General features: G+C 60.7%; 59 protein-coding genes, 4 tRNA genes and 1 rRNA gene (1 of these 64 only partly in view). 58 read left to right on the plus strand and 6 right to left on the minus strand.

All coding sequences use genetic code 11. The features are described from left to right. Positions 1–159: 159 nt before the first annotated feature. Positions 160–275: ribosomal RNA gene (gene rrf, locus Q376_RS0104350) — 5S ribosomal RNA — on the plus strand. A 453-nt stretch (positions 276–728) separates the two neighbouring features. On the opposite strand, the gene Q376_RS0104355 is transcribed toward rrf, so the two are convergent. Further along, on the minus strand, positions 729–2,096 hold the full coding sequence (locus Q376_RS0104355) for an MFS transporter (protein WP_027349274.1): 1,368 nt from the start codon (positions 2,094–2,096) through the stop codon (positions 729–731). A gap of 606 nt (positions 2,097–2,702) precedes the next feature. Between Q376_RS0104355 and cyoA the strand changes: the two genes are divergently transcribed. The 52 genes from cyoA (at position 2,703) to rplQ (ending at position 42,646) form a co-directional block, all read left to right on the plus strand. Continuing rightward, entirely contained in the window at positions 2,703–3,578 is an 876-nt protein-coding gene (gene cyoA / locus Q376_RS0104360; protein ID WP_027349275.1) for a ubiquinol oxidase subunit II, read from the plus strand. Positions 3,579–3,580: 2 nt separating this feature from the next. Beyond that, positions 3,581–5,557, plus strand: a complete 1,977-nt coding sequence (gene cyoB / locus Q376_RS0104365; RefSeq protein WP_027349276.1) for a cytochrome o ubiquinol oxidase subunit I — start codon at positions 3,581–3,583, stop codon at positions 5,555–5,557. Between the two features lie 3 nt (positions 5,558–5,560). Next, complete coding sequence (cyoC, locus tag Q376_RS0104370; RefSeq protein ID WP_027349277.1) at positions 5,561–6,175, plus strand: cytochrome o ubiquinol oxidase subunit III; 615 nt, start codon at positions 5,561–5,563, stop codon at positions 6,173–6,175. Beyond that, positions 6,175–6,516 (plus strand): cytochrome o ubiquinol oxidase subunit IV, encoded by a 342-nt coding sequence (gene cyoD, locus Q376_RS0104375; RefSeq protein ID WP_027349278.1) that lies wholly within the window; start codon positions 6,175–6,177, stop codon positions 6,514–6,516. Before cyoC ends, cyoD begins: the two co-directional genes overlap by 1 nt. 10 nt (positions 6,517–6,526) lie before the next feature. Further along, complete coding sequence (cyoE, locus tag Q376_RS0104380; protein WP_027349279.1) at positions 6,527–7,414, plus strand: heme o synthase; 888 nt, start codon at positions 6,527–6,529, stop codon at positions 7,412–7,414. A 359-nt stretch (positions 7,415–7,773) separates the two neighbouring features. After that, complete coding sequence (locus Q376_RS0104385; protein ID WP_027349280.1) at positions 7,774–9,171, plus strand: cytochrome ubiquinol oxidase subunit I; 1,398 nt, start codon at positions 7,774–7,776, stop codon at positions 9,169–9,171. A 36-nt stretch (positions 9,172–9,207) separates the two neighbouring features. After that, positions 9,208–10,206: a cytochrome d ubiquinol oxidase subunit II gene (gene cydB, locus Q376_RS0104390; RefSeq protein ID WP_245598906.1), complete on the plus strand. Its 999-nt coding sequence runs from the start codon at positions 9,208–9,210 to the stop codon at positions 10,204–10,206. 130 nt (positions 10,207–10,336) lie between these two features. Further along, a complete protein-coding gene (locus Q376_RS0104395; RefSeq protein ID WP_027349282.1) occupies positions 10,337–11,323 on the plus strand; it encodes a biotin--[acetyl-CoA-carboxylase] ligase in 987 nt (328 codons plus the stop codon). Positions 11,324–11,497: 174 nt separating this feature from the next. After that, positions 11,498–11,581, plus strand: a tRNA-Tyr gene (locus Q376_RS0104400). Between the two features lie 44 nt (positions 11,582–11,625). Next, positions 11,626–11,699: transfer RNA gene (locus Q376_RS0104405), tRNA-Gly, on the plus strand. 8 nt (positions 11,700–11,707) lie between these two features. Then, positions 11,708–11,782: transfer RNA gene (locus tag Q376_RS0104410), tRNA-Thr, on the plus strand. A 138-nt stretch (positions 11,783–11,920) separates the two neighbouring features. Continuing rightward, positions 11,921–11,996, plus strand: a tRNA-Trp gene (locus Q376_RS0104415). An 85-nt stretch (positions 11,997–12,081) separates the two neighbouring features. Next, positions 12,082–12,453 carry a preprotein translocase subunit SecE gene (secE, locus tag Q376_RS0104420; RefSeq protein ID WP_027349283.1) on the plus strand — a complete coding sequence of 124 codons (372 nt, stop codon included), beginning with the start codon at positions 12,082–12,084 and terminating at the stop codon, positions 12,451–12,453. An 8-nt stretch (positions 12,454–12,461) separates the two neighbouring features. Continuing rightward, entirely contained in the window at positions 12,462–12,995 is a 534-nt protein-coding gene (gene nusG / locus Q376_RS0104425) for a transcription termination/antitermination protein NusG (RefSeq protein ID WP_027349284.1), read from the plus strand. Positions 12,996–13,102: 107 nt separating this feature from the next. Then, the gene (gene rplK / locus Q376_RS0104430; RefSeq protein WP_027349285.1) at positions 13,103–13,534 is read left to right on the plus strand and encodes a 50S ribosomal protein L11; all 432 of its coding nucleotides are present in this window, start codon (positions 13,103–13,105) and stop codon (positions 13,532–13,534) included. A gap of 1 nt (position 13,535) precedes the next feature. Continuing rightward, positions 13,536–14,228: a 50S ribosomal protein L1 gene (gene rplA, locus Q376_RS0104435; RefSeq protein WP_027349286.1), complete on the plus strand. Its 693-nt coding sequence runs from the start codon at positions 13,536–13,538 to the stop codon at positions 14,226–14,228. 314 nt (positions 14,229–14,542) lie between these two features. Continuing rightward, positions 14,543–15,049, plus strand: coding sequence for a 50S ribosomal protein L10 (gene rplJ, locus Q376_RS0104440; protein ID WP_027349287.1), 507 nt, complete (start codon positions 14,543–14,545; stop codon positions 15,047–15,049). A gap of 96 nt (positions 15,050–15,145) precedes the next feature. Further along, positions 15,146–15,514 (plus strand): 50S ribosomal protein L7/L12, encoded by a 369-nt coding sequence (gene rplL / locus Q376_RS0104445; protein ID WP_027349288.1) that lies wholly within the window; start codon positions 15,146–15,148, stop codon positions 15,512–15,514. Positions 15,515–15,825: 311 nt separating this feature from the next. Beyond that, complete coding sequence (gene rpoB, locus Q376_RS0104450; protein ID WP_027349289.1) at positions 15,826–19,902, plus strand: DNA-directed RNA polymerase subunit beta; 4,077 nt, start codon at positions 15,826–15,828, stop codon at positions 19,900–19,902. A 108-nt stretch (positions 19,903–20,010) separates the two neighbouring features. Then, positions 20,011–24,219 carry a DNA-directed RNA polymerase subunit beta' gene (gene rpoC, locus Q376_RS0104455; protein ID WP_027349290.1) on the plus strand — a complete coding sequence of 1,403 codons (4,209 nt, stop codon included), beginning with the start codon at positions 20,011–20,013 and terminating at the stop codon, positions 24,217–24,219. 187 nt (positions 24,220–24,406) lie between these two features. Then, on the plus strand, positions 24,407–24,781 hold the full coding sequence (gene rpsL, locus Q376_RS0104460) for a 30S ribosomal protein S12 (protein WP_027349291.1): 375 nt from the start codon (positions 24,407–24,409) through the stop codon (positions 24,779–24,781). A 78-nt stretch (positions 24,782–24,859) separates the two neighbouring features. Then, entirely contained in the window at positions 24,860–25,333 is a 474-nt protein-coding gene (gene rpsG / locus Q376_RS0104465; RefSeq protein WP_027349292.1) for a 30S ribosomal protein S7, read from the plus strand. Between the two features lie 87 nt (positions 25,334–25,420). Further along, positions 25,421–27,538 carry an elongation factor G gene (fusA, locus tag Q376_RS0104470; RefSeq protein WP_027349293.1) on the plus strand — a complete coding sequence of 706 codons (2,118 nt, stop codon included), beginning with the start codon at positions 25,421–25,423 and terminating at the stop codon, positions 27,536–27,538. A 26-nt stretch (positions 27,539–27,564) separates the two neighbouring features. Further along, complete coding sequence (tuf, locus tag Q376_RS0104475) at positions 27,565–28,758, plus strand: elongation factor Tu (protein WP_027349294.1); 1,194 nt, start codon at positions 27,565–27,567, stop codon at positions 28,756–28,758. A 210-nt stretch (positions 28,759–28,968) separates the two neighbouring features. Next, complete coding sequence (rpsJ, locus tag Q376_RS0104480) at positions 28,969–29,280, plus strand: 30S ribosomal protein S10 (RefSeq protein ID WP_025733376.1); 312 nt, start codon at positions 28,969–28,971, stop codon at positions 29,278–29,280. 129 nt (positions 29,281–29,409) lie between these two features. Then, positions 29,410–30,048, plus strand: coding sequence for a 50S ribosomal protein L3 (gene rplC / locus Q376_RS0104485; protein WP_027349295.1), 639 nt, complete (start codon positions 29,410–29,412; stop codon positions 30,046–30,048). Positions 30,049–30,061: 13 nt separating this feature from the next. After that, positions 30,062–30,670 (plus strand): 50S ribosomal protein L4, encoded by a 609-nt coding sequence (gene rplD, locus Q376_RS0104490; RefSeq protein WP_027349296.1) that lies wholly within the window; start codon positions 30,062–30,064, stop codon positions 30,668–30,670. Next, on the plus strand, positions 30,667–30,963 hold the full coding sequence (rplW, locus tag Q376_RS0104495) for a 50S ribosomal protein L23 (RefSeq protein ID WP_027349297.1): 297 nt from the start codon (positions 30,667–30,669) through the stop codon (positions 30,961–30,963). Before rplD ends, rplW begins: the two co-directional genes overlap by 4 nt. Positions 30,964–30,979: 16 nt before the next feature. Further along, positions 30,980–31,807 (plus strand): 50S ribosomal protein L2, encoded by an 828-nt coding sequence (rplB, locus tag Q376_RS0104500; RefSeq protein WP_027349298.1) that lies wholly within the window; start codon positions 30,980–30,982, stop codon positions 31,805–31,807. 22 nt (positions 31,808–31,829) lie between these two features. Next, positions 31,830–32,105, plus strand: coding sequence for a 30S ribosomal protein S19 (gene rpsS, locus Q376_RS0104505; RefSeq protein WP_027349299.1), 276 nt, complete (start codon positions 31,830–31,832; stop codon positions 32,103–32,105). A 14-nt stretch (positions 32,106–32,119) separates the two neighbouring features. Then, on the plus strand, positions 32,120–32,455 hold the full coding sequence (gene rplV, locus Q376_RS0104510; RefSeq protein WP_027349300.1) for a 50S ribosomal protein L22: 336 nt from the start codon (positions 32,120–32,122) through the stop codon (positions 32,453–32,455). Positions 32,456–32,466: 11 nt separating this feature from the next. Then, a complete protein-coding gene (rpsC, locus tag Q376_RS0104515; protein ID WP_027349301.1) occupies positions 32,467–33,168 on the plus strand; it encodes a 30S ribosomal protein S3 in 702 nt (233 codons plus the stop codon). A 12-nt stretch (positions 33,169–33,180) separates the two neighbouring features. Next, positions 33,181–33,594 (plus strand): 50S ribosomal protein L16, encoded by a 414-nt coding sequence (rplP, locus tag Q376_RS0104520; RefSeq protein ID WP_027349302.1) that lies wholly within the window; start codon positions 33,181–33,183, stop codon positions 33,592–33,594. Next, positions 33,594–33,785, plus strand: coding sequence for a 50S ribosomal protein L29 (rpmC, locus tag Q376_RS0104525; protein WP_027349303.1), 192 nt, complete (start codon positions 33,594–33,596; stop codon positions 33,783–33,785). The genes rplP and rpmC overlap by 1 nt, the downstream gene beginning before the upstream one ends. 1 nt (position 33,786) lies before the next feature. Next, a complete protein-coding gene (gene rpsQ / locus Q376_RS0104530) occupies positions 33,787–34,047 on the plus strand; it encodes a 30S ribosomal protein S17 (RefSeq protein ID WP_027349304.1) in 261 nt (86 codons plus the stop codon). 45 nt (positions 34,048–34,092) lie between these two features. Further along, positions 34,093–34,464: a 50S ribosomal protein L14 gene (gene rplN / locus Q376_RS0104535; protein WP_027349305.1), complete on the plus strand. Its 372-nt coding sequence runs from the start codon at positions 34,093–34,095 to the stop codon at positions 34,462–34,464. Positions 34,465–34,479: 15 nt separating this feature from the next. Then, positions 34,480–34,797, plus strand: a complete 318-nt coding sequence (rplX, locus tag Q376_RS0104540; RefSeq protein WP_027349306.1) for a 50S ribosomal protein L24 — start codon at positions 34,480–34,482, stop codon at positions 34,795–34,797. 18 nt (positions 34,798–34,815) lie between these two features. Continuing rightward, positions 34,816–35,355, plus strand: coding sequence for a 50S ribosomal protein L5 (gene rplE, locus Q376_RS0104545; protein WP_027349307.1), 540 nt, complete (start codon positions 34,816–34,818; stop codon positions 35,353–35,355). An 11-nt stretch (positions 35,356–35,366) separates the two neighbouring features. After that, positions 35,367–35,672 carry a 30S ribosomal protein S14 gene (gene rpsN / locus Q376_RS0104550; RefSeq protein WP_027349308.1) on the plus strand — a complete coding sequence of 102 codons (306 nt, stop codon included), beginning with the start codon at positions 35,367–35,369 and terminating at the stop codon, positions 35,670–35,672. A gap of 21 nt (positions 35,673–35,693) precedes the next feature. Then, entirely contained in the window at positions 35,694–36,086 is a 393-nt protein-coding gene (rpsH, locus tag Q376_RS0104555) for a 30S ribosomal protein S8 (protein ID WP_027349309.1), read from the plus strand. A 9-nt stretch (positions 36,087–36,095) separates the two neighbouring features. After that, on the plus strand, positions 36,096–36,626 hold the full coding sequence (rplF, locus tag Q376_RS0104560; RefSeq protein ID WP_027349310.1) for a 50S ribosomal protein L6: 531 nt from the start codon (positions 36,096–36,098) through the stop codon (positions 36,624–36,626). A gap of 9 nt (positions 36,627–36,635) precedes the next feature. Continuing rightward, a complete protein-coding gene (rplR, locus tag Q376_RS0104565; RefSeq protein WP_027349311.1) occupies positions 36,636–36,986 on the plus strand; it encodes a 50S ribosomal protein L18 in 351 nt (116 codons plus the stop codon). An 11-nt stretch (positions 36,987–36,997) separates the two neighbouring features. After that, positions 36,998–37,501 carry a 30S ribosomal protein S5 gene (gene rpsE, locus Q376_RS0104570; RefSeq protein WP_027349312.1) on the plus strand — a complete coding sequence of 168 codons (504 nt, stop codon included), beginning with the start codon at positions 36,998–37,000 and terminating at the stop codon, positions 37,499–37,501. 5 nt (positions 37,502–37,506) lie between these two features. After that, positions 37,507–37,689 carry a 50S ribosomal protein L30 gene (gene rpmD / locus Q376_RS24195; RefSeq protein ID WP_081803395.1) on the plus strand — a complete coding sequence of 61 codons (183 nt, stop codon included), beginning with the start codon at positions 37,507–37,509 and terminating at the stop codon, positions 37,687–37,689. A 3-nt stretch (positions 37,690–37,692) separates the two neighbouring features. After that, a complete protein-coding gene (rplO, locus tag Q376_RS0104575; protein ID WP_027349313.1) occupies positions 37,693–38,127 on the plus strand; it encodes a 50S ribosomal protein L15 in 435 nt (144 codons plus the stop codon). After that, entirely contained in the window at positions 38,127–39,461 is a 1,335-nt protein-coding gene (gene secY, locus Q376_RS0104580; RefSeq protein ID WP_027349314.1) for a preprotein translocase subunit SecY, read from the plus strand. Before rplO ends, secY begins: the two co-directional genes overlap by 1 nt. Before the next feature lie 29 nt (positions 39,462–39,490). After that, positions 39,491–39,604 carry a 50S ribosomal protein L36 gene (gene rpmJ, locus Q376_RS24200; protein WP_077373351.1) on the plus strand — a complete coding sequence of 38 codons (114 nt, stop codon included), beginning with the start codon at positions 39,491–39,493 and terminating at the stop codon, positions 39,602–39,604. Positions 39,605–39,744: 140 nt separating this feature from the next. Continuing rightward, positions 39,745–40,101 carry a 30S ribosomal protein S13 gene (rpsM, locus tag Q376_RS0104585; RefSeq protein ID WP_027349315.1) on the plus strand — a complete coding sequence of 119 codons (357 nt, stop codon included), beginning with the start codon at positions 39,745–39,747 and terminating at the stop codon, positions 40,099–40,101. Positions 40,102–40,135: 34 nt separating this feature from the next. Next, the gene (gene rpsK, locus Q376_RS0104590; RefSeq protein WP_027349316.1) at positions 40,136–40,522 is read left to right on the plus strand and encodes a 30S ribosomal protein S11; all 387 of its coding nucleotides are present in this window, start codon (positions 40,136–40,138) and stop codon (positions 40,520–40,522) included. Positions 40,523–40,534: 12 nt separating this feature from the next. After that, positions 40,535–41,155 (plus strand): 30S ribosomal protein S4, encoded by a 621-nt coding sequence (rpsD, locus tag Q376_RS0104595; RefSeq protein ID WP_027349317.1) that lies wholly within the window; start codon positions 40,535–40,537, stop codon positions 41,153–41,155. Between the two features lie 64 nt (positions 41,156–41,219). Then, positions 41,220–42,218: a DNA-directed RNA polymerase subunit alpha gene (locus Q376_RS0104600; RefSeq protein WP_027349318.1), complete on the plus strand. Its 999-nt coding sequence runs from the start codon at positions 41,220–41,222 to the stop codon at positions 42,216–42,218. Positions 42,219–42,259: 41 nt separating this feature from the next. Further along, positions 42,260–42,646, plus strand: a complete 387-nt coding sequence (rplQ, locus tag Q376_RS0104605) for a 50S ribosomal protein L17 (RefSeq protein WP_027349319.1) — start codon at positions 42,260–42,262, stop codon at positions 42,644–42,646. A gap of 142 nt (positions 42,647–42,788) precedes the next feature. Here the strand turns inward: rplQ and uvrA are convergent, their stop codons facing one another. Continuing rightward, the gene (uvrA, locus tag Q376_RS0104610) at positions 42,789–45,641 is read right to left on the minus strand and encodes an excinuclease ABC subunit UvrA (RefSeq protein WP_043446268.1); all 2,853 of its coding nucleotides are present in this window, start codon (positions 45,639–45,641) and stop codon (positions 42,789–42,791) included. Positions 45,642–45,975: 334 nt separating this feature from the next. Between uvrA and ssb the strand changes: the two genes are divergently transcribed. Continuing rightward, positions 45,976–46,590 carry a single-stranded DNA-binding protein gene (ssb, locus tag Q376_RS0104615; RefSeq protein WP_027349321.1) on the plus strand — a complete coding sequence of 205 codons (615 nt, stop codon included), beginning with the start codon at positions 45,976–45,978 and terminating at the stop codon, positions 46,588–46,590. 54 nt (positions 46,591–46,644) lie between these two features. Further along, complete coding sequence (locus Q376_RS0104620; protein WP_211266600.1) at positions 46,645–47,484, plus strand: GntR family transcriptional regulator; 840 nt, start codon at positions 46,645–46,647, stop codon at positions 47,482–47,484. A 139-nt stretch (positions 47,485–47,623) separates the two neighbouring features. On the opposite strand, the gene Q376_RS0104625 is transcribed toward Q376_RS0104620, so the two are convergent. From Q376_RS0104625 to Q376_RS0104640, 4 genes are read right to left on the minus strand one after another with little or no spacing between them, the layout of a single operon-like run. Beyond that, positions 47,624–48,850 (minus strand): amidohydrolase family protein, encoded by a 1,227-nt coding sequence (locus tag Q376_RS0104625; protein WP_027349323.1) that lies wholly within the window; start codon positions 48,848–48,850, stop codon positions 47,624–47,626. Further along, positions 48,847–51,339, minus strand: coding sequence for a branched-chain amino acid ABC transporter ATP-binding protein/permease (locus tag Q376_RS0104630; protein ID WP_027349324.1), 2,493 nt, complete (start codon positions 51,337–51,339; stop codon positions 48,847–48,849). The genes Q376_RS0104625 and Q376_RS0104630 overlap by 4 nt, the downstream gene beginning before the upstream one ends. Continuing rightward, positions 51,336–52,205 carry a branched-chain amino acid ABC transporter permease gene (locus Q376_RS0104635; protein WP_027349325.1) on the minus strand — a complete coding sequence of 290 codons (870 nt, stop codon included), beginning with the start codon at positions 52,203–52,205 and terminating at the stop codon, positions 51,336–51,338. Before Q376_RS0104635 ends, Q376_RS0104630 begins: the two co-directional genes overlap by 4 nt. Positions 52,206–52,251: 46 nt before the next feature. Beyond that, positions 52,252–53,439: an ABC transporter substrate-binding protein gene (locus tag Q376_RS0104640; RefSeq protein WP_027349326.1), complete on the minus strand. Its 1,188-nt coding sequence runs from the start codon at positions 53,437–53,439 to the stop codon at positions 52,252–52,254. Between the two features lie 187 nt (positions 53,440–53,626). On the opposite strand from Q376_RS0104640, the gene Q376_RS0104645 reads away from it, so the two are divergent. From Q376_RS0104645 to Q376_RS0104655, 3 genes are all read left to right on the plus strand, one after another. Beyond that, positions 53,627–54,025 carry a nuclear transport factor 2 family protein gene (locus Q376_RS0104645; RefSeq protein WP_027349327.1) on the plus strand — a complete coding sequence of 133 codons (399 nt, stop codon included), beginning with the start codon at positions 53,627–53,629 and terminating at the stop codon, positions 54,023–54,025. A gap of 258 nt (positions 54,026–54,283) precedes the next feature. Continuing rightward, on the plus strand, positions 54,284–55,186 hold the full coding sequence (locus Q376_RS21425) for a sugar nucleotide-binding protein (RefSeq protein ID WP_043446272.1): 903 nt from the start codon (positions 54,284–54,286) through the stop codon (positions 55,184–55,186). A 7-nt stretch (positions 55,187–55,193) separates the two neighbouring features. Next, on the plus strand, positions 55,194–55,197 hold the 5' end (the start) of the coding sequence (locus Q376_RS0104655) for a lysophospholipid acyltransferase family protein (protein ID WP_027349328.1). Its footprint extends 749 nt past the window's final position; only the first 4 of its 753 coding nucleotides appear in the window; it begins with the start codon at positions 55,194–55,196; the stop codon falls past the right edge of the window.

Consider the following 55,197-nt stretch of genomic DNA (forward strand, 5'->3'; position numbering starts at 1 on the left):
AGCTAACGTGTACTAATGGTCCGTGAGGCTTGACCATATAACCCCAAGTGGTCAGGTCATCGAAAGACGAAGCAACGGATACGACGAGACGATCTCGGCCAGCATGATCCACGAATCAGCGAAGTTTGCCTGAATAGGCGGGCTTTGCGCCAGAATATGCTTGACGACCATAGCGAGCGGGTCCCACCTGACCCCATGCCGAACTCAGCAGTGAAACCGCTCAGCGCCGATGGTAGTGTGGGGTCTCCCCATGTGAGAGTAGGTCATCGTCAAGCATTCATCCCGAGGACCCCCGCACCGATGGTGCGGGGGTTTTCACTTATGGGGCGCCCGGCGAGGGGCGCCCGGCGAGGGGCGGCGGAAAAGGGCCGGAGCGCCCGTCGAGGATGGTTTACCCACAGCCGGTTCGCGGCAGGCGCTGTGGATAAACGCCCGGCCGGCCATGCCGATGGAGCGCCATCACCACGCCTTGAGGAAGACCGAGGCAGGTCTTTCGATCTCGGGCCGGTAGCTGTGTAGCTGTAAGTACGGCGCGGATGCGCTCCTCTCACCTGGCGAAGTACCCGGATAAGTATGGCCAGACGGCTTCGACGATGAGCTCGTGGCGGCGGTAACGCGGGGCGCGCCGATCCGATCCCTGATCAGGCGCGAGGGGTAGAGCAAAGGGTTGCGGTCATGGCATTTGTACGGTGCCGAGTCATACGAGTAGGCCGTATAGCGGCGCTGTTTCAGCCGGCGCTCGGGCGGAGCGCTGCCTCGAGTGACTCCGCGTCGAAGTGGTCCCGGTCAACCTTGAGATAGGCAACACCCTCTTCCTTGACGATCATCGCGTCCGCCACCCCCCTGATGGCGAGCAGTCGCTCGAGCAGCTGCTGGGTATCGCCGCGCTGCTGGCCGAGAGGCACTATCTCGCTGGAAAGATGGCGAGGAGCAGGCATCCCCCAGATGCAGCCAAGCCATACTAAAGCAACGAGAGCCGCGAATAAGAAGATGGCATCGGCCCCGAAGGCGCCCGCAACCAGGCCGCCGACGCTTCCGCCCACCGTAGTGCCGAGAAACTGACTGGTCGAGTAGAGGCTGAGCGCCGTGCCTTTTCCTCCGGCGGGTGCCAGCTTGCTGACCAACGAGGGCAGGGTCGCCTCGAGCAGATTGAACGCGACGAAGAACAGCCAAAGCAGAGCGATCAGTCCCCGGCTATGGTCGGGCAAGGCGAACATCCCCGAGAGAACCGGGACCAGCAGCATGACGGTCCCGATGAATATCGGCCTCATCTTGCGCCGCTTCTCGGCGATGATGATGAGTGGCGCCATCGCCACGAAAGCGGTCGCCATGATCGGCAGGTAGACCCAGCCATGGGATTCGCTGGCGATGCCGAGGGAGATCAGCTTGAGGGGCAATACGACGAACAGCGCGGTGAGGATGGCGTGAAGGGCGAAGATGGACAGATCGAGGCGCAGAAGGTCGGTGCGAGCCAGAACGTCACGCAGCTGGTGCATATCCATGCCGACATCCTTGTGCGATCGCTCTGGGGCCTTGGGGATCAAGCGCCATAGCACCAGCATGCCCAGGGCCGCCATCAGGGCGGTACTCCAGAACACTCCCGCCAGTCCAAAGCGGTGAGCGAGTACCGGGCCAATGACCATGGAGGCGCCGATCGAGACGCCTATGCTCATCCCGATCACTGCCATCGCGCTGGTGCGTACCTCCTCTCGGGTTCGGTCGGCGAGCAATGCCATGATCACCCCCGACACGGCACCGCTGCCTTGAAGGCAGCGACCGAGGATCACGCCATAGATCGAGGTAGCGTTCGCTGCAACGATGCTGCCGATCAACAGCAGCAACAGTCCGACGGCGATGACCGACTTGCGCCCGATGCGGTCTGAGAGCATGCCGAACGGCACCTGCAGCAGAGCCTGAGTCAGGCCATAGGCGCCAAGTGCCAAGCCGATCAGCACTGGGGTCGCGTGGGCCAGATGTTCGCTGTAGAGCGTCAATACTGGCAGGATCATGAACAAGCCAAGCATCCTGATCGCATACAGTGTCGAGAGTCCTGAGATTGCGCGGAGCTCTGACCTGAGCAGGGGGGAGCGTTTCATAGCGTGCCGACAGTGGATGAGGGGGAGTCGAGGTGGCGAACGATTCTACCGGCTAGGTGAAGGGGAAGGAACGAAGCGGGCGCGGCATCGCGACGATAGATTGTTACTAATTTTATATGCATTGTGATAGCTATTTATTTCCACGCCTTGCGTTAGCACGCTAACGCTTTGGTTTTGTTGAAATAACCTTTAGAATCATGCTGTTGTTTTCGTCAATTGGACCAAGGTTGATGTTTTGGTCCGACGGCATGGGTTGAGATATCCACAAAAAAAACTAAGAATACCGCGTCACGGTCGACCCCCGGCTACGAGGTCACGACCGTTGCTTGGAAAACCCCTACGAACGCGGTTCTCTGGCGACACGCGACGCCGTTGTCGCACACAGCCACACCCGGAGTTCGCTTTTCCACACTCGGAGAAGGGGAAAGCCAGGTATCGGGCGATGACCGTGCGTGGGATACGCACCTCGATCCGCAGAGGTCGGTGCAAGAGTATGGCGGTTCCGCTGCAGATGGGGGCCGACGCCACACAAGCGTCGGTCGTTACCCAGGATGCAGCCGAGCGCATGTGTCTTTCTGGCAAGCAGGGGCATCAAGAGAGCGGAAGATGACGAGAAACTACTGGCAAAGCATCTGCAAGGTACTGGCCGTGTGTGCAGTTTTCCTGCTCGGCGGCTGCGACATGGTGCTGATGGATCCCAAAGGGCAGGTCGGGCTCGAACAGCGTCAACTAATCATTACTGCGTTCTTGCTGATGCTGATCGTAGTGATTCCTGTCATCGTGATGACCTTCCTCTTCGCCTGGAAGTTCAGGGCCTCCAACAAGCAAGCGAAATACTCACCCAACTGGTCGCACTCCAACAAGGTCGAATTCGTCGTATGGGCGGTGCCTTGCCTGATCATCCTGGCGCTGGCCGTGATCACCTATCGCAGTACCCATAATCTCGACCCGATGAAGCCGACCAACCCCGACGTTCCGCCCTTGGTGGTCGAGGTCGTGGCGCTTGACTGGAAATGGCTGTTCATCTATCCCGAGCAGGGCATCGCTACCGTCAATCAGATGGCGATGCCGGTGGATGTCCCGGTCGAATTCCGGGTGACCTCCGGCTCAGTGATGAACTCCTTCTTCATCCCTCAGCTCGGCAGCCAGATCTACGCGATGGCGGGCATGGTCAATCGTTTGCATCTCGAGGCCAATGAGGTAGGCACCTACAGCGGGATGTCTGCCAACTACAGCGGTCATGGCTTCTCGGGAATGCGCTTCGACGCATTGGCGCTGTCCCAGCAGGATTTCGACGGCTGGGTCGAGCAGGTGCGTCAATCCAACGAAGCCCTCGACTCGAACAGCTATCAGAACCTAGCCGAACCCAGCGAACGGCACCCGGTCGAGTACTTCTCGATGGTCCAGCCTGACTTCTTCCAAGGGGTCGTCGACCGGTTTCATGGTAGGAACGTGAGCATGCAAGCAGGTGCCGGAGAGTAAAAATGTTCGGAAAATTAAGTCTCGACGCTATTCCGTATCATGAGCCCATTATCATGGTCACGGTCGGTCTTATCGTCCTCGGCGGCCTGGCTGTCGTCGGGGGGCTGACCTACTTCCGCAAGTGGGGCTATCTGTGGAACGAGTGGCTGACCACCGTCGACCACAAGAAGATCGGGGTGATGTACATCCTGGTCGCCTTCGTCATGCTCATCCGCGGCTTTGCCGATGCGATCATGATGCGTACGCAGCAGGCGATCGCTTCTGGTGGTGCTGAGGGCTATCTCCCTCCACACCACTACGACCAGATATTCACTGCCCACGGCGTGATCATGATCTTCTTCATGGCGATGCCGTTCATGATCGGGCTGATGAACATCGTCGTGCCGCTGCAAATCGGCGCGAGGGACGTGGCGTTTCCGTTCCTCAACTCGGTGAGCTTCTGGTTCACCGCGATGTCGGTGGTACTGATCAACATCTCGCTGGCAGTGGGCGAGTTCGCGCAGACTGGTTGGCTCGCTTATCCACCATTGTCGGGGATACAGTACAGTCCGGGCGTGGGGGTCGACTATTGGATATGGGCTTTGCAGATATCCGGTATCGGTACGCTGCTCACCGGTGTGAACTTCTTCGTCACCATCCTCAAGATGCGTGCCCCAGGCATGAGCCTGATGAAGATGCCGGTGTTCACCTGGACCGCTCTTTGCACCAACGTCCTGATCATCGCCTCGTTCCCGATCCTGACCGTGACCGTGGCGCTGCTGACGCTCGATCGCTACATGGGGATGAACTTCTTCACCAACGAGCTTGGCGGCAACCAGATGATGTACGTCAACCTCATCTGGGCGTGGGGGCATCCCGAGGTCTACATTCTGGTGTTGCCGGCCTTCGGTATCTTCGCTGAAGTCACCGCCACCTTCTGTAAGAAGCGCCTATTCGGCTATACCTCGCTGGTCTACGCAACCATCGCGATCACCGTCCTTTCGTTCATCGTCTGGTTGCACCACTTCTTCACCATGGGGGCGGGTGCCAACGTCAATGCCTTCTTCGGCATCGCGACGATGATCATCGCGATTCCGACCGGGGTGAAGATATTCAACTGGCTGTTCACCATGTATCAGGGTCGCATCGAGTTTTCGGTGCCGATGCTCTGGACGCTTGGCTTCCTGGTCACCTTCACCATCGGTGGGATGACAGGTGTCATGCTGGCGATTCCGGGCGCCGACTACGTGTTGCACAACAGTTTGTTCCTGATCGCGCACTTCCATAACGTGATCATCGGTGGCGTGGTGTTCGGCTACCTGGCGGGCTTTAGCTACTGGTTCCCGAAAGTGTTCGGTTTCAAACTGAATGAGAAGCTTGGCAAGGCAGCCTTCTGGTGCTGGTGCATCGGCTTCTTCGTCGCCTTCATGCCGCTCTATGCACTGGGCTTCATGGGGATGACCCGTCGTGTCAGCACCTACGACAACCCTGATTGGCACATCCCGCTGGTCATCGCCGCCATTGGGGCTGTGATCATTCTCTGCGGTATCCTCTGCCAGTTCGCCCAGCTGTTCGTCAGCATCAAGGATCGTAAGAAGAACCTCGATCTGACGGGAGATCCATGGGGCGGTCGTACTTTGGAGTGGTCGATTTCCTCACCGGCGCCGTTCTACAACTTCGCCGAGACCCCGGTGGTTCACGAGCGTGACGCCTTCTGGGACATGAAGGAAAAAGGCACGGCCTACAAGCGTCCGGCGAAATACCAGCCGATCCACATGCCCCGTTATACCGGAGCCGGTGTCATCATTGCGCTGTTCAGTCTGGTCATGGGCTTCGCGCTTGTCTGGCACATCTGGTGGATGGTCGTAGTGGGCTTCCTGGGCATGGTGATTACCTTCATCGCTCGTACCTTCAATTACGACATCGACTACTACGTGCCCGCGGAAGAGGTCGAACAGACCGAAAACCAGCATTTCAAGAACCTTGAGAAGCAGGCCTGATCCATGACGAGCGAAACCCTCAAGCATCACGATGCTCATGCCGAAGGGCATGAGCACCACGACGCCGGCGCAACCACTGTGTTCGGCTTCTGGGTCTACATCATGAGCGACTGCGTGCTTTTCGCCACGCTGTTCGCTGTGTTCGCTGTGCTCGGCACCAGCTACGCCGGGGGTCCTACCGGACAAGAACTGTTCGATCTCTCGTTCGTACTGATCGAGACCTTCGTACTGTTGGCAAGTAGTTTCACTATCGGTCTTGCGACGCTTGCAATGCATCGTGGAGACAAGGCCAAGACGCAGCAGTGGTTGCTGTTGACGGTAATTCTCGGTGCCTTGTTCGTCGCCCTCGAGATCTACGAGTTCCATCATCTGGTGGGAATTGGCGCGACCTGGCAGACGAGTGCCTTCCTCTCGGCCTACTTCACCCTGGTCGGAACCCACGGGCTGCACGTGACCTCCGGTGTGATCTGGGGCTTGGTGCTGCTGATTCAGATCGGTAAGAAAGGCCTGGTCGCGACCAATGTCACCCGGCTTTCCTGCTTGAGCCTGTTCTGGCACTTCCTGCATATCATCTGGATTTGCGTATTCACCATCGTGTATCTGACGGGGGTTCTGTAATGAGTGGACAGCAGCATCACGACGTTCACACTGGCGCCGATCATGGCACCCTGCGTTCCTACATCGTCGGGCTGGTTCTTTCGGTCATCCTGACGGTCATCCCGTTCGCGCTGGTGATGGCTGGCGGGCTCTCCAAGGGCGTGCTCCTGGCGGTGATCATGGTGCTCGCCGTGGTACAGATCGTGATCCAGGTGATCTACTTCCTGCATATGAACAGCAAATCCGAGGGCGGGTGGAACCTGATCACCCTGTGGTTCACGATATTGATCGTGGGCATCCTGGTCGTCGGTTCGTTGTGGATCATGCACCACCTCAATCACAACGTGATGATCGCGGGCTGAAACCGACTAGATGTTCAAGAAATACTTGCTCGTCACCAAGCCGGGCATCATCTTTGGCAATCTGATCTCGGTGGCGGGAGGGTTCTTCCTCGCCTCCCGTGGCAGCATAGATTTGCTTTTGCTGCTCGCCACCATGATCGGGGTTTCCCTGGTGATTGCCTCGGGGTGCGTGTTCAACAACTTCATAGATCGTGACATCGACAAGATGATGGAGAGGACGCGGCAGCGCGTCCTCGTCCAAGGGCTGATTTCCGGACCCGTAACGATTCTCTACGCCTGCGTTCTGGGCGTGTTGGGGTTCGCCACGCTCTACATCGCCGCCAACCCGCTTGCGGCGCTGTTTGCGGGCCTTGGGTTCTTCATCTATGTCGTCGTCTACTCCCTCTATCTGAAGCGCAATTCCGTCTATGGCACCCTGGTGGGCAGCTTGTCCGGCGCGGCGCCACCGGTGATCGGCTATTGCGCGGTGAGTGGGAGTTTCGACGCCGGTGCCTTGATCCTGCTGTTGATCTTCAGCCTCTGGCAGATGCCGCATTCCTATGCCATCGCGATCTTCCGCTTCAACGACTATCGTGCCGCGTCGATTCCGGTGCTGCCGGTGGAGCGTGGGATCGGCGTGGCCAAGGCGCACATCGTCGGCTACATCCTCGCTTTCGCCGTCGCTACCTTGATGCTCACGGTGAGTGGGTATGCGGGATATGGCTATTTTGTCGTTGCCGTCGGCATGAGCGCCTACTGGCTCTACATGGCGCTGCGTGGCTATGTGACGTCGGATGACAGCGCTTGGGCCCGCAGGCTGTTCGTCTTCTCCATCCTGATCATCACTTCGCTGAGCGTCATGATGTCGGTGGACTTCCAGGTCGCGGTCTCGCCTGCGCTGTTGACCTTCGCAGACTAAACCCCTCGTCGTCGTCTATTCATGACGGCTGCGACGGGGTTCTGCCCGATCTCCTCTATCTTCCTCCTCTGTTTGGAATTCTTCGTGGAACCCGCTCGCTCCGAGTGAAGCGTGGTTCGACGAGTTGAGCCACGCTCCGAGCCTGTTCTAGGTGAGCGCTCCTCTACCGCCCTGGTCGTTCGTCGTTTCCGCGTGCGCGCTTTCAGTCAGCGCCTATGCTGAGGACTGGATCGCGGGACTTTGCGGAGTCTGCGTCATATTGACGCAACGGGACATGGCTGCGGTCCTAAGTGACTAGAATGGCCGCCTCACAAATAGGAAGCAGCAGTGCGTGCCGTGCGTGCTGAGGAGACAACCGTATGTTGGGGCTCGACGCTGTCGATCTGGCAAGATTTCAGTTCGCCTTCACCGTCTCTTTTCACATCATCTTTCCCGCGCTGTCGATAGGCTTGGCCAGCTATCTGATGGCGCTCGAAGCGCTGTGGCTTAAGACGGGGAACGAGGTTTACCACGGGCTCTACCGATTCTGGATCAGGATCTTCGCAGTCGCGTTCGGTCTTGGGGTGGTTTCCGGGGTAGTGATGGCCTATCAATTCGGTACCAACTGGAGTGTGTTCGCCGAACGAGGGGGCGACATCACCGGGGTGCTGTTGACCTATGAAGTGCTCACGGCTTTCTTCCTTGAGGCCGGCTTCCTGGGTGTGATGCTGTTCGGTGAGAAGCGGGTCAGCAAGCCAGTGCACTTTCTCGCCACATGCATGGTGGCGATCGGTACGTTGATCTCGGCGACCTGGATCCTGGTCTCCAATAGCTGGATGCAGACGCCTGCTGGCTATGAAGTCGTCAACGGGCGCTTCGTGCCGGGCAACTGGCTCGAAATCATCTTCAATCCATCTTTCCCCTATCGCTTCGTCCATATGGTGCTGGCCGCATTCATTTCGGTGAGCTTCCTGGTGGCGGGTGTCGCCGGCTATCACCTGCTGCGCAACAGCAAGGATGCCGCCGCGCGCAAGATGCTCTCGATGGCGATGTGGATGGCGATCATCGCAGTGCCGATCCAGATCGTCGCCGGTGACATGCACGGACTCAATACCATGGAGCACCAGCCGGCCAAGCTGGCTGCGATGGAAGGGCATTGGGAGAACGAGCCTGGAGCGGGTGTGCCGCTGGTGCTGTTCGGGTTGCCCAACATGGACGCCGAGCGCAATGATTTCGCGCTTGAGATTCCGAGAGTAGCCAGTCTCTATCTCACTCACTCCTGGAGTGGCGAGGTGCAGGCGCTCAAGGACTTTCCGCGCGATGAATGGCCGGATGTGCCGCTGGTGTTCTGGAGCTTCCGTGTGATGGTGGGGCTCGGCATGCTGATGCTGTTGACCGGGGTGGTGGGTAACTACCTGCGTCACCGCGGCAAGCTCTACACCACGCCTCTGTTCCTGCGCTGGGCCATGCTGCTCTCTCCCGCAGGGTTCGTTGCCATCGTGGCGGGTTGGGTGACGACCGAGGCCGGTCGGCAGCCATGGGTGATCTACGGCCTGCTGCGCACGCTCGATGCGCACTCATCCCTTTCCTTCGGCAGCATGGTGGCGAGTCTGATCGGCTTCCTCGTGGTCTATGCGGTGATCTTCGCGATCGGCATCTATTACATGCTGATGCTGATCCGCAAGGAGCCGATGGGTGAAATGCCAGAGGGTGGCCCGGGCGAGCGCAATACGCCGAAACGGCCGTTCTCGGCCACGATCGAAAGCCTCGACGACTAAGCCCGGGAGATACCACTTATGTTCATGGATATGCCTATGTTGCCGGTCGTCTGGTTCGGCTTGATCGGCTTCGCCGTCGCGATGTACATCATCCTGGACGGCTTCAGTCTCGGTATCGGTATTCTCTTTCCGTTCGTCAAGGGCGACGCGCGCCGTGATGTGATGATGGGCACCGCGATGCCGGTCTGGGATGGTAACCAGACCTGGATGATTCTCGCCGGGGCCGGGCTCTATGGTGCTTTCCCCATGGTCTATGCAACCATCCTGCCGGCAATGTACTTGCCGCTGGTATTGATGCTGCTCGCTTTGATCTTCCGGGGAATAGCCTTCGAGTTCAGGGCCAAGTCGACCCGCTACCGCCACATGTTCGACCTGGCGTTTTCCCTGGGCGCGATCGTCGCGACCTTTGCCCAGGGAGTGGTGCTGGGGGGGATCATCCACGGCCTGCAGGTGAGCGATCGGCAGTTCGCCGGAAACACCTTCGACTGGCTGACGCCGTTTTCGCTGTTCACCGGCGTTGCGCTGATATGCGGCTATGCCTTGCTCGGTGCAGCATGGCTGGTGGTGAAGACCGAAGGGGCGCTGCAGAGGAAGTTCTACGCTGCGGTTCGTCCGTTGACTATCGTGCTTATCGTGGCGATGGCGGTGATCAGCATCTGGACGCCTCTGAACAACCAGGCGATCGCTGAGCGCTGGTTCTCCACCCCGAATATCTTCTATCTCTCGATAGTCCCGCTGCTGGTGGTGGTGCTTGCGTTCAGTATCCTCAGCGGAGTGGGTAAAGGGAACGAGAAACTCATTTTCGCCAAGGTGATCGGGCTCTTCATGCTGGGGCTCGTCGGCCTGGTGATCAGCTTCTTTCCCTACATCATCCCGCCCTCGATCACCATATGGGAGGCCTCTTCGAGCGCTTCGAGCCAGCAGTTCCTGATCGTTGGCTACTTGGTGATCATGCCGGTCGTGCTGGTCTACACCGCCTATAGCTACTATGTCTTCCGCGGCAAGGTTCGGCTGGAAAACCTGCATCATTACTGAGCCCATCTGGTGCATATCGCGCGAGCCCTCTCATCGCAATGAGAGGGCTCGCTGCGTTTTGGCTCATCAAGCGATCGATGCGCGACGCAATTGAGATAGAATCGCCTTTCACTTGCGTTGGATGTGCATGATGAATTTTCGCGACCTGGTCCGTCTTCTTGGGGATGGTGAGTACCGCTCCGGTGAGGAGCTGGGCGAGCGGCTCGGCGTCTCTCGGACGGCGATCTGGAAGCAGTTGAAGAAGCTCGAGGGACTGGGTGTCACGCTCGAGGCGGTGCGTGGGCGAGGGTATCGCGTCTCGCCGCCGATCGAGCTGCTCGATGGCAGCGAAATCGTCGGCAAGCTGCCTCATGCTGCGCGCCGTCGTCTGGCGCGGCTGTTCGTCGAAATGCAGCTCGATTCGACCAACAGCTTCCTGCTCAATCGCTTTTCGCAAGGAGCGGGGCATGCGGAAGTCTGCTTCGCCGAGCAGCAGACCAGTGGTCGTGGTCGTCGAGGGCGGCGCTGGGAGACTCCGTTGGGCGGCGGTCTGACTTTTAGCCTCGGGTGGCGCTTCGATTCTCCGGCGGCCCACTTGCAGGGGCTGAGCCTTTCCGTTGGGGTGGTGATAGCGCAAGCATTGGCGAGCCAGGGTGTCGATATCGAGCTGAAGTGGCCCAACGACCTGCTGCTGCGCCGCGGCGACGGTGAGCTTGCCAAGCTGGGGGGGGTATTGATCGAGCTACAGGGCGATGCGGAAGGCCCTTGTGAAGTGGTGATCGGCATCGGTCTCAACGTTCTCTGTGCTCCGAAGCTCGAGGGAGGGAAGGGGTTGCCAAGCGGATGCTTGGGAGAGGTCAATCGGGGCCTGTCGAGAAATGCCGTCGCCGCCGTGCTGATCGAGCATTTGACCGCCATGCTGGAGCGGTTCGGCAGCGAGGGATTCGAACCATGGCGATCTCGCTGGAATCAGTTGCATGCGCTCAGCGGGTGCGCGGTCAACGTCACTCTGGGGGAGGGGGGATATCTCGCTACCGCGCTCGATGTCGATTCGAACGGCAATCTCAGGGTTCGTGAAGGGGATACGATCCGTACCCTGGCGGGTGGGGAGATCACTCTGCGGCCCCTGTCTGACTGAGCGTCCGGTTTTTTTGCGGTGGGGTTGCGCGGGCAGGGTCTTTTTGCAACAATGCGCCGCGTCTTCGCTGGGGCCTCTCGTGGTCGCGTCGAATCCCACAGTTCGGGCGGCGGATGAAAAGAGAGATAAGCGATTGACAGGGTGGGGAAATGATGTAGAATTCGCCGCCACGTAGGAGAGGTTCCCGAGTGGCCAAAGGGAGCAGACTGTAAATCTGCCGCGAAAGCTTCGAAGGTTCGAATCCTTCCCTCTCCACCAGAATTTTGGCTTCGCTATGCGGTCTTGGCGAAGCAGATGGGTAAGCGGGCGTAGTTCAATGGTAGAACCTCAGCCTTCCAAGCTGATGGTGCGGGTTCGATTCCCGCCGCCCGCTCCAGGCAAAGCGCTCATGTAGCTCAGGGGTAGAGCACTCCCTTGGTAAGGGAGAGGTCGACGGTTCAATTCCGTCCATGAGCTCCAATTTTGAAAAGGATGATCGGTATGGTCGTCCTTTTCTTCTTTTTCTGCGCTCGTGTGGGTGTTTTGGGTGGGGGTTGTCAGTCGAGTGTCTTTCGGCTACGATGGCGCCCGCTCTTTCGAGGGTTGAAAGTCGTGTCTAGGCCAGTAGCTCAATTGGCAGAGCAGCGGTCTCCAAAACCGCAGGTTGGGGGTTCGATTCCCTCCTGGCCTGCCAACCTTCCCCAGGTTGGCATCAGTCGGCAGTCAAAAGCCCGATTGATACCTATAATCCCAGCTATCGCCGCACCAGGAGTTCATCCATGAAAAATAACGCCGAGGTGCAGACGACGTCGCGCCACGACGCTATCAAGTGGGCGATCGCGGTCGTTCTCGTTGCCCTGGCGGTGGCCGGCAACATCTATTTCGCGGATCAGCCCCTGCTCTATCGCGTTCTGGGCGTTGTCGTGGTCGCAGGCCTTGGTGTCTACGTTGGCTTCACCACGGTCAAAGGGCGCGAGCTGATCGAGCTCGGGCGCAGCGCGAAGAAAGAGATTCAGCGTGTGGTCTGGCCGACGCGCCAGGAAACCATTCAGACCACTGCGATCGTGATGGTTGCAGTGCTGATCGTTGGGCTCGTGCTCTGGCTGATCGATACCCTGCTTGGCTGGCTCGTGTCGGGCATCATAGGTTAGGAGAAAGCATGGCTAAGCGCTGGTACGTGGTTCACGCCTACTCCGGCTTCGAGAAGCAGGTGATGCGGTCGCTCAAGGACCGCATCAAGCTGCATGAGGTCGAGGATCTCTTTGGTGAGATTCTCGTGCCGGTCGAAGAAGTCGTCGAGATGCGTGACGGCAAGCGTCGTAAGAGTGAGCGTAAGTTCTATCCCGGCTACGTGCTGGTCGAGATGGAAATGAACGATACGACGTGGCACTTGGTCAACGAGACGCCGCGCGTCATGGGCTTCATCGGCGGTACGCCGGAGAAGCCTGCGCCGATCACTCAGCGCGAAGCGGATGCCATTCTTCGCCGCGTGCAGGATGGTAGCGAGAAGCCTCGTCCCAAGACCGTTTTCGAAGCTGGCGAGACCGTTCGGGTCGTCGATGGTCCGTTCGCCGACTTCAACGGCGTGGTCGAAGAAGTGAACTACGAGAAGAGCCGCCTGCAGGTCAGCGTATTGATCTTCGGGCGCTCCACCCCTGTGGAGCTTGAATTCTCCCAGGTGGTCAAAGAGTGATTTGATTCAGCTCGCGAGAGAGGCCTCTCGTGAGTTTTGGAGCGTCGGTTCGACGTTCTTTTTCACCGGGGAGCCGAAAGGCGCTATCACCCAAACGGAGTCCATCCATGGCCAAGAAAGTACAGGCGTACATCAAGCTGCAGGTCGCAGCTGGTAAAGCCAACCCCAGCCCCCCCGTGGGTCCGGCGCTCGGTCAGCACGGCGTCAACATCATGGAGTTCTGCAAAGCCTTCAATGCGGCTACCCAGAACCTCGAGCCGGGTCTGCCGACTCCGGTCGTGATCACCGTCTATTCCGATCGCAGCTTCACCTTCATCACCAAGACTCCTCCGGCGGCGGTGCTGCTCAAGAAAGCAGCCGGCATCCAGTCTGGTTCGGGCGAGCCGAACAAGAAGAAGGTGGGCACCGTGACTCGCGCGCAGCTCGAAGAGATCGCGCGTACCAAAGAGCCGGATATGACCGCTTCCGATCTCGAAGCAGCCGTCCGTACCATCGCTGGCAGTGCGCGCAGCATGGGTCTGAACGTGGAGGGTCTCTGAGATGGCCAAGCTTACCAAGCGCATGAAGCAGATTCGCGCCAAGGTCGACTCTGCCAAGACTTACAGCATCGACGAAGCCACCGCTCTGCTTGCTGAGCTTTCGACCGTCAAGTTCAAGGAATCCATCGACGTTTCCGTGAATCTGGGCGTCGATCCGCGCAAATCCGATCAGGTGGTGCGTGGCGCTACCGTCATGCCTCACGGTACCGGCAACGACGTTCGTGTCGCCGTATTTGCCCAAGGCGCCAACGCCGATGCGGCCCGTGAAGCTGGTGCCGAGATCGTTGGTATGGACGACCTCGCTGCCGAGATCAAAGGCGGCCGTCTGGACTTCGACGTCGTCATCGCCTCTCCGGATGCGATGCGTGTGGTCGGCCAGCTGGGCCAGATCCTCGGCCCGCGCGGCCTGATGCCGAACCCCAAGGTCGGCACCGTGACTCCCGACGTCGCTACCGCGGTCAAGAACGCCAAGGCTGGTCAGGTGCGTTTCCGTACCGACAAGAACGGCATCATCCATGCGACGCTGGGCAAGGTCGACTTCGCTCCCGAAGCGATCAAAGGCAACCTCGAAGCGCTGATCAACGATCTCAAGCGCCTCAAGCCCAGCACCTCGAAAGGTGTGTACCTGAAGAAGGTCTCGCTCTCGAGCACCATGGGTCCTGGCATCACCGTCGATCACTCCTATCTGGCCTGATCGATGGTTCGGCAGCGGCGATCCAGTCGCCGCCGATCGATTGTCTTTAGCAGTAACTTTGCGGTTCCCGCGCCGATTGGGCGGGCGCCGTCAAAGACCGCAGGTGCGCAGGATTGGTCTTGCGCTTAATGGGCTCTGCCCGCCTGCGCAGATGGTGAGGCTTGCCATGGGGCTGCGTGAGTGGCCCTTGGCACCAGCCATCCCCCGCCCCAGGCGCTGCGCGATTTCGGTCGTGTCTACGCTCTGGGATATGGCAACCCGGGGTGGTGATCGGATTCGTTCCGGTCGCTCTCCGGTACGAAGGAGTGAAGACAGTGGCATTAGGTCTTGAAGGCAAAAAGGCGATCGTCGCTGAAGTCAGCGAAGCCGCTAGCGCCGCGCTCTCCGTCGTCGTTGCCGACTCTCGCGGTGTGACTGTAGACGCAATGACCGAATTGCGTAAACAGGCTCGCGAGAATGGCGTCCAGCTGCGCGTCGTGCGCAACACGCTGGCGCGCCGTGCGCTCGCAGGTACCTCTTATGAGTGCCTGAACGAGTCGTTCGTCGGCCCGACCCTTCTTGCGTTTTCCATGGAGCATCCTGGCGCTGGCGCCCGATTGCTCAAGGAATTCGCCAAGAAGCAGGAGAAGTTCGACGTCAAAGCATTGGCGTACGATGGCGAGCTCATCCCGGCTGAACAGATCGATCGCCTGGCCGCTCTGCCGACGCGCGACGAAGCGCTCGCCAAGCTGTTGTCGGTGATGAAAGAAGCTTCCGCCGGCAAACTGGCCCGCGTTCTCGCTGCGCTGCGCGACAAGAAACAATCGGAAGAAGCCGCATAAGCGGTTGTTTCCCTTCATCTTGTCTGCCCGTACGGGTGCGAACGTCCAAAATCACGCTCGAGCAACAGTTGCTCCGCAAAGTCTAGGAATGTAATCATGGCACTTAGCAAAGACGATATCATCAACGCAGTAGCCGAAATGTCCGTCATGGAAGTGGCCGATCTGGTCACCGCGATGGAAGAGAAATTCGGCGTTTCCGCCGCAGCGGCCGTTGTCGCTGGTCCGGCCGCAGCTGCCGAAGCAGTTGAAGAGCAGACCGAATTCGACCTGATCCTGAAAGATGCTGGCGAGAAAAAAGTCAACGTCATCAAGGCTGTTCGCGAAATCACCGGTCTCGGCCTGAAAGAAGCCAAGGCTGCTGTCGATGGCGCTCCGGCGACCATCAAAGAAGCTCTGTCCAAGGATGACGCAGAAGCTGCGAAGAAAAAGCTCGAAGAAGCTGGCGCTACCGCGGAACTCAAGTAACGTTCGTGCGTATCGCTACGTACGCGGCTTAGCTTGCGTACACGGCTGGTGGCGGTTCTCCGCCGCCGGCCTTTTTCCGTTGCAAGCCGGTGCATCAGACGGCAGCGAAATTTGCAAGGCAACGGCTAGATGTCATCGGAAAAGCGCGGGAACGGCGTTCTGCGTCGTGAATCGCCCCCGCTGTCCGACCGAATTCTCAACGGCGAGCCTCCCTCCTTCGAGGGGCTTGCCGTTGGCGCCTGACGGGGGCGTCCTCGTCACCGCGTGCCGACCACGCCGGTCACTTATGGTGAACAAGCTGGGGAATACAGATGGCTTACTCATACACTGAGAAAAAACGCATCCGCAAGGATTTCGGCAAACTGCCCCAAGTGATGGATGTGCCTTACTTGCTGGCCATCCAGCTTGATTCCTACTACGACTTCCTCCAGCAGGACAAGCCGTTCGCCGAACGTCTCGACATCGGTCTGCACGCCGCTTTCAACTCCGTGTTCCCGATCGAGAGTTTCTCTGGCAATGCCGCGCTCGAGTACGTGAGCTATCGTTTCGGCACGCCCGCGTTCGACGTCAAGGAATGCCAGCTTCGCGGAGTGACCTACTCCGCACCGCTGCGGGTCAAGGTACGCTTGATCATCTACGACCGCGAGTCTTCCAACAAGGCGGTCAAGGACATCAAGGAGCAGGAAGTCTACATGGGGGAAATCCCCCTGATGACCGAGAACGGGACCTTCATCATCAACGGTACCGAGCGCGTCATCGTCTCGCAGCTGCACCGCAGCCCGGGGGTCTTCTTCGACCACGACAAGGGCAAGAGCCACTCGTCGGGCAAGCTGCTCTATTCAGCGCGCATCATTCCCTATCGCGGCTCCTGGCTCGACTTCGAGTTCGACCCGCGGGACAACGTCTTCGTACGCATCGACCGTCGCCGCAAGCTGCCGGCCACGGTGCTGCTGCGCGCGCTGGGCATGAGCGGTGAGGATATCCTCGGCACTTTCTTCGAAACCAGCGTTTTCCGCATCGAGGACTCCGGTTTCAGCGTAGATCTGGTGCCGGCTCGTCTTCGCGGCGAAACCGCCTCGTTCGAGATCCGTGACGAGCAGCTCAACGTGATCGTCGAGGAAGGCCGGCGGATCACCCAGAAGCATATTCGCCAGCTCGAAAAGGCGGGTATCCAGCGTCTGCGCGTCCCGTTGGACTACCTCGTCGGCAAGACCCTTGCCAAAGACCAGGTCAATCCATCGACGGGCGAGCTGATCTGCGAGTGCAATACCGAGCTCACCCCCGAACTCATCGAGAGCATCGGCAAGGCTGGGATCACGCAGATCGAAACGCTCTACACCAACGATCTCGATACCGGTCCGTTCATCTCCGATACGCTGAGGGTCGATCCGACCAGCTCGCAGCTCGAAGCGCTGGTCGAGATCTACCGGATGATGCGTCCCGGCGAGCCGCCGACCAAGGAAGCCGCCGAGTCGCTGTTCAACAACCTGTTCTTCTCCGCCGACCGCTACGACCTGTCTGCGGTGGGCCGGATGAAGTTCAACCGCCGCCTGCGTCGCGACAGCGATACCGGTTCCGGTGTCCTCGACCACGCCGACATCCTCGACGTGCTCAAGGAGCTGATCAATATCCGTAACGGCTTCGGCGACGTCGACGATATCGACCACCTCGGCAACCGTCGCATCAGAAGCGTCGGCGAAATGGCCGAGAACCAGTTCCGTGTCGGCCTGGTGCGCGTCGAGCGTGCGGTCAAGGAACGCCTGTCGATGGCCGAGAGCGAAGGCCTGATGCCGCAGGACCTGATCAACGCCAAGCCGGTGGCGGCTGCGGTGAAGGAGTTCTTCGGTTCGAGCCAGCTGTCCCAGTTCATGGACCAGAACAACCCGCTCTCCGAGGTCACTCACAAGCGCCGTGTCTCCGCGCTTGGGCCGGGCGGTCTGACCCGTGAGCGTGCAGGCTTCGAGGTGCGCGACGTTCATGCCACCCACTACGGCCGCCTGTGCCCGATCGAAACGCCGGAAGGCCCGAACATCGGTCTGATCAACTCGCTGGCGACCTATTCGCGCACCAATAGCTACGGCTTCCTCGAGACTCCGTATCGCAAGGTGGTGGACCGCCAGGTGACCGACGAACTGGTTCATCTCTCGGCGATCGAGGAAGGCGACTACATCATCGCCCAGGCTTCCGCCTCCGTGGATGAGAGCGGTCGGCTGGTCGACGACCTGGTCCAGGTCCGGCACCGTGGCGAGACGACATTCATGGCACCGGACAAGGTGACCCTGATGGACGTTTCTCCGCGCCAGGTCGTATCGGTCGCAGCGGCGCTGATCCCGTTCCTCGAGCACGATGACGCCAACCGCGCGCTGATGGGCTCGAACATGCAGCGTCAGGCGGTGCCGACCCTGCGTGCCGAGAAGCCTCTCGTCGGCACCGGCATGGAGCGCTTCGTTGCCCGCGACTCCGGCGTCTGCGCCATCGCCCGCCGCGGTGGCAAGGTCGACTCCGTCGATGCCAAGCGCATCGTCATCCGGGTCGATGAGAACGAAGTGGTCGGTGGTGAGGCAGGTGTGGATATCTACAACCTGACCAAGTACGTCCGCTCGAACCAGAACACTTGCCAGAACCAGCGTCCGATCGTGCGTCCCGGCGATCAGGTGGCACGTGGCGATATCCTGGCAGACGGCACCTCGGTCGATACCGGTGACCTGGCGCTGGGCCAGAACATGCGCATCGCGTTCATGCCCTGGAACGGCTACAACTACGAAGACTCGATCCTGATCTCCGAGCGCGTGGTCCAGGAGGATCGTTTCACCACGATCCACATCCAGGAGCTGACCTGCGTTTCCCGCGACACCAAGCTCGGGGCGGAGGAGATCACGTCCGACATTCCCAACGTCGGCGAAGCCGCGTTGAGCAAGCTGGACGAGTCCGGTGTGGTCTACATCGGCGCTGAGATCAATCCCGGCGACATCCTGGTCGGCAAGGTCACGCCCAAAGGCGAAACCCAGCTGACCCCTGAAGAGAAGCTGCTTCGCGCGATCTTCGGCGAGAAGGCCTCCGACGTGAAGGACACCTCGCTGCGTGCCTCTACCGGTATGCGTGGCACCGTCATCGACGTGCAGGTGTTCACTCGCGACGGCGTGGAGAAGGACCAGCGTGCGCTCGCGATCGAGAAGATGCAGCTCGACGAAGTGCGCAAGGATCTCCAGGAAACCTACCGTATCGCCGAGAACGCGACCTTCGAGCGTCTGCGCAATTCGCTTGTCGGTCAGCCGGTCAACGGTGGGCCGAAGCTGAAGAAAGGCGACGTGCTCGACGATGCCTATCTCGGCGAGCTGCCGCGCGCCCAGTGGTTCAGCCTGCGGATGCAGGATGAGGCGCTCAACGAACTGCTGGCCCAGGCCAACGAGCAGCTCGAAGGTCGGCGCAAGGAGATGGACGAGCGCTTCGAGGACAAGCGTCGCAAGCTGACCCAGGGCGACGACCTCGCGCCGGGCGTGCTGAAGATCGTCAAGGTCTATCTGGCGGTCAGGCGTCGCATCCAGCCGGGCGACAAGATGGCGGGCCGTCACGGCAACAAGGGTGTCATCTCGGCGATCAAGCCGGTCGAGGATATGCCCTTCGACGCCAACGGTGTACCGGTCGACTTCGTGCTCAACCCGCTTGGCGTACCTTCGCGCATGAACGTCGGCCAGATCCTCGAGACCCACCTGGGCATGGCCGCCCATGGGCTCGGCGAGAAGCTCGACCGGATGCTGAAGGATGCCCGGGGCCAGCAGCTCAAGGAGATTCGCGGCTTCCTCGACCAGGTCTACAACGGCACCGGTGGTCGCCACGAGACGCTGGACGAGCTCAGCGACGAAGAGATGATCACGCTGGCCAAGAACCTCTCCAAGGGTGTGCCGATCGCGACGCCGGTATTCGACGGCGCCAAGGAGCACGAGATCAAAGGGCTGCTCAAGCTCGCCGATCTGCCGGAGTCCGGCCAGCTGGAGCTCTACGATGGCTGCACGGGTGAACGGTTCGATCGACCGGTGACGGTGGGCTACATGTACATGCTCAAGCTCAACCACCTGGTCGACGACAAGATGCACGCCCGTTCCACCGGTTCGTACTCGCTGGTCACCCAGCAGCCGCTCGGTGGCAAGGCGCAGTTCGGCGGACAGCGCTTCGGCGAGATGGAGGTCTGGGCGTTGGAAGCCTACGGCGCGGCCTACACCCTGCAGGAAATGCTCACCGTCAAGTCCGACGACGTCGAAGGCCGGACCAAGATGTACAAGAGCATCGTCGACGGCGACCACACCATGCAGGCCGGCATGCCGGAGTCGTTCAACGTGTTGGTCAAGGAGATCCGCTCGCTGGGCATCGACATCGAGCTGGAGTCCTGAATACAGGACGCTCCCGGTCGTTCGACCGTTTTATCTGATGGTCCGCGGACCAGTGTGGCGATCGCCTCACTGGTCCGCCCATGAAAACTCCGCAGCGGAGCCGACCTAATGAAAGATTTGGTGAAAGTACTCAAATCGCAGGCGCAGTCGGAAGAGTTCGACTCGATCAAGATCTCGCTCGCCTCACCGGAAATGATTCGTTCGTGGTCCTACGGCGAGGTCAAGAAGCCGGAAACCATCAACTACCGGACGTTCAAGCCCGAGCGTGATGGCCTGTTCTGCGCCAAGATATTCGGCCCAGTGAAGGACTACGAGTGCCTCTGCGGCAAGTACAAGCGCATGAAGCACCGCGGCATCATCTGCGAGAAGTGCGGCGTCGAAGTGACCAAGGCCGCGGTGCGCCGCGAGCGCATGGGGCATATCGAACTGGCCTCGCCGGTCGCTCACATCTGGTTCCTCAAGTCGCTGCCGAGCCGTATCGGCATGCTGCTCGACATGACCTTGCGTGACATCGAGCGGGTGCTCTACTTCGAGTCCTTCGTGGTCATCGATCCGGGCATGACTACGCTCGAGAAAGGCCAACTGCTCAACGACGAGCAGTATTTCGAGGCGCTCGAGGAGTTCGGCGACGACTTCGACGCGCGCATGGGGGCCGAGGCTGTCCAGGCGCTGCTCGCCGATATCGAGCTTGGTGAAGAGATCGAACGGCTGCGCGAAGAAATTCCGCAGACCAATTCCGACACCAAGGTGAAGAAGCTTTCCAAGCGGCTCAAGCTGCTCGAAGCCTTCTTCAAGTCCGGCAACAAGCCGGCCTGGATGGTGATGGAAGTGCTGCCGGTACTGCCGCCCGACCTGCGTCCGCTGGTGCCGCTCGACGGTGGCCGGTTCGCCACCTCCGATCTCAACGATCTCTATCGTCGGGTGATCAACCGTAACAACCGCCTCAAGCGGCTGCTCGATCTCAACGCGCCGGACATCATCGTGCGCAACGAGAAGCGCATGCTGCAGGAGTCGGTCGATGCGCTGCTCGACAACGGTCGCCGCGGCCGTGCGATCACCGGGTCGAACAAGCGCCCGCTGAAGTCGCTCGCTGACATGATCAAGGGCAAGCAGGGGCGTTTCCGCCAGAACCTGCTCGGCAAGCGCGTCGACTACTCCGGTCGTTCGGTCATCACCGTCGGGCCGGCTCTGCGCCTGCATCAGTGCGGCCTGCCGAAGAAGATGGCGCTCGAGCTGTTCAAGCCGTTCATCTATTCCAAGCTGCAGCTCAACGGCCAGGCGTCGACGATCAAGGCCGCCAAGAAGATGGTCGAGCGCGAAGTGCCCGAGGTGTGGGATATCCTCGCCGACGTCATTCGTGAGCACCCGGTGCTGCTCAACCGTGCGCCGACCCTGCACCGCCTCGGCATCCAGGCTTTCGAGCCGCTGCTGATCGAAGGCAAGGCGATCCAGCTCCACCCGCTGGTCTGCGCGGCTTACAACGCTGACTTCGACGGTGACCAGATGGCGGTCCACGTGCCGCTGACGCTGGAAGCCCAGCTCGAAGCCCGTGCGCTGATGATGTCGACCAACAACGTGCTTTCGCCGGCCAATGGTGATCCGATCATCGTGCCGTCGCAGGACGTGGTGCTCGGTCTCTACTACATGACCCGCGAGAAGATCGGCGCGAAGGGCGAGGGCATGGTGTTCTCGAACCTGAGCGAGGTCGAGCGCGCCTTCGGCACCCAGAGCGTCGCCTTGCACGCGCGGATCAAGGTGCGTCTGACCGAGTGGATCAAAGACGAAGAGAGTGGTGAGCTCACCGAGAACACCGCGATTCGTGATACCACCGTCGGCCGCGCGCTGCTGTTCACGATCCTGCCCAAGGGCATGAGCTTCGACATCATCGACCGGCCGATGAAGAAGAAGGCGATCTCGCAGCTGATCAATACTGCCTATCGTCGTGTCGGCCTGAAGGATGCGGTCATTCTCGCTGACCAGCTGATGTACACCGGCTTCCGCATGGCGACCTGGTCGGGTGCGTCGATCGGGGTCAATGATTTCGTCATTCCTGCCTCCAAGGCTTCGATCATCGATGCCGCCGAGCAGGAAGTGAAGGAAATCGAAGATCAGTTCTCCTCCGGCCTGGTCACCGCTGGCGAGAAGTACAACAAGGTCATCGACATCTGGTCGAAGGCCAACGACAAGGTCGCCAAGGCGATGATGGTGGGCATCTCCAAGGAGAGCGTCATCAATCGCAAGGGCGAGGAAGTCGAACAGGATTCGTTCAACAGCGTCTTCATCATGGCTGACTCGGGCGCTCGTGGTAGCGCAGCCCAGATCCGCCAGCTCGCGGGTATGCGTGGCCTGATGGCCAAGCCAGACGGCTCGATCATCGAGACGCCAATCACCGCGAACTTCCGTGAAGGCCTGAACGTACTCCAGTACTTCATCTCGACTCACGGTGCGCGTAAAGGTCTGGCGGACACCGCGCTCAAGACCGCCAACTCGGGTTACCTCACCCGCCGCCTGGTCGATGTCGCCCAGGACGTGGTGATCACCGACATCGATTGCGGCACCGAAGAAGGCTTGACCCTGCACCCGGTGATCGAAGGTGGCGACGTCATCGTCTCGCTCGCCGAGCGTGTGCTGGGCCGAGTGACCGCCCAGGACGTACTCGACGGTCAGGATAACGTGCTGATTCCGCGCGGGACCCTGCTCGACGAAGAGTGGTGCTCGCGACTCGATACCATGGGCGTCGATGAGATCGTGGTGCGCAGCACCATCACCTGCGAGACGACCCACGGGGTCTGCGCGCAGTGCTACGGTCGTGATCTGGCCCGCGGGCATCTGGTCAACGTCGGTGAGTCGGTCGGGGTCATCGCCGCGCAGTCGATCGGTGAGCCGGGTACCCAGCTGACCATGCGTACCTTCCACATCGGCGGTGCCGCTTCGCGTGCGTCCGCAGTGGACAGTGTGCAGGTCAAGCACGGCGGCAGCGTTCGCCTGCACAACATGAAGTCGGTCGAGCGTGGCGACGGCAAGCTGGTGGTGGTGTCCCGCTCCAGCGCCCTGGCGGTCGCCGATGACCACGGACGTGAGCGCGAGTATTACAAGCTGCCCTATGGCGCCGAGCTTTCGGTTCGCGATGGCGATGTGGTCGAGGCTGGACAGACCGTCGCCAAGTGGGACCCGCACACTCATCCGATCATCGCCGAGGTCGCGGGGAGCATTCAGTTCTCCGAGATGGAAGAGGGTCAGACCATGCACCGTACGGTGGATGAGATGACCGGCCTTTCCTCGATCGAGATCATCGAGGCTGGTAGCCGTCCGACCTCCGGTCGCGACAAGCGGCCGATGATCATGCTGGTCGATGAGAAGGGACAGCATGTCACCCTGCCTGGCTCGAACACGCCGGTGCAGTACATGCTGCCCGGCAACGCGATCGTCTCGGTCGACAACGGCGCCAAGATCGACGTGGGTGAAGTCGTTGCGCGCATGCCGGTGGAGGCGTCCGGTAACAAGGACATCACCGGTGGTCTGCCGCGCGTCGCCGACCTGTTCGAAGCTCGCAAGCCCAAGGAACCGGCGATCCTCGCCGAGATCTCAGGGACGGTGACCTTCGGCAAGGAAACCAAGGGCAAGCGCCGCCTGACGATCACCCCGAGCGAGGGCGACCCGTTCGAGATGCTGATCCCGAAATGGCGCCAGATCAGCGTTTTCGAGGGTGAGAACGTCGAGAAGGGCGAAGTGATCTCGGATGGCCCGAGCAACCCGCACGATATCCTGCGCCTGCTCGGCGTCTCGGAGCTGGCGAAGTACATCACCGCCGAGATCCAGGATGTCTACCGGTTGCAGGGCGTGGGCATCAACGACAAGCACATCGAAGTGATCGTGCGTCAGATGCTGCGCAAGGTCGAAGTTACCGATGCCGCCGACAGCGAGCTGATCCAGGGCGACCAGGTCGAGTTCTTCCGGGTGCTCGAGGAAAACGAGCGCCTCGCGGCAGCGAACCGTTTCCCGGCCAAGTACGAGCGCGTACTGCTGGGGATCACCAAGGCTTCGCTTGCCACCGAGTCGTTCATCTCCGCGGCATCGTTCCAGGAGACCACTCGCGTACTTACCGAGGCATCGGTCACCGGCAAGCGCGATTTCCTTCGCGGCCTGAAGGAGAACGTGGTCGTCGGTCGCCTGATTCCCGCCGGTACCGGCCTTGCGCATCATGCCGAGCGTCGGCGCCGGCGCGAGGAGTCCGACCGCGTGCTGCACCCGACCGCGCTCGACATCGAGCAGCAGCTCGGCGAGCAGCTGACCGCGCTGGATGCCGACGAAGACTGAATACGTCGGTAGTGGATGAAATCGTCAAGCCCGAGCGAAGAACATCGCCCGGGCTTGACGCTCAGGTTGCGAAGCCCGTAGAATTCGCAGCCTTTAATAGCGGGAGAAGTCCGTCTTTTTTCGCTATCAAGCTGCCCGGGTGGGTAGTGGCAGTATCATTGCATCGCTATTTGGAGTGAGTAACTTAATGGCAACCGTCAACCAGCTGGTGCGCAAGCCGCGCAAGCGCCCCGTCACCAAGAGTGACGTCCCGGCGCTTCAGGCCTGCCCCCAGAAACGTGGGGTTTGCACCCGCGTATACACCACGACCCCGAAGAAGCCGAACTCGGCGCTGCGTAAAGTTTGTCGCGTGCGTTTGACCAATGGCTTCGAAGTCACCTCCTACATCGGTGGTGAGGGTCACAACCTGCAGGAACACTCGGTCGTGCTGATTCGCGGCGGTCGTGTGAAGGACTTGCCCGGTGTGCGTTATCACACCGTGCGCGGCGCTCTGGATACCTCTGGCGTCCAGAACCGTAAGCAGGGCCGTTCGAAGTACGGCACCAAGCGTCCGAAATCCTGATTTCATTCTGGTCTGATAAGAGTAAGGCTGGTCTCAGTGGCCAGGTTTACCTGAAGGACCCTTCACCGAGGGCTTATCATGCCTAGACGTCGTATTGCCGCAAAACGCGACATCCTTCCGGATCCCAAGTTCGGAAGTGAGCGGCTGGCCAAGTTCATGAACCATCTGATGATCAGCGGCAAGAAGTCCGTTGCCGAGCGCATCGTTTATGGCGCGCTCGACCGGGTTGCCACTCGCTCCAAAGATGCCGAGCCGCTGGAACTGTTCGAAAAAGCGCTGGAAGCGATCCAGCCGATGGTCGAGGTCAAGTCGCGTCGCGTAGGTGGTGCCACCTACCAGGTGCCTGTGGAAGTACGTCCTTCCCGTCGTCAGGCGCTGGCCATGCGCTGGATGGTCGACGCTGCGCGTTCGCGTGGTGAGAAGACCATGGAGCAGCGTCTTGCTGGCGAGATCCTGGATGCAGCGGAAGGAAAAGGTGCCGCCGTCAAGAAGCGCGAAGACGTCCACCGTATGGCCGAGGCCAACAAGGCGTTCTCGCACTACCGTTTCTGATCCGCGTCGTTCGGCCGTCGCGGGGCTTCTCCTCGCGATGGCCCCGCCGGTGAAGGACGAGGCTTCCAACCAACAGGACACACTATCGTGGCACGCAAGACTCCCCTTAAGCGCTATCGCAATATCGGGATTGTCGCGCACGTCGATGCGGGCAAGACCACTACGACCGAGCGCGTGCTTTTCTATACCGGTCTCTCGCACAAGATCGGCGAAGTCCATGACGGCGCTGCAACCACCGACTGGATGGAGCAGGAGCAGGAGCGTGGTATCACCATCACCTCCGCTGCTGTGACGACCTTCTGGAAGGGGATGAACCAGCAGTTCGACGAGCACCGCATCAACATCATCGACACCCCTGGACACGTCGACTTCACCATCGAGGTCGAACGTTCCCTGCGCGTGCTCGATGGTGCTGTGGTCGTGCTCTGCGGCTCCTCCGGTGTGCAGCCCCAGACCGAAACCGTGTGGCGTCAGGCGAACAAGTACGAAGTACCGCGCATGGTCTTCGTCAACAAGATGGACCGCGCTGGCGCGGACTTCTTCAAGGTCGTCGAGCAGCTCAAGGATCGCTTGAACTGCAACGCAGTGCCGATCCAGATCAACTGGGGCGCTGAAGAAGACTTCAAAGGCGTCGTCGATCTGATCGAGATGAAGGCGATCCTTTGGAACGACGCCGACCAGGGGCTGACCTACGAACTCGTCGATATTCCCGACGAGCTCCGGGAAACCGCTGAGACCTACCGCGAGCAGATGATCGAAGCCGCGGCCGAGGCCTCGGACGAGCTGATGGAGAAGTACCTCGACGAGGGCGAGCTGACCAAGGAAGAGATCAAGGCCGGTCTGCGTCGTCGTACCCTCGACAACGAGATCGTACTGATCACCTGCGGCTCCGCGTTCAAGAACAAGGGCGTGCAGGCGGTGCTCGACGCGGTCGTCGAATACCTCCCTTCTCCGCTCGAGGTCAAGGCGATCGAGGGTGAGCTGAACGACAAGGAAGGCACCATCGAGACCCGTGAGGCCGATGACAATGCTCCTTTCGCTGCGCTCGCGTTCAAGATCGCGACCGATCCGTTCGTCGGTACGCTGACTTTCGTTCGCGTCTATTCGGGCGTGCTGAGCTCGGGCGATAGCGTCTACAACTCCGTCAAGGAGAAGAAAGAGCGCATCGGTCGTATCGTTCAGATGCATGCGAACACGCGCGAAGAGATCAAAGAGATCCTCGCTGGCGACATCGCCGCCTGTGTCGGGCTCAAGGACGTCACCACCGGTGATACTCTTTGCGCCATCGACAACAAGATCGTGCTGGAGCGGATGGAGTTCCCTGAGCCTGTGATTTCGGTCGCCGTCGAACCGAAGTCCAAGGCTGACCAGGAGAAGATGGGTATCGCCCTCGGCAAGCTTGCGCAGGAGGATCCTTCCTTCCGCGTCAAGACCGACGAGGAGACCGGTCAGACCATCATCTCCGGGATGGGCGAGCTGCACCTCGATATCATCGTCGACCGTATGCGTCGCGAGTTCAAAGTCGAGGCGAACATCGGCAAGCCGCAGGTTGCCTATCGCGAGACGATTCGTAAGAGCGTCGAGCAGGAAGGCAAGTTCGTTCGCCAGTCCGGTGGGCGCGGTCAGTTCGGTCACGTGTGGCTTCGTATCGAACCGCTGACCGAGGCCGACAAGGGTGGCGACGAGGAAATGACCTTCAAGTTCACCTCCGAGATCGTCGGTGGTGTGGTGCCGAAGGAATACGTTCCCGCAGTCGAGAAGGGTGCTTACGAGCAGCTGCAGAACGGCGTCATCGCGGGCTACCCGATGATCGACGTCAAAGTGGCGCTGTTCGATGGCTCCTACCACGATGTCGACTCGAACGAAAATGCCTTCAAGATCGCCTCGTCGATGGCGATCAAAGAAGGTGCGCGCAAGGCTGGCGCGGTTCTGCTCGAGCCGATCATGCGAGTCGAGGTGGTGACGCCTGAGGACTTCATGGGCGATGTGATGGGCGATTTGAACCGCCGCCGTGGCCTGGTGCAGGGTATGGATGACTCCTCTTCTGGTAAAGTCATCCGTGCAATGGTGCCGCTGGGTGAGATGTTCGGTTACGCGACCGACCTGCGTTCGCAGACCCAGGGCCGCGCAAGCTACTCCATGGAGTTTGCGAAGTACGATGAGGCGCCGTCCAGCGTCGTCGAAGCCGTCATCAATCAGAAATAACCCATAGCTCAAACGAGGTTATAGCAGTGGCTAAGGCAAAATTTGAACGTTCCAAACCGCACGTAAACGTCGGTACCATCGGTCACGTCGACCATGGTAAGACCACCCTGACTGCGGCACTGACCCGCGTCTCCGCGGAAGTCTTCGGCGGTGAATGGCGCGCTTTCGACACCATCGACAACGCTCCGGAAGAGCGCGAGCGCGGTATCACCATCGCCACCGCTCACGTCGAGTACCAGTCGGAAGTCCGTCACTACGCGCACGTCGACTGCCCCGGGCACGCCGACTACGTCAAGAACATGATCACCGGTGCCGCTCAGATGGACGGCGCGATCCTGGTCTGCTCCGCAGCTGACGGCCCCATGCCGCAGACTCGCGAGCACATCCTGCTGTCGCGTCAGGTGGGCGTACCCTACATCGTCGTGTTCCTGAACAAGGCCGACATGGTCGACGACGAAGAGCTGCTCGAGCTGGTCGAGATGGAAGTTCGTGAACTCCTCAGCGAGTACGACTTCCCGGGTGACGACACCCCGATCATCATCGGCTCTGCGCTGATGGCGCTCGAAGGCAAGGACGATAACGGCATGGGTACTACCGCCGTTACCAACCTGATCAAGGCACTGGATGACTACATTCCTGAGCCGGAGCGTGCCATCGACCGTCCGTTCCTGATGCCGATCGAAGACGTATTCTCGATCTCTGGCCGCGGTACCGTGGTCACTGGTCGCGTCGAGCGCGGCATCGTCAAGACTGGCGAAGAAGTCGAGATCGTTGGTCTGCGTGATACCACCAAGACCACCGTTACCGGTGTCGAGATGTTCCGTAAGCTGCTCGACGAAGGTCGTGCGGGTGAGAACATCGGTGCGCTGCTGCGTGGCACCAAGCGTGACGACGTCGAGCGTGGCCAGGTTCTGGCCAAGCCGGGCTCGATCACTCCGCACACCAAATTCGAAAGCGAAGTCTACATCCTGTCCAAGGAAGAAGGCGGCCGTCACACTCCGTTCTTCAAAGGCTATCGCCCGCAGTTCTACTTCCGTACCACCGACGTGACTGGTACCTGTGAACTGCCGGAAGGTGTCGAGATGGTCATGCCGGGCGACAACGTCAAGATGGTCGTCACCCTGATCGCCCCGATCGCCATGGAAGACGGCCTGCGCTTCGCTATCCGCGAAGGTGGTCGTACCGTCGGCGCTGGCGTCGTCGCCAAGATCGTCGAGTAACATCGCAAGGCGATTCAAAAGGGGCCCGGCTCGGGCCCCTTTCTCATGTCGGGCTGTCCCTCTCGTGCGATGCGCGTTTGACTCACCCTCTCAGGGTGAATATAATGCGCATCCTTTCAAGCGTGAGTGGGCGGCTCGCGCCGTCGCATTCACAGGCTGCCTAGCGCATCACCATGGCGCGCGGGTATTGCCCATTGGAGTCAAGGCAAAATGCAGAACCAGAAAATTCGCATTCGGCTGAAGGCGTTCGACCATCGCCTGATCGATCAGTCCGCGCAGGAAATCGTGGATACCGCGAAGCGGACCGGTGCTCAGGTGCGTGGGCCGATCCCCCTGCCGACCAATCGGGAGCGTTACACCGTTCTGATCTCCCCGCACGTCAATAAAGACGCGCGCGATCAGTACGAGATTCGCACCCACAAGCGTGTGTTGGACATCGTCGAACCGACCGAGAAAACGGTCGATGCGCTGATGAAGCTTGATCTCGCCGCCGGCGTCGATGTGCAGATCAAGGTTGATTAATCACCCTCACTAGTCACTTGCGGCCGTGTTGGCCGCCGCGTCGTGAGACGCCACACAATGTGCTAGTGGAATGCTCTGGAAAGGGCAGCCATAGCGGGTGATAGCCCCGTACACTAAAGGAGACTGAACATGACGATCGGTTTGGTCGGCAAGAAGAGCGGCATGACCCGTATCTTCACCGAAGATGGCACTTCCGTGCCCGTAACCGTCATCGAAGTTGAGCCCAACCGCGTCACCAGCGTCAAGACTCTCGAGTCTGACGGCTATCGCGCCGTCCAAGTGACTGCCGGTTCGCGCAAGGCCAAGCATCTGTCCAAGGCTGCTGCAGGTCAGTTCGCCAAGGCAGGTGTCGAAGCTGGTCGTACTCTGGCGGAGTTCCGTCTCGCTGAAAGCGAGGAAGATCCCCAGGTCGGCGGCGAATTCACCGTATCCCTCTTTGAAGCTGGTCAGAAGATCGATGTGACCGGTACGTCCAAAGGTAAGGGCTTCCAGGGCGCGGTCAAGCGCTGGAACTTCCGTACTCAGGACATGACTCACGGCAACTCCCTCTCGCACCGTGCACCTGGCTCCATTGGCCAGTGCCAGACCCCGGGTCGCGTCTTCAAGGGCAAGAAAATGGCAGGACACCTGGGCAGCGCCCGCGTGACCGTGCAAAGCCTTGAAGTGGTGCGTGTCGATGCTGAACGCAACCTGCTGCTGGTCAAAGGTGCTGTCCCCGGTGCAACCGGCAGCCAAGTGATCGTGCGCAGCGCTGTTAAAGCCCGCTGAGAGGTAAGTACCGATGAATCTAAATCTCGTAGGTGCCAACGCTGAAGCCGTCGAACTTTCCGACGTGACTTTTGGCAAGGATTTCAACGAGCCTCTCGTGCACCAGGTCGTCACCGCCTATCTGGCAGGTGCTCGTCAGGGTTCCCGCGCGCAGAAGACTCGCTCCGATGTCAGCGGTGGTGGCAAGAAACCGTGGCGCCAGAAGGGTTCTGGTCGCGCACGTGCCGGCACCATCCGTTCTCCGCTGTGGCGCAGCGGCGGTGTGACCTTCGCGGCTCGTCCGCAGGATCATTCTCAGAAGGTCAACCGCAAGATGTATCGCGCCGCGATGCGTTCGATCCTTTCCGAGCTTCTCCGTCAGGAGCGCCTGGTCGCGATCAACGAGTTCGTCGTCGATTCTCCGAAGACCAAGCAGCTCGTCGCCAAGCTTCAGGAGTTGGGGTTGGAGAAGGTGCTCATCGTTACCGAAGAGGTCGATGAAAACCTTTACCTTGCCGCTCGCAACATCCCCAACGTTGCTGTCGTCGACGTTGCCGCGGTCGATCCGGTCAGCCTGGTCGCTTTCGACAAGGTGCTGGTGACCGTGCCCGCTCTGCGTAAGTTCGAGGAGAAGCTGGGATGAACCCGGAACGCGTATTCAAAGTGCTGCTCGGGCCGCATATGACCGAGAAGGCCGCCATCGCCGCCGAGAACAATCAGTATGTGTTCAAGGTCGCTTCGGACGCCACCAAGCCGGAAATCAAGAAAGCCGTCGAGGCTCTCTTCGGCAAGAAGGTCGCGGCCGTCCAGGTGCTCAACATCAAAGGCAAAGTCAAGCGCACCGCGCGTGGCGAAGGTCGTCGCAGCGGTTACCGCAAAGCCTATGTGACCCTGGCCGCTGGTGAGACCCTCGAAGACTTCACTGGCAACGAGTGAGGCAGGAGAACGGATCATGGCAGTAGTTAAGACCAAACCGACGTCCGCCGGCCGTCGCCACATGGTGAAGATCGTCAGCCCAGACCTCTACAAGGGTCGCCCGGTTGACGCTCTGGTCGAGCCGCAGAAGCGCAGCGGCGGTCGCAACAACAATGGCCGTATCACCACTCGTCACGTCGGTGGCGGCCAGCGTCAGCATTACCGCTTGGTTGATTTCAAGCGCAACAAGGATGGTATCCCGGCGGTCGTCGAACGCCTGGAGTACGACCCGAACCGTAGCGCCCACATCGCGCTGCTCAAGTACTCGGATGGTGAGCGTCGCTACATCATCGCGCCGAAGAACGTTGCGGCCGGTGATCGCCTTGAATCAGGCGTCAATGCGGCGATCCGCGCGGGCAATACCCTGCCGCTGCGCAACATCCCGGTGGGTTCGACCATCCACTGCATCGAGCTCAAGCCCGGCAAGGGTGCCCAGCTCGTCCGTAGCGCCGGTGCCAGTGCTCAGCTGGTCGCACGTGAAGGCAACTACGCCACCGTGCGCCTGCGCTCCGGCGAGATGCGCCGCATTCTTTCCGAATGCCGCGCCACCCTCGGCGAAGTGGGCAACTCGGAGCACAGCCTGCGCCAACTCGGCAAGGCCGGCGCCAAGCGCTGGAGAGGCGTGCGTCCGACAGTTCGCGGTGTCGCAATGAACCCGGTCGACCACCCGCACGGTGGTGGTGAAGGTCGTACCAGCGGAGGCCGTCACCCGGTTTCTCCGTGGGGTGTTCCGACCAAGGGTCATAAGACTCGTAAGAACAAGCGCACCGATAAACTGATCGTTCGTCGCCGCAAGGCCAAGTAACAGAATTTAAGGGGTAACGGCTGTGCCACGTTCACTTAAGAAAGGTCCCTTCATCGACCTTCATCTTTTGAAGAAGGTTGAGGCGGCTGTGGAAAAGAACGACCGCAAACCGATCAAGACCTGGTCGCGTCGTTCGATGATCCTGCCGAACATGGTAGGACTCACCATTGCCGTCCATAACGGTCGCCAGCATGTTCCGGTCTACGTCTCCGAGGAGATGGTGGGACATAAGCTTGGCGAGTTCGCTGCCACCCGCACTTATCGCGGCCACGCGGCTGATAAGAAAGCCAAGCGGTGAGAGAGGACCGAGAAATGGAAGAAGTAGCTGCAAAATTGCGCGGCGCTCGCCTGTCCGCTCAGAAGGCCCGTTTGGTCGCTGATCAGGTGCGCGGCAAGCCGGTGGCCGAAGCACTCGACATCCTGACCTTCTCGCCGAAGAAAGCGGCGGTGATCGTCCGGAAAGTGCTTCAGTCCGCCATCGCTAACGCGGAAGAAAACAACGGCATGGACATCGACGAGCTTCGCGTCTCGACCATCTATGTCGATGAGGGCACGACGCTCAAGCGCATTCAGCCGCGCGCCAAAGGCCGTGCGGATCGCATCATGAAGCGTTCCTGCCACATCACCGTCAAGGTAGCCGAGAAGTAGGAGTCGACCAGATGGGTCAAAAAGTACATCCAATCGGTATTCGCCTCGGTATCGTCAAAGACCACACTTCGGTCTGGTACGCAGAGCGCGGTGCTTATGCCGACAAGCTGAACAACGACCTCGCCGTTCGTAGCTTCATCGAGGATCGTCTGAAGAATGCATCCGTCAGCCGCGTGCTCATCGAGCGTCCGGCCAACAATGCACGCATCACCATTCACACTGCTCGTCCGGGCATCGTGATTGGCAAGAAAGGCGAAGACGTCGATCGCCTTCGCCGCGACCTGACTTCGATGATGGGCGTGCCGGTGCACGTCAACATCGAGGAAGTTCGCAAGCCGGAGCTCGACGCCCGCCTGGTCGCGCAGAACATCGCTGGCCAGCTCGAGCGCCGCGTGATGTTTCGCCGTGCAATGAAGCGTGCGGTGCAAAACGCCATGCGCCTCGGCGCCAAGGGCATCAAGATTCAGCTCTCCGGTCGCCTCGGCGGTGCCGAGATCGCGCGCACCGAGTGGTATCGTGAAGGCCGTGTTCCGCTTCACACCCTGCGCGCGGACATCGACTACGCCACCTATGAAGCGCATACCACCTACGGCGTCATCGGCGTCAAGGTTTGGGTCTTCAAGGGAGAGATTCTCGGAGGCATCGAGGAAGTGCGGGCGAAAGCCAAGCAGCCTCAGCAGCCTGCGGCTCCCAAGAAGAAAGGCTCCAAGTAAGGGGATTAGTCGATGTTACAGCCCAAGCGTACAAAATTTCGCAAGCAGCACAAGGGCCGCAACCGTGGCCTGGCGAATCGCGGTAGCAGCGTGAGCTTCGGCGAGTACGGCCTCAAGGCCATTGGCCGTGGTCGTCTCACCGCTCGTCAGATCGAAGCCGGTCGTCGTGCGATCACCCGTCACGTCAAGCGTGGCGGCAAGATCTGGATTCGCGTCTTCCCGGACAAGCCGATCTCGGAAAAGCCCCTCGAAGTTCGTATGGGTAAAGGTAAGGGGTCGGTCGAATACTGGGTTGCGCAGATTCAGCCCGGTCGCGTTCTTTACGAGATCGAAGGCGTTTCGGAAGAGCTGGCGCGTGAGGCGTTCACTCTGGCTGCTCAGAAGATGCCCGTTGCCACTACCTTCGTGAAACGGACGGTGATGTGATGAAAGCTCAGGAACTTCGTGAAAAGTCAGCCGAGGCGCTCAAAGAGCAGCTGTTCGAGCTGCTGCGCGAGCAATTCAATCTGCGTATGCAGAAGGCTACGGGGCAGCTTAACCAGACCCATCTGTTGAAGCAGACGCGTCGCGAGATCGCTCGCGTGAAGACTGTGATCAAACAGAAGGCAGGTGAATAAGATGTCCCAGGAAACGCAAGCACGTACGCTCACCGGCAAGGTCGTGAGCGATAAGATGGACAAGTCCATCGTCGTGATGATCGAGCGCTCTGAGCGCCACCCGATCTACGGCAAGTATGTCAAGCGCTCCACCAAGCTGCATGCCCACGACGAAACCAACCAGGCGAAGGTTGGCGATCTGGTCTCCATTCGTGAAGGCCGCCCGATCTCCAAGATGAAGTCCTGGTCTCTGGTCGAAGTGATCGAACAGGCCAAGGGCTGAGCCCGCTGCCTACCAGTGCAGTCAGTTTAGGTTTGGAGAAAACCGATGATTCAGACGCAAACAATGCTGGATGTCGCTGACAACAGCGGTGCGCGCCGGGTCCAGTGCATCAAGGTGCTTGGCGGCTCTCACCGTCGCTACGCGCGCATCGGCGACGTCATCAAGGTCACGGTCAAGGAAGCGATTCCGCGTGGCCGTGTAAAGAAAGGCCAAGTACTCAAGGCTGTGGTCGTGCGTACCGCGAGCGGCGTTCGCCGTCCGGACGGCTCGCTGATCCGTTTCGATGGAAATGCGGCGGTTCTGTTGAACAACACCAACGAACAGCCGATCGGGACCCGCATCTTTGGGCCGGTTACTCGTGAGCTTCGTACTGAAAAGTTCATGAAGATCATTTCCTTGGCGCCCGAAGTGCTGTAAGGAGCGGAGCGGAAAATGCGCAAGATCAAACGTGACGACGAGGTAATCGTCATCGCCGGCAAGGACAAGGGCAAGCGCGGTACCGTCAAGCGTGTGCTGAAAGACGGTAAGTTCGTCATCGCAGGTGTGAACATGATTAAACGTCACACCAAGCCCAACCCGATGCTCGGTCAGCAGGGGGGTATCGTCGAGCGTGAGGCTCCGATTCACGAGTCCAACGTCGCGATCTTCAACCAGGAAACCGGCAAGGCGGATCGTGTCGGCTTTCAGCTGAAGGACGACGGTACCAAGGTCCGTATCTTCAAGTCGACTCAAAAGCAGATCGACGCCTAACGCGAGTCGGGTGGGATAATGGCGAATTTGAAACAGCAGTACAAAGACGAGGTGGTAGCCCAGCTCAAGGAGCATTTCGGCTACGCCAACGTGATGCAGGTGCCGAAAATCACCAAGATCACCCTGAACATGGGTGTTGGTGAGGCGACCAGCGATAAAAAGCTGATCGAGCACGCTGCAGCGGACTTGGAGAAGCTCTCCGGCCAGAAGCCGATCGTGACCAAGGCGCGTAAATCCGTCGCCGGTTTCAAGGTCCGTGAAGGCTGGCCGATCGGCGTCAAGGTGACGCTGCGCAAGGAGCGGATGTGGGATTTTCTTGACCGCCTGGTCAATATTGCGATCCCGCGCGTCCGTGACTTCCGTGGTCTCAACCCGAAGTCGTTCGACGGTCGTGGCAACTACTCCATGGGCGTTCGTGAGCAGATCATCTTTCCGGAGATCGAATATGATAAGATCGACCGGATCCGTGGTCTGGACATCACGATTACCACCACTGCCAACAGCGACGAAGAAGGTCGTGCGCTCCTTAGCGCGCTGAACTTCCCGTTCAAGAAATAAAGGCTGGAATAATGGCGAAGAAAAGTATGGTTGAGCGTGAGCTCAAGCGCACGCAGCTGGTCAAGAAGTACGCAGCTCGCCGCGCGGAGCTCAAAGCAATCATCCAGAGTGTCTCCTCGTCGGACGAGGAGAAATTCGATGCTCAGCTCAAGCTGCAGAGCCTTCCGCGTGACTCGAGCCCGGTCCGTCGGCGTAACCGCTGCCGTATCACCGGTCGTCCGCACGGCTACTACAACAAGTTCGGCCTTGGCCGTAACAAGCTGCGTGAAGCCGCAATGCGCGGCGACGTTCCCGGCTTGACCAAGTCCAGCTGGTAACGCACGCGAGGAGCGCTAGCAATGAGCATGCAAGACACTCTGGCGGATATGTTGACTCGTATCCGCAACGCGCAGCAGGCCACCAAGGTGACGGTCGATATTCCGTCCTCCAAGGTCAAGGTCGAAGTGGCGCGTGTACTGAAGGAAGAGGGATACATCGCCGACTTCGCTGTCGTCGGTGAGACTCAGCCGCAGCTGAAGGTCACCCTCAAGTATTTCGAAGGCAAGCCGGTCATCGAGCACCTGCAGCGCGTCTCCAAGCCTTCCCTGCGCATCTATAAGGGCAAGGATGAATTGCCCAAGGTCGCAGACGGTCTCGGCGTCGCCATCGTTTCCACCTCCAAGGGCGTGATGACCGACCGTGCCGCGCGTCAGGCCGGCGTCGGCGGTGAAGTCATCTGCACCGTATTCTAGGAGTGAGAAATGTCTAGGATTGCCAAATATCCGGTAAAGCTGCCCAGCGGCGTCGAAGTGAAGATCAACGATAAGACCCTGACCGTGAAAGGCGGTCAGGGCCAGCTCGAACTGACCGTTCACGCCGATGTCGTCGTCAGCCAGGAAGAAGGTCAGCTGACCTTCGCACCCAGCGCTAAAGCCAAGAGCTGGGCCATGGCGGGCACTACTCGGGCACTGGTCAACAACATGGTCGTCGGAGTGAGCGAAGGTTTCTCGCGCACCCTCGAGATCAACGGCGTCGGCTATCGTGCCGCTGCCAGTGGCCAGACCATCAACCTTTCGCTCGGCTTCTCTCACCCGGTTGAGTACACGCTGCCCAAAGGTGTCAGCGCGGAGACCCCGCGTAACACCACGATCGTGCTGAAAAGCGCGGACAAGCAGCAGCTCGGCCAGGTCGCGGCAGAAATTCGCGCTTTCCGTCCGCCGGAGCCCTATAAGGGCAAGGGCGTTCGTTACAGCGACGAACAGGTTCGCCGTAAAGAAGCCAAGAAGAAGTAAGGCAGGGTTATGAACGCGAAGAAAGAATCTCGTCTCCGTCGTGCCCGCCGTGCGCGCGCGAAGATCCGCGAGCTGGGCGTTGTGCGGCTGTGCGTCAACCGCACTCCGCGCCACATCTACGCGCAGATCATCTCCGCCGATGGCGGCCATGTGTTGGTCAGCGCCTCTACGCTCGACAAGGCGCTGCGCGAAGCGGCCACTGGCAACGCCGAAGCGGCTGCCAAGGTCGGATCGCTGCTCGCTGAGCGTGCCAAGGACGCGGGTATCACTGAAGTGGCCTTCGACCGCTCTGGCTTCAAATACCACGGTCGCGTCAAGGCTCTGGCCGATGCCGCGCGTGAAGGCGGCCTGCAATTCTAAAGGGTTTCACGATGGCGAATAACGAACAGAAAGGCAGCGGTGATCTGCAAGAGAAGTTGGTGCAGATCAACCGCGTCGCCAAGGTGGTCAAGGGTGGCCGTATCTTCGGCTTCACCGCGCTGACCGTCGTTGGCGATGGCAAAGGGCGTGTCGGCTTCGGCCGCGGCAAGGCGCGTGAAGTGCCGGTCGCGATCCAGAAGGCGATGGACCAGGCTCATCGCAGCATGGTCAAAGTCGAATTGAAGGGCCACACCCTGCAGTATCCGGTGCGTGCCCGTCACGGCGCGTCGAAGATCTTCATGCAGCCCGCTTCCGAGGGTACCGGCATCATTGCCGGCGGCGCCATGCGCTCCGTCCTCGAGCTGGCCGGCGTCCATGACGTGCTCGCCAAGTGCTACGGTTCGACCAATCCGGTCAACGTGGTGCGTGCGACCGTCAAGGGGCTCGCTTCGATGCGTTCGCCCGAGGACGTCGCTGCCAAGCGTGGCCTCTCCGTCGCTGCAATCACGGGGTAAGCACCATGTCAGGCAAGCTTAAAGTTACTCAGGTCCGCAGTGTGATCGGCACTGGCAAGAAGCATCAGGCCACGGTTCGTGGTCTGGGTCTTCGCCGTATCGGCCACACCGTTGAACTGGAAGACACTCCGGCCGTTCGCGGCATGATCAACAAGGTTAACTACCTTGTCCGAGTCGAAGGGGAGTAATCCATGAAGCTCAACACTTTGCGTCCGGCACCGGGCGCCAAGCATGCCGAAAAACGCCTTGGGCGCGGTATCGGCTCCGGGCTCGGCAAGACTGGCGGTCGCGGCCATAAAGGGCAGAAATCTCGCTCCGGCGGGACTGTGAAGCCCGGTTTCGAGGGTGGCCAGATGCCGCTCCAGCGTCGTCTGCCGAAGTTCGGCTTCACCTCGGCCAAGTCGCTGGTCTCTGAAGAGGTTCGCCTCTCCGAGCTGGCCAAGGTCGATGGCGAGGTCGTCGATCTCACGACGCTGAAACAAGCCAACGTGATCAAGGACTCGACCCGCTTCGCCAAGATCGTTCTCTCTGGCGAGCTGGACCGTGCCGTTACCGTGCGTGGCGTCAAAGTCACCAAGGGTGCTCGCGCGGCGATCGAAAACGCTGGTGGTAAGGTAGAGGACTAATGGCTAAGTCAGGAAACGTACCGGCCAGCAGCCAGGGCGGCCTCAGTGAACTCTGGGCCCGTCTTCGGTTCGTGATCATCGCGCTCGTGGTGTACCGGATCGGTGCCCACATTCCGGTGCCCGGTATCAATCCTGACCAGCTCGCTGCCCTCTTCAGAGAAAACCAGGGCACCATCCTGAGCTTGTTCAACATGTTCTCCGGTGGTGCGCTGGAGCGGATGAGCATCTTCGCGCTCGGCATCATGCCGTACATTTCCGCGTCGATCATCATGCAGCTCTTGACGGTAGTCTCTCCCCATCTCGAGCAGTTGAAGAAGGAAGGAGAGGCAGGTCGTCGCAAGATCACCCAGTACACTCGCTACGGCACGGTCGTACTGGCACTGATCCAAGCGGTCGGCATGGCAGTGGGACTGGTTGGGAGCGGTGTGGCTTACAGTGCCGACATCAGCTTCTACTTCACCGCCATCGTGACCTTCGTCGCTGGCGCGGTGTTCCTGATGTGGCTCGGTGAGCAGATCACCGAGAAGGGGATCGGCAACGGCATTTCGCTGATCATCTTCGCGGGTATCGTCGCTGGCATGCCCAGTGCGGTCGGGCAGGCCTTCGAACTGGCGCGCAACGATGGTGCCTGGAACGTGCTGCCGCTGCTCGCGCTGGCGCTCCTCGGCGTCGCCACCGTCGCTTTCGTGGTATTCATCGAACGCGGCCAGCGCCGCATTACGGTGAACTATCCGCGGCGTCAGGTGGGCAACAAGATGTATGCGGGCCAGAGCAGCTATCTGCCGATGAAGGTCAACATGGCGGGTGTCATTCCGCCGATCTTCGCGTCCAGCATCCTGCTCTTCCCGGCGTCCATCGGACAGTGGTTCGGGCAGGGCGAAGGATTGGGGTGGCTTTCCACCATCTCTCAGGCGCTTGGGCCAGGACAACCGCTCTACATCTTGCTTTTTGCAGCCGCGGTAGTATTCTTCTGCTTCTTCTATACGGCGCTGGTCTTCAATCCGAAGGACGTCGCCGACAATCTGAAGAAGTCTGGAGCCTTCCTTCCGGGTATCCGCCCGGGGGATCAGACCGCGCGCTACATCGACAAGGTGATGACGCGGTTGACGCTGTTCGGGGCTATTTACATCACGTTCGTCTCCCTGATGCCTCAGTTCTTGATGGTCGCCTGGCAGGTGCCCTTCTACTTCGGCGGTACGTCGATACTGATCGTGGTGGTGGTCGTGATGGACTTCATGGCCCAGGTGCAATCGCATCTGATGTCCCATCAGTACGAGTCCGTGATGAAGAAGGCCAACCTCAAAGGCTATGGCAGCGGCGGCATCATGCGCTGATGTCTCCGCTAGACATTTTGGAGTGAACGATGAAAGTTCGAGCTTCCGTTAAAAAGATCTGCCGTAACTGCAAGATCATTCGCCGTCGCGGTGCTGTGCGGGTTATCTGCACCGAACCGCGGCACAAGCAGCGCCAGGGTTGATCCTAGATCTTTACCCTGACACCGCTTTTGACCTCGGCGCGAGCATGCCTCTTGCTCCAGTAGTGAGCAAGAGGTATGCTATTGCGCCTTTTTGTAGATGACTAACCGAGCAAAGCCGCTCAAATCTTCGGAGTAAGCTGATGGCCCGTATTGCAGGCGTCAATATCCCGGACAACAAGCATGCGGCGATCTCGCTGACCTACATCTACGGCGTTGGCCGTACTCGCTCCAAAGCGATCTGTGCTGCTGTTGGCATCGAAGCCAGCACCAAGATCGGGGATCTCTCCCCCGAGCAGCTGGACGTTTTGCGTGCAGAAGTCGGCAAGTACGTCGTAGAAGGTGACCTTCGCCGTGAGATCACGCTGAATATCAAGCGTCTCATGGATCTGGGTTGCTACCGTGGTCTGCGCCATCGTCGTGGTCTTCCGTTGCGCGGTCAGCGCACCAAGACCAACGCGCGTACCCGTAAGGGGCCGCGTAAACCGATTCGCAAATAACGCGTGATGCGTTAACACCAGGATACTTCCAAACATGGCTAACCCGCGCAGTAACCGTAAAAAGGTTAAAAAGCAGGTAGTGGATGCGATCGCTCATATCCACGCCTCTTTTAACAACACGATCGTGACGATCACAGACCGCCAGGGCAACGCGCTCGCATGGGCGACTGCCGGTGGTTCGGGTTTTCGTGGTTCTCGCAAGAGCACCCCGTTCGCGGCTCAAGTAGCAAGCGAACGTGCAGCGACCGCTGCAGCCGAGTATGGAGTGAAGAACGTAGACGTGCTGGTCAAGGGTCCCGGACCCGGCCGTGAATCCGCCGTGCGTGCGCTCAACGCCGCAGGCTTCCGCGTACAGAGCATCACCGACGCGACGCCCGTTCCTCACAACGGCTGCCGTCCGCCGAAAAAACGCCGCGTATAAGGAGACAGATTCATGGCACGTTATACCGGACCCAAATGCAAGCTGTCTCGTCGCGAAGGCACCGATCTCTTCCTCAAGAGCGGCGTCACCGCATTCGAGAAGAAATGCAAAGCCGAGCAGCCCCCGGGGCAGCATGGCCAGCGCCGTCAGCGTCTCTCCGACTACGGTACTCAGCTGCGTGAAAAGCAGAAAGTGCGTCGCATGTACGGCGTACTGGAAAAGCAGTTCCGCAACTACTACAAAAAGGCAGCAAGCCAGAAGGGTGCGACCGGCGAAGTTCTGCTTCAGCTGCTCGAAACCCGCCTGGACAACGTCGTCTACCGCATGGGCTTCGGTGCTACCCGCGCTGAAGCACGCCAGCTGGTGAGCCACAAGGCGATCGCCGTCAACGGCAAGACCGTTAACGTCGCTTCCTACAAGGTTTCCACTGGTGACGTGATCTCCGTACGCGAGAAGTCGAAGAACCAGAGCCGTATCCAGGCTGCCCTCGAAATTGCCGGCAACCGTGGCGACATCGCTTGGATCGAAGTCGATGCCAAGAAGATGGAAGGCACGTTCAAGGCCATTCCCGAGCGTGGAGACCTGTCTGCCGACATCAACGAAAACCTGATCGTCGAGCTCTACTCCAAGTAATCCTTCGAGTGGTCAACTTCGTAAGAGACTTCGAGTATTCGTTCGGCAGCCTAAAGGTGTTCATATGCAGCGTTCAGTGACAGAGTTTCTCCGTCCTCGCGATATCAAGGTCGAAGAGATCAACGCGAATCACGCGAAGATCGTGCTCGAACCATTCGAGCGCGGCTTCGGTCATACCCTGGGGAATGCTCTGCGTCGCATCCTTCTCTCCTCGATGCCCGGCTGTGCCGTCGTAGAGGCCGAGATCCAAGGAGTCGAGCACGAGTACAGCGCCATCGAAGGCATTCAGGAAGATGTCATCGAAATCCTCCTGAACCTCAAAGACGTGTCCATCAAGATGCACGGACGCGACGATGCTGAGCTGGCGCTGAACAAGCAGGGCCCTGGCGTCGTGACCGCTGGCGATATCGCCGTCGGCCACGATGTCGAGATCGTCAATCCGGATCACGTCATCGCTCACCTGAACGATGGCGGCGAGCTCAACATGAAGCTTCGCGTCATGCGTGGTCGCGGCTACGAGCCGGCAGACGTCCGTGCCCAGAACGAAGACGAAACCCGAGCGATCGGTCGTCTCCAGCTGGATGCGACCTACAGCCCGGTTCGTCGCGTTTCCTACGCCGTCGAGTCTGCGCGCGTAGAGCAGCGTACCGACCTCGACAAGCTCGTGATCGACCTGGAGACCGATGGCACCCTGGATCCCGAAGAGGCGATCCGCCGCTCCGCGACCATTCTGCAGGAGCAGCTGGCTGCCTTCGTCGATCTTGAAGCCGATAAAGAGCAGGAAGTCGAGGAGGAAGAGGATCAGATCGATCCGATTCTGCTCCGCCCCGTAGACGATCTCGAGTTGACCGTCCGCAGCGCCAACTGCCTCAAGGCCGAGAACATTTACTACATCGGCGATCTGATTCAGCGCACCGAAGTCGAGCTGCTGAAGACGCCGAACCTTGGCAAGAAGTCCTTGAATGAAATCAAGGATGTGCTCGAGGCACGTGGTTTGTCGCTCGGTATGAGGCTGGAAAATTGGCCGCCCGCGAGCCTGAAGGACGAAAAGGCCTCCGCCTGAAACGGGTGACTCGAGTCCAAGATTGGTAAGGAATCACAACCATGCGTCATCGTAAGAGTGGTCGTCAACTCAACAGGAATTCGGCGCACCGCCATGCCATGTTCAAGAACATGTGCGTGTCGCTGGTCGAGCATGAACTGATCAAAACCACCCTGCCCAAGGCCAAGGAACTGCGTCGTCATATCGAGCCGCTGATCACCCTGGCCAAGAGCGACAGCGTCGCCAACCGGCGCCTGGCGTTCAGCCGCACGCGTTCCGACGCCGCGGTGGGCAAGCTCTTCCGCGAGCTGGGTCCGCGCTACGCTACCCGTCCGGGCGGCTATGTGCGCATCCTCAAGTGCGGTTTTCGCCCCGGCGACAACGCACCGATGGCTTACGTAGAGCTGGTGGATCGCCCGGTAGCTGCTGAAGCCGCCGGCGACGAGTAAGCATCGCGCGCCTTGCTGACCAGGCGCGAGCGGTAATCAAAGCCGATTCGGGAGATCCCGAATCGGCTTTTTTCTTTCATCCGGTGAGGCGATCAGCCAGCGAGTCGGCGGCACACTCGTGATGTCGTGCCGCCGCTGTTCATCATCCGGCGCGCTTGCCTCGTTCGGTATGGGCTTCCAGCAGGGGTTTGAGAAAGCGCCCCGTGTGGGACCGCTCGTTTTCCGCCAGCGTCTCCGGCGTGCCTTCCGCGATGATCTGCCCTCCCTTCGAGCCACCCTCAGGGCCCAGGTCGATCAGCCAGTCGGCGGTCTTGATCACATCGAGATTGTGCTCGATCACCACGATCGAATTGCCCTGATCGCGCAGCTTGTGCAGCACTCCGAGCAGTTGGCGAATATCCTCGAAGTGAAGGCCGGTGGTGGGCTCATCGAGAATGTAGAGCGTCTTGCCGGTATCGCGTTTGGCGAGCTCGCGGGCGAGCTTGACCCGCTGCGCCTCGCCCCCTGAGAGCGTGGTCGCGCTCTGGCCGAGGCGCACGTAGGTCAGCCCCACGTCCATCAGCGTCTGCAGGCGGCGTGCGATCGCGGGAACCGGGGAGAAGAAGGTCAGCGCGTCCTCGACGGTCATTTCGAGCACCTCGTGGATGTTCTTCTCCTTGTACTTCACCTCGAGCGTTTCGCGGTTGTAGCGCTTGCCATGACAGACGTCGCAAGGAACGTAGATATCGGGCAGGAAGTGCATCTCGACCTTGATCAGCCCCTCCCCCTGGCAGGCCTCGCAGCGCCCACCCTTGACGTTGAAGCTGAACCTGCCCGGTTTGTAGCCGCGAGCCCGCGCCTCCTGGGTACCGGAGAACAGCTCGCGGATCGCGGTGAATATCCCAGTATAGGTGGCTGGGTTGGAGCGCGGAGTACGGCCGATCGGGCTCTGGTCGATGTCGATCATCTTGTCGAGCTGGTCGAGCCCCGAGATCGAGCGGTAGGGCGCCGGCGTGAGCGTGGTCGCCTTGTTCAGCTCGGTGGCGGCGATCGGCATCAGCGTTGCATTGATCAGCGTCGATTTACCCGATCCAGAGACTCCGGTGATGCAGACGAAGCGGCCCAGCGGCAGATGCAGGTCGACATCGCACAGGTTGTTACCGCTAGCGCCGTGCAGGTGGATCATCTTGTTTTCGTTGACTGGAAAACGCTGGTGCGGAACCTCGATACGCCGCTTGCCGCTCAGATACTGGCCAGTGAGCGAGTCCGGGTGCCGCTCGATCTGTGCGGGCGTACCCTGGGCGACGATCCGGCCGCCGTGAACACCGGCCCCGGGGCCGATGTCGAGCACGTGGTCGGCGGCGCGAATCGCATCCTCGTCGTGTTCGACCACGATCACCGTATTGCCCAGGTCGCGCAGATGCACCAGGGTGCTGAGCAGCCGATCATTGTCGCGCTGGTGCAGGCCGATCGACGGCTCATCGAGGATGTACATCACCCCCACCAGGCCCGCGCCGATCTGGCTCGCCAGGCGGATGCGCTGTGCCTCACCACCGGAGAGCGTGTCGGCGCTGCGCTCCAGGGTCAGGTAGTCGAGACCGACATTGACCAAGAATTCGAGCCGCGCGCTGATCTCGTTCAATATTTTCACCGCGATCTCGCCCTTGCGGCCTGGCAGCTGCATGGTCGAGAACAGCGCCTGTGCCTCGCCGATCGGCATCCTCACCACAGAGGGCAGTGGCCGATCATCGACGAATACGTTGCGCGCCTCGCGCCTGAGTCGAGAGCCTTCGCAGTTAGGGCAAGGGCGAATCGCGATGTACTTGGCGAGCTCATCGCGCACCGTGTTCGAGTCGGTATCGCGATAGCGCCGCTCGAGATTCGGCAGTACGCCCTCGAAAGGGTGGTGCCGGGTGACCTGCTTGCCGCGATCGTTGACGTAGCTGAAAGCGATCTCCTCGCCGCCGCTGCCATGCAGCACGATGTCCCGCGCCGAAGCGGGGAGATCGCGCCAGGGCGTGTCGAGCGCGAACCCATAGTGTTCGGCGATCGCTTCGAGCAGGCCGAAGTAGTAGATGCTGCGGCGATCCCAGCCCTTGATCACCCCCTCGGCCAGCGATAGCTCATGCTGGCGGACCAGCTTGTCGGGGTCGAAGAACTGATGCACCCCGAGGCCATCGCAGCTTGGGCAGGCTCCAGCCGGGTTGTTGAACGAGAACAGCCTCGGTTCCAGCTCGGCCAGCGAGTAGCCGCAGATCGGGCAGGCGAAGCGAGAAGAGAAGATCATCGGCTCGCGATCTTCATCCATGAAATGTAGGATCGCCGCACCGTCGGCCAGCCCTAGCGCGGTCTCGAACGATTCGGCGAGGCGCTGGGCCAGGTCCGGGCGAATCTTCACACGGTCGATCACCACGCTGATGTCGTGTTTCTTGTTCTTCTCCAGCGCTGGCACGTCATCGAGCTCGTATACCTCGCCATCGACCATGGCACGGACGTAGCCTTGGGCGCGCAGCTCGGAGAGCAGCTGCTGATGCTCACCCTTGCGGCCTTTGACCAGCGGTGCGAGCAGCATCACCCGGCTGCCTTCGGGTAGCGCCAGGGTCTGGTCGACCATCTGCGAGACGGTCTGCGCTTCGAGATCGAGGTGATGATCCGGGCAGCGTGGTGTACCCGCGCGGGCATAGAGCAGGCGCAGGTAGTCATAGATCTCGGTGATGGTACCGACCGTGGAGCGCGGGTTGTGCGAGGTCGATTTCTGTTCGATCGAGATGGCCGGAGACAGTCCCTCGATATGGTCGACGTCGGGTTTCTCCATCATCGACAGGAACTGGCGCGCATAGGTGGAGAGCGACTCGACGTAGCGGCGCTGGCCTTCGGCATAGAGAGTGTCGAAGGCCAGCGACGACTTGCCCGAGCCGGAAAGCCCGGTGACCACGATCAGCTTGTCGCGCGGCAGCTCTACATCTATGTCCTTCAGGTTATGAGTGCGCGCACCGCGCACCAGAATACGATCCATGGCGACCTCTGACGGGTTAAGCGAGTAACTATAGGCCATAGCGGCCCCAGGCGTCTTTACGTCACGCGGCCAAGACCCTCGGCGCGTATGCCGAGGGGTTCAAGTACGCTAAAATGCGCCGATAGCCTTAGGGCGCGCCACTCAATTGTGCAAGCCTTGCCGTGCGCTTCGCGGTAGGTGGCGAATGCCGGGCACCGGCTCATGATCCGAGCGAGTGGCACGACTCCAAGCGCGCACGAGCGGTTTCGGCCGCCTGCCAGAAGGATGACCGGACGCTGGTGCGAGGGTCGGCCCTGAGGCGCGAACCAGGAATTTTCAATCGAGGAGAGCGGATATGGCCCGCGGTGTGAACAAAGTGATCCTGATCGGCAATCTCGGTCAGGATCCTGAAGTGCGTTTCCTGCCCTCGGGCAACCCGGTCTGCAACCTGCGCCTGGCCACCACCGACACATGGAACGACCGCCAGAGCGGTCAGCGCCAGGAACGTACCGAATGGCACACGGTGGTGCTGTTCAACAAGCTGGCCGAGATCGCCCAGCAGTACGTCAAGAAAGGGTCCCGACTCTATATCGAAGGGCGCCTGCAGACGCGCAAATGGCAGGGACAGGACGGCCAGGATCGCTACTCCACCGAGATCGTCGCCAACGACATGCAGATGCTCGATTCCCGGGCCGGCGATTTCAACCCTAACAATGGGGGTGGCCAGGGCGGTTATCAACCGCGCGGCAACCAGGGGGGCGGTGCTCCACAGGGTGCCCCGCAGGGCGGCTATGGCGGTGGCCAGGATTATGGCCAAGCGGCTCGCGCTCCGGCCCAAGGTGGCGGCCAGCCGCGCCCGGCGCCGGGCAACGCCCCCCAGCAGGGTGGCTATGGCGCCCCGCAGCAGAACAACAATGGCGCTCCGAACCCGGGCAGCTTCGACGATTTCGACGACGAGATTCCGTTCTAGAGCGTACCTTGACGAAAGCTGTAAAGTTTTCCTTGCGCAGCCCCGCGTCCTGAATTGACCCCCAATAGTCGGATGGTTCACTCAGCCGGGGCTCAAGGCTTGAGTCCTGTATCGTACGGGGCGCTGGCGGATGATGCCGTCCGTTGCCCGACCGCCAATGCTGTGCGGGTGACAGAGGTTCTCCGCAGAAACGAGGAAAGGATGGGCTCGAGAACGGTCACCGCCAAACAGCGTGAGGTTCAGCGCATCGTCGATGCGTTGCACAGGGCCATCGCCCAGCATCGCCTGCCGCCCGGCACCCGCCTGATCGAAGCGCAGATCGTCGAGACCCTGCAAGCCAATCGCAACCATGTCCAGGCCGCGTTGCAACGCCTGGCACTGCAGAAAGTGGTGACCATTGAGGCCAATCGCGGGGCGATGGTCGCCCAGCCCACCGCCAAGGAGGCGCGGGACGTTTTCAGTGCGCGGCGTGCCATCGAGCGGGCGATCGTCGAATCCATCACACCAGCGATCATGCGCAAACAGCGCCAGCGCGTCGCGACCCACATGAACAATGAGCGCAACGCGACTGACCACACCGATCGCCGCGCCATCGTGCGCGAGCTGAGCGAGTTCCACCTGATGCTCGGCGCGATTTGCGACAACAGCGTGCTCAGCGACATCCTCGGCAACCTGATGGTGCGCAGCTCGCTGATCGTCGCGCTGTACCAGCGTAACGATGTGCCTTCCTGCGCTTCGAACGAACATCAGCAGATCATCACGGCACTGGAAAACGGCGACCGTGAGAAAGCCGTGGCGGTGATGATCGAGCACTTGGAAGAACTGGAAGGGCAACTAGTGCTGGAATCCGCGGCGCCTGCGGAGTTCAACCTCAAGCAGGCGCTGAGTGAGTGATCGAGGGTAGCTGCCTCCGCACTGCTAAGGTGCTGCCGCTTCATCTGGCCGATCGCCAATTCGACCGGGGCGTCTCCATATGGGTGCGTGTATCAGCTTGGCGGTAGGTGTCGATCTGCCCCACCGCGTGCTGCTCTGATTATCGCGGCAACAGCAACCTCCCTTGCGGCCGCTCGAAGGTCCGCTTCCCACGTTTGTAGCCCATCAGCGGCATGCTGATTTCACCAATCACCGCGGCTGGCGAGGGGGCGTCGAAGACGATGAAGTCGGCGTGGCAGCCAGGCGTCAGGCCGTAGTCCGGCAGGCGCAGCATTCGCGCCGATTCGCTCGATACCCACGCCAGGCATTGCAGCAGTTCCGGCTCCGTACCCATCTGGCTGACGTTGGCGAACAGGTTGGCCTGACGCACCAACGAGGCGTCGCCGTATGGCGTGAACGGGTTGCCGATGTTGTTGGTCGACACCGAACACGTCACCCCGCAAGCGTGCAAATGCGCCAGCGGTGCCAAGCCGCGGGGCTTGTCGTGGAAGTGCTCGCGACCCATCAGGAACAAATCGGTGCTCGGTAGGCAAGTCACCTGTACGCCGGCCTCGGCCAGGCGGATACCCAGGGGTATCAATGTCTCCCTGGGCAGCGCCGACAGCTTGGTGACATGGCCGATGGTCACGCGCCCGCCCCAGTCGTGCTGCTCGGTGCAACGCGCCACGTGTGCGACGGTCATGCCCTCGGGATTGAGGTCGAAATCCAGATGGAGATCCAGGTCACAGCCGTACTCCACCGCCAGTTCGAACAGACGCTCGATCTGCCCCAGCGGATCACTGTCGGTGTAAGGGCAGCCACCCAGCACCGTCGCGCCGTTTTCCAGACCGAAGCGCAGCAATTCCTCGGTGCCTGGGTTGTTGAGCATGCCTTCTTGGGGAAATACGCAGATATCCAGAGTGATCGCCCAGGCGTAATCGGCCTGCAAGCGACGAATCGCGTTGAAGCCGATCAGTCCGATCTGCGGATCCAGCTCGACGTGGGTGCGCATGTGCGTGGTGCCCTGCAGGATGGCTTTGTCCAGCACCTGGGCGCCTCGTCGGTAGACATCCTCCTCGGTGAATTCCGCCTTCGCTGCGCTGGTCTGCCGCACGGCTTCGGCCAGTGTGCCAGCCTGCAACCGGCAGCGCTGCATGATGCAGGCCTTGTCCAGATGGATGTGTGTTTCGATCAGTCCCGGCAGCAGCAGCCGACCTTCGAGATCGAGGGTCTCGCAGGCAGTGACCTCACGGCTCAGCGCCTCGACGAAGCGCCCGTCCTCAACGTATAGCGAGGTCGGAATCGGCTCGTGACCGACGCGGGCATTGTCGATGATCAAGGCGCTCATGCGCTGACTCCCTCGCCCAGATACGCCGCTGCCAGTTCGCTGTCCTCGCGCAGCTGCGCGGCGCTACCGGACTTGATCACACGGCCGGTTTCCAGCACGTAAGCGCGATCAGCGACCTGCAGTGCGAGGTTGGCCATCTGGTCCACCAGTAACAGAGTCACGCCCTCATCGCGTAGCGCTGCCAGCGCATCGTACAACTCGCCGATCATCGACGGCGAAAGCCCCAGCGACGGCTCGTCGAGCAGCAGAATCTTCGGCTTGGCCATCAGTCCACGACCCACCGCGACCATTTGCTGCTCGCCACCGGAAAGCAGGCCGGCGGGGCTGTCGATGCGATCGCGCAGGCGTGGGAAGCGCTGCAGGATCGCTTCGATTTCCCCCTCGGCATCCACCGCGTCGCGGCGTGAATAACTGCCCAGCAACAGGTTGTCGCGCACACTCAGGTAGGGGAAGACCTGACGACCTTCGGGCACCAGCGCCAGGCCCTGGCCTGCGATGCTGCTGGCGCTGGCCTGCTCGATGTTTTCGTTGTCCAGCAGGATGCTGCCGCCCGATGCGCGATGCAGCCCGGCCAGGCATTGCAGGATGCTGGATTTGCCCGCGCCATTGGCGCCGAGAATCGCCACCAGTTCGCCTGGATTGACCACCAGATCGACCTTGTTCACCACTGGCGCGGCGCCGTAGTCGATGACCAGATCCTTGACGTACAGGCGCGCATCGTGACTGCCGTCCCATGCCTTGTTGCGAGGCGTGGCCTGATAATCAGTGCCGCCCAGATACGCTGCGATGACGCGCTCGTCGTGTTGCACTTCGGCGGGTGTGCCGACCGTGATCGGTTTGCCTGCATCGAGCACCAGCAAGCGTTCGGACACCGCCATCACCAGCGCCATGTCGTGCTCCACCAGGATCACCGTCAGACCGAAACCTGCGAGTTGCTTCAGCAGAGTGGCCAGCGCATCGGTGTCGCGGCGGCTCAGGCCGGCGGCGGGTTCGTCCAGCAGCAACACCGCGGGTGCCGTGGCGAGGGCCCGGGCGATTTCCACCAGGCGGCGGTCGACATGGGCCAGGTCCTCGGCAGGGATATTGACTGCGCCGCGATAGCCGACCAGCGCCAGCAGATCCAGCGCCAGCTCTCGTTGGGCGTCGCTCGGTCGGCTGAAGATCAGCCCCAGCCGGCCTTGCTGCATCGCCACCAGCACGTTGTCCAGCACCGACATTTCGCCGAACAGCTGAGTGGTCTGGTAAGTGCGGGCGATCCCGGCACGGGCGCTCTTCCAGGCAGGCAATCCGGCCAGCGCCCGACCCAGTTCGATCTGCCCGCTGTCGGGGGTATAGAACCCGCTGATCATGTTCAGCACCGTGGTTTTACCTGCGCCGTTGGGGCCGATGATGCTGGTGATGCTGCCGGCCGGAGCGTGCAGGCTCACCTGTTGCGCTGCTTGCACACCGCCGAATCGGATGCCGATGTCGCGAATGTGCAGACCGTCGCGATGGGTGCGATTGCCCAGGTAGTCGGCGACGCGTCTGGTATCGATTCGTGCCGGCGGTGTCAGCGCTGTCGGCTTGATCCAGCGGCGGGCGATGGTACCCAGCAAACCGTTGGGTGCGATCCACAGCACCACCAGCAAAAGCACCGAAAAGATCAGCAGCCGGTATTCGGCGAAATCCGACAGCAACTCAGGCACGAGCACGATCAGCAACGCACCTAGCACCGGACCGAACAAAGTGCCGCTGCCGCCGACGATCACCGCCAGCACGAACAGGATCGACTGCGAGAACGGAAAGGATTCCGGGTTGATGAACATCAGCAACGGCGCGAGCAGCGAGCCCGCCAAGCCGGTGAGCAGCGCCGACAGGGCGAAGGCCAGGGTCTTGCTGACGACCGGGTTGAAACCCAGGGAGCGGGCGGCGATTTCCGAGGCCTTCACTGCGCGCATGGCCTTGCCCCAGCCGCTGTGATGCAGGCGCTGATAGAACGCCAGTGCGGCGATCATCAGGGCGGTGGCGATCAATGCCAGCAGGATAGATGGATCCACGTCTGCGAACTCAGGCATCGGAATGCCCATCAGGCCATTGGAGCCGCCGGTGACGTCGCGCCATTCGATCAGGCTGTGATGCACGACAAAGGAAAACGCGATGGTGATCATCGCCAGATAAGACCCGGTGACGCGCAGCGCTGGAATCGCCAGCAAAGCGCCGATGGCGCCAGCCACCAGACCAGCTGCGGGAACGGCCAGCCACAGCGGCCACCCGGCCAGGGTCATCAGCGCCGAGATGTAGGCGCCAATGGCATAGAACGCGATGTGGCCGAAGGAAATCTGACCGCTCAAACCGATCAGTACATTGAGGCCCACGCCCACTACGGCGGCCAGTGCACACAGGGTGAAGACCAGCAGCGAATAGCTGTCGAGAGTGAACGTGGCAACCACGCTGATCAGCGCCAGTCCGACTATGGAAACAGGGCCGAGTTGGGTTTTCAGGTTTTTCATACCTTCACCAGTGCCTGGCTGCCGAACAGGCCGTTGGGGCGGATCGCCAGGGCCAGAATCACCAGAGCGAAAGTAAGTATCTGGGTGAATGCCGAGCCGAAATACAGGGTGACCAGGGCTTCGGTCAGACCGAACAGCAGCCCCGCGACGAACACGCCCCCAGCGCTGGCGATGCCACCCAGAATCGCCACGGCGAAGGCCTTCAGACCGAACAACATGCCCATCTCGGCGTTGACGCTGAACAGCGGCGCGATCAGCAGACCGGCGATGGCTGCGAATACCGTCGATATCGCAAAGGCAATGGCGACCACGCGATTGACGTTGATACCCATCAGCATCGCTGCGCGCGGGTTTTGCACGCAGGCCTCCAGCACCTTGCCAAGCCGCGTGTAACGGCGCACTAGAAAAAGCGCCAGGGCGATGGCCGCGCCGACCAGTGGGATCAATAGCTGCAAGGCGCCGATGGCGTTACCGAACAGCTCGACTTTCAGATTGAGCAAGCTGCTTTCGAACTGCCGAGGCTCTTTGCCGAAGGTGAACAGCGCCAGGTTGTCGACCAGAATGCCGCCCGCCACCGTCGCCATCAGCCAGGCTTGCGAGCCGCGGCTGTGGAACGGGCGCACCAGCCAGCGCTCGATCACCAGTCCGTAGAGGGCGCTGAGCAGAAGCGTCAGCGGCAGTGCCAGCCACAGCGACAGACCCCAGGTGATGCACAGCGTGTAGCCCAGCACTGCGCCGACCATCATGGCGCTACCCTGGGCGAAGTTGACGGTGTGCGAGACCACGTAGGTCAGGTGAAAGCCGAGGGCGAGCAGGGCGTACATGCTGCCCAGTCCCAGGCCTGTGACGATGGCGGCGGTGAACATAGTGAATTCCTTAGTGCTCGGTGACGGCTTGGTTCAGGACCGGAGTTCAGGGATTGAGCGGCACGATCTGGTCACCCACGAAGTGGGCGAACACATAGTCGTCAGGACCAAGTGCGTCATGTTTCTGCGCCGTGAACGGCTGTCTGTAGTCCTTGATCAGACCGTCGTAATCGGTGATCTGGTAGAAGCCGTCGCGCACCGCCTCGCCGTCGGTGCTGCCAGCGTTCTCGATGGCCAGGGCGCTGAGGTGCAGGGCGTCGTAGGCATTGGCGATGCCGACAGCGGGCGTCACATCGGCCAGGCTTTCGATCTGCGGGTAGGCGTTCTTCAGCGCTGCGAGCAGGGCGTCGCCCTTGGCATCGTTGTGTTCGGTGAACACGTAGGTCTGGATGAAGTGCACCCGCGAGGCGCTCGGTCCGGCAAGCTCACCGAAGCGACCGCCCGCCGGACCCCAGTGCGAGACCACCGGCACGTCCCAACCCATGCGGTCGAGGGATTTCACCACCTGGGCCGAGGGTCCGACGTTGCCGACCATCAGCAGGGTATCGGCGCCTGCGTTCTTCAGGCGAGTGAGCTGCGGCACCACGTCGAGGTCGCTGTCCTGGATGCGCTCGACGCCGGCGTTTTCCAGGCCGCGCTTTTCCAGGGCGCGCTTGAAGCCGGCTTCGTTGGATTCGCCCCACGGGTTGTTGATCAGGATCATGCCGGGCTTCTTCATGCCCTGGTCGGCGCCGTACTTGACCAACGCTTCGTCCACCAGCTCATCGACGGCCGAGACACGAAACACGTAGTTGTCCGCGGCGCCGTTCTCGGTGATTTTGGTGCCCGCCGCCCAGATGCCCATGAACGGCACCTTCAGCTGATTGGCCAGAGGCACGATCGCCAGGGAAACCGGAGTGTCGAGGCCGCCGAACAGCACCGTGACTTTCTCGCGCTGGATCAGCTCCCGCGCAGCCAGCATGCCCTTGGACGGGTTGCTTTCGTCGTCGCGACGTACCAGTTCGAGCGGGCGTCCCAGTACACCGCCTTGAGCGTTGACCTCGTCGATGGCCATGGTCAGGCCACGGGTCAAGGCCTCGCCGGACTTGGCCGACTGGCCAGAGAGAGCCGCCACCAAACCGACCTTGATGGGGGGTTCTGCCGCTTGCGTACTGGTGGCGACGGCGAGGTTGAGTGAGATGGCCGCCGCTACGGGGAACAACAGACGCTGCACGTCTGGAAGCCGGAATGACATGGATAACGCTCCTGGTTGCTAGCACTTGTAAATTTATTGCTAGCAATTACGATGCCAGTCCGTGGCCAGCTGAAATCCGAGGGTTAGCGGAGGATCAGCTAGAAAATTTGCGCCAAACTAAGGCGCTTTGCACCACACGGGGGCACGCATCTTCATCGCGTCCATCACTGAGTCAGGAGATCGGGTTATGTCTGAGACAAACGAAGCCGTGCAGATCGTTAGCAATTTTCTCGAGGCCTCCATGGCCCCGGACCCGGTCCGCGCAGCGACCTTCATGAGCGATGAGGTGAAGATCACCTTCACCGGTGGGCGCGCCATGCCCGACCCGCAAGCCATCACCGCGTTCAACGGCGGACGATACGCGTGGGTGAAGAAGGCGTTGGGCAATTTCGACTGGATGGATCGCGGCGATCATACCGTGGTGTATTCCAATGGCACGCTCTACGGCGAATGGCCCGATGGCCGCAGCTTCTCCGGCAACCGCTACCTGGACCGCTTCGAAGTACGTGACGGCAAGATCACCCGCATGGACGTGTGGAACGACAGCGCGGAGTGGATGTTGATGCCGGAAATCGCCAAATCCTGAAGCGAGCCGACTCCGAAAGTTGGACGGTTCTCGCCCTCAGCCGGTGGCCGTGGCCTGAGTTCTGTACGTCACAGGGCTCGAGCCTCGTTCGATCCTGTACACCAAGCGCCACCGAGCCCCGCCCTTGGCGACCCTGTCGGTCTGGTGGACGCACGCCAGGCTGGACGTCGCCTTCCGCAGCTAGGATCATGTCGATCCCGAAACTTGCAGCCGTCCGTGGCTGTCGATCGATCACCTGCCTAGCCGAGCTGCCCTGTCGTGAAACTTCTGGTATTCGATGCCGGTCACTGTCTTAGCCTTGCACTGGATCGCGAGGTGGAACGTCGCCTGGATCTCGAAATATCCCTCGTCGACGAGTCTCGTGAAGCGCTCGAGGCGCTCGATTCCGGCGAGTTCGACGCCTTGGTGCTGCCGCCATTGGCTCACTTGGATGCGATCAGCCCCGAGCAGGTCGAGGCACACGCCTCGCGGGTCGAGGCGATGATCGCGGGATGCCTCGGCAGCGGGACTATTCTGGTCTGGTGCATCAGCGACCAGATCTACGAGCACGGCTATGACGAAGGAGCGATCGAGGAAGGACTCATTCCTCGTCCGGAGTCCGCCCCACGCAAGCGTCTGGTCGCGGTTGGCGACCGGATTCGCGCCGAACTGCCGCGTCACTTGGTGGTGCGGGTAGGTCCGCTGTTCGGTAGTGAAGGCGAGGAGGCATGGCTTCCCGACCTGCTCGAGAAGCTTCAGGCGGGCCAGCGCGTGCATGCCGAGCAGGATCTGTTCGTTGGCCCGACGCCGGTCGAAGGGCTGGCCCGCGCGCTTTGCGGCATGCTGCTGCAGCTCGATAACGGTGCCGAGGCGTGGGGAGCCTACCACCTCGCTGGGATCGAGCCGGTGAGCCTCTACACCTTCGTCGCCGCAGTGCGCACCCAGCTCGAGCAGCAGCTCAGCGCGCGCGGGCTTCCGGTCGATGGACTGGGTGAGGTCGAGGGCGTCTTCCGAGAGGGAGGAATGGTGCGTAGAGTGCTCAATTGCCGGCGTATGCTAGGCACCTTCGGGGTGCATCAAAAACCTTGGCGGCTCGAACTCGAGCGGCTGATCGAACAGTGGCTCGACGAGCGTTTCGGCGAGCCGGAGGCGCCTGCGTCGACGCGTGGGCAGCAAGGGTAGAAGCGGTATGA

This window comes from Halotalea alkalilenta DSM 17697 (assembly GCF_000621205.1).
GTDB lineage: Bacteria > Pseudomonadota > Gammaproteobacteria > Pseudomonadales > Halomonadaceae > Halotalea > Halotalea alkalilenta.

What these genes read in the sequence shown, in the direction of transcription:
- Q376_RS0104355 (WP_027349274.1), bottom strand. Translation starts at nt 2,096, where the DNA reads ATGAAACGCTCCCCCCTGCTCAGGTCAGAGCTCCGCGCAATCTCAGGA.
- cyoA (WP_027349275.1), top strand. Translation starts at nt 2,703, where the DNA reads ATGACGAGAAACTACTGGCAAAGCATCTGCAAGGTACTGGCCGTGTGT.
- cyoB (WP_027349276.1), top strand. Translation starts at nt 3,581, where the DNA reads ATGTTCGGAAAATTAAGTCTCGACGCTATTCCGTATCATGAGCCCATT.
- cyoC (WP_027349277.1), top strand. Translation starts at nt 5,561, where the DNA reads ATGACGAGCGAAACCCTCAAGCATCACGATGCTCATGCCGAAGGGCAT.
- cyoD (WP_027349278.1), top strand. Translation starts at nt 6,175, where the DNA reads ATGAGTGGACAGCAGCATCACGACGTTCACACTGGCGCCGATCATGGC.
- cyoE (WP_027349279.1), top strand. Translation starts at nt 6,527, where the DNA reads ATGTTCAAGAAATACTTGCTCGTCACCAAGCCGGGCATCATCTTTGGC.
- Q376_RS0104385 (WP_027349280.1), top strand. Translation starts at nt 7,774, where the DNA reads ATGTTGGGGCTCGACGCTGTCGATCTGGCAAGATTTCAGTTCGCCTTC.
- cydB (WP_245598906.1), top strand. Translation starts at nt 9,208, where the DNA reads ATGTTGCCGGTCGTCTGGTTCGGCTTGATCGGCTTCGCCGTCGCGATG.
- Q376_RS0104395 (WP_027349282.1), top strand. Translation starts at nt 10,337, where the DNA reads ATGAATTTTCGCGACCTGGTCCGTCTTCTTGGGGATGGTGAGTACCGC.
- secE (WP_027349283.1), top strand. Translation starts at nt 12,082, where the DNA reads ATGAAAAATAACGCCGAGGTGCAGACGACGTCGCGCCACGACGCTATC.
- nusG (WP_027349284.1), top strand. Translation starts at nt 12,462, where the DNA reads ATGGCTAAGCGCTGGTACGTGGTTCACGCCTACTCCGGCTTCGAGAAG.
- rplK (WP_027349285.1), top strand. Translation starts at nt 13,103, where the DNA reads ATGGCCAAGAAAGTACAGGCGTACATCAAGCTGCAGGTCGCAGCTGGT.
- rplA (WP_027349286.1), top strand. Translation starts at nt 13,536, where the DNA reads ATGGCCAAGCTTACCAAGCGCATGAAGCAGATTCGCGCCAAGGTCGAC.
- rplL (WP_027349288.1), top strand. Translation starts at nt 15,146, where the DNA reads ATGGCACTTAGCAAAGACGATATCATCAACGCAGTAGCCGAAATGTCC.
- rpoB (WP_027349289.1), top strand. Translation starts at nt 15,826, where the DNA reads ATGGCTTACTCATACACTGAGAAAAAACGCATCCGCAAGGATTTCGGC.
- rpoC (WP_027349290.1), top strand. Translation starts at nt 20,011, where the DNA reads ATGAAAGATTTGGTGAAAGTACTCAAATCGCAGGCGCAGTCGGAAGAG.
- rpsL (WP_027349291.1), top strand. Translation starts at nt 24,407, where the DNA reads ATGGCAACCGTCAACCAGCTGGTGCGCAAGCCGCGCAAGCGCCCCGTC.
- rpsG (WP_027349292.1), top strand. Translation starts at nt 24,860, where the DNA reads ATGCCTAGACGTCGTATTGCCGCAAAACGCGACATCCTTCCGGATCCC.
- rpsJ (WP_025733376.1), top strand. Translation starts at nt 28,969, where the DNA reads ATGCAGAACCAGAAAATTCGCATTCGGCTGAAGGCGTTCGACCATCGC.
- rplC (WP_027349295.1), top strand. Translation starts at nt 29,410, where the DNA reads ATGACGATCGGTTTGGTCGGCAAGAAGAGCGGCATGACCCGTATCTTC.
- rplD (WP_027349296.1), top strand. Translation starts at nt 30,062, where the DNA reads ATGAATCTAAATCTCGTAGGTGCCAACGCTGAAGCCGTCGAACTTTCC.
- rplW (WP_027349297.1), top strand. Translation starts at nt 30,667, where the DNA reads ATGAACCCGGAACGCGTATTCAAAGTGCTGCTCGGGCCGCATATGACC.
- rplB (WP_027349298.1), top strand. Translation starts at nt 30,980, where the DNA reads ATGGCAGTAGTTAAGACCAAACCGACGTCCGCCGGCCGTCGCCACATG.
- rplV (WP_027349300.1), top strand. Translation starts at nt 32,120, where the DNA reads ATGGAAGAAGTAGCTGCAAAATTGCGCGGCGCTCGCCTGTCCGCTCAG.
- rpsC (WP_027349301.1), top strand. Translation starts at nt 32,467, where the DNA reads ATGGGTCAAAAAGTACATCCAATCGGTATTCGCCTCGGTATCGTCAAA.
- rplP (WP_027349302.1), top strand. Translation starts at nt 33,181, where the DNA reads ATGTTACAGCCCAAGCGTACAAAATTTCGCAAGCAGCACAAGGGCCGC.
- rpmC (WP_027349303.1), top strand. Translation starts at nt 33,594, where the DNA reads ATGAAAGCTCAGGAACTTCGTGAAAAGTCAGCCGAGGCGCTCAAAGAG.
- rpsQ (WP_027349304.1), top strand. Translation starts at nt 33,787, where the DNA reads ATGTCCCAGGAAACGCAAGCACGTACGCTCACCGGCAAGGTCGTGAGC.
- rplN (WP_027349305.1), top strand. Translation starts at nt 34,093, where the DNA reads ATGATTCAGACGCAAACAATGCTGGATGTCGCTGACAACAGCGGTGCG.
- rplX (WP_027349306.1), top strand. Translation starts at nt 34,480, where the DNA reads ATGCGCAAGATCAAACGTGACGACGAGGTAATCGTCATCGCCGGCAAG.
- rplE (WP_027349307.1), top strand. Translation starts at nt 34,816, where the DNA reads ATGGCGAATTTGAAACAGCAGTACAAAGACGAGGTGGTAGCCCAGCTC.
- rpsN (WP_027349308.1), top strand. Translation starts at nt 35,367, where the DNA reads ATGGCGAAGAAAAGTATGGTTGAGCGTGAGCTCAAGCGCACGCAGCTG.
- rpsH (WP_027349309.1), top strand. Translation starts at nt 35,694, where the DNA reads ATGAGCATGCAAGACACTCTGGCGGATATGTTGACTCGTATCCGCAAC.
- rplF (WP_027349310.1), top strand. Translation starts at nt 36,096, where the DNA reads ATGTCTAGGATTGCCAAATATCCGGTAAAGCTGCCCAGCGGCGTCGAA.
- rplR (WP_027349311.1), top strand. Translation starts at nt 36,636, where the DNA reads ATGAACGCGAAGAAAGAATCTCGTCTCCGTCGTGCCCGCCGTGCGCGC.
- rpsE (WP_027349312.1), top strand. Translation starts at nt 36,998, where the DNA reads ATGGCGAATAACGAACAGAAAGGCAGCGGTGATCTGCAAGAGAAGTTG.
- rpmD (WP_081803395.1), top strand. Translation starts at nt 37,507, where the DNA reads ATGTCAGGCAAGCTTAAAGTTACTCAGGTCCGCAGTGTGATCGGCACT.
- rplO (WP_027349313.1), top strand. Translation starts at nt 37,693, where the DNA reads ATGAAGCTCAACACTTTGCGTCCGGCACCGGGCGCCAAGCATGCCGAA.
- secY (WP_027349314.1), top strand. Translation starts at nt 38,127, where the DNA reads ATGGCTAAGTCAGGAAACGTACCGGCCAGCAGCCAGGGCGGCCTCAGT.
- rpmJ (WP_077373351.1), top strand. Translation starts at nt 39,491, where the DNA reads ATGAAAGTTCGAGCTTCCGTTAAAAAGATCTGCCGTAACTGCAAGATC.
- rpsM (WP_027349315.1), top strand. Translation starts at nt 39,745, where the DNA reads ATGGCCCGTATTGCAGGCGTCAATATCCCGGACAACAAGCATGCGGCG.
- rpsK (WP_027349316.1), top strand. Translation starts at nt 40,136, where the DNA reads ATGGCTAACCCGCGCAGTAACCGTAAAAAGGTTAAAAAGCAGGTAGTG.
- rpsD (WP_027349317.1), top strand. Translation starts at nt 40,535, where the DNA reads ATGGCACGTTATACCGGACCCAAATGCAAGCTGTCTCGTCGCGAAGGC.
- Q376_RS0104600 (WP_027349318.1), top strand. Translation starts at nt 41,220, where the DNA reads ATGCAGCGTTCAGTGACAGAGTTTCTCCGTCCTCGCGATATCAAGGTC.
- rplQ (WP_027349319.1), top strand. Translation starts at nt 42,260, where the DNA reads ATGCGTCATCGTAAGAGTGGTCGTCAACTCAACAGGAATTCGGCGCAC.
- uvrA (WP_043446268.1), bottom strand. Translation starts at nt 45,641, where the DNA reads ATGGATCGTATTCTGGTGCGCGGTGCGCGCACTCATAACCTGAAGGAC.
- ssb (WP_027349321.1), top strand. Translation starts at nt 45,976, where the DNA reads ATGGCCCGCGGTGTGAACAAAGTGATCCTGATCGGCAATCTCGGTCAG.
- Q376_RS0104625 (WP_027349323.1), bottom strand. Translation starts at nt 48,850, where the DNA reads ATGAGCGCCTTGATCATCGACAATGCCCGCGTCGGTCACGAGCCGATT.
- Q376_RS0104630 (WP_027349324.1), bottom strand. Translation starts at nt 51,339, where the DNA reads ATGAAAAACCTGAAAACCCAACTCGGCCCTGTTTCCATAGTCGGACTG.
- Q376_RS0104635 (WP_027349325.1), bottom strand. Translation starts at nt 52,205, where the DNA reads ATGTTCACCGCCGCCATCGTCACAGGCCTGGGACTGGGCAGCATGTAC.
- Q376_RS0104640 (WP_027349326.1), bottom strand. Translation starts at nt 53,439, where the DNA reads ATGTCATTCCGGCTTCCAGACGTGCAGCGTCTGTTGTTCCCCGTAGCG.
- Q376_RS0104645 (WP_027349327.1), top strand. Translation starts at nt 53,627, where the DNA reads ATGTCTGAGACAAACGAAGCCGTGCAGATCGTTAGCAATTTTCTCGAG.